The 56,888-nt window shown below is 66.7% G+C and carries 51 protein-coding genes (2 of these 51 cut by a window edge); 23 read left to right on the top strand and 28 right to left on the bottom strand.

Annotation, left to right across the window (positions count from 1 at the left end):
- On the bottom strand, positions 1-970 hold the 5' portion of the coding sequence (locus ACVK00_RS15095; protein ID WP_284896559.1) for an NAD-dependent epimerase/dehydratase family protein. Its footprint begins 68 nt before the window's first position; the window shows 970 of its 1,038 coding nt (coding positions 1-970); it begins with the start codon at positions 968-970; its stop codon lies off the left edge, out of view.
- A 106-nt stretch (positions 971-1,076) separates the two neighbouring features.
- Here ACVK00_RS15095 and ACVK00_RS15090 point away from each other — a divergent pair, with 106 nt between their 5' ends.
- The 3 genes from ACVK00_RS15090 to ACVK00_RS15080 all read left to right on the top strand — a co-directional run bounded on the left by ACVK00_RS15090 (position 1,077) and on the right by ACVK00_RS15080 (position 4,056).
- Positions 1,077-2,108, top strand: coding sequence for a CDP-6-deoxy-delta-3,4-glucoseen reductase (locus ACVK00_RS15090; RefSeq protein ID WP_284896561.1), 1,032 nt, complete (start codon positions 1,077-1,079; stop codon positions 2,106-2,108).
- Positions 2,109-2,402: 294 nt separating this feature from the next.
- The gene (locus ACVK00_RS15085) at positions 2,403-3,587 is read left to right on the top strand and encodes an acetylornithine transaminase (protein WP_228905323.1); all 1,185 of its coding nucleotides are present in this window, start codon (positions 2,403-2,405) and stop codon (positions 3,585-3,587) included.
- Positions 3,588-3,600: 13 nt separating this feature from the next.
- On the top strand, positions 3,601-4,056 hold the full coding sequence (locus tag ACVK00_RS15080) for a GNAT family acetyltransferase (protein ID WP_228905325.1): 456 nt from the start codon (positions 3,601-3,603) through the stop codon (positions 4,054-4,056).
- Positions 4,057-4,077: 21 nt separating this feature from the next.
- On the opposite strand, the gene ACVK00_RS15075 is transcribed toward ACVK00_RS15080, so the two are convergent.
- The 8 genes from ACVK00_RS15075 to ACVK00_RS15040 all read right to left on the bottom strand — a co-directional run bounded on the left by ACVK00_RS15075 (position 4,078) and on the right by ACVK00_RS15040 (position 11,412).
- Positions 4,078-4,749 carry a DUF2278 family protein gene (locus tag ACVK00_RS15075; protein WP_284896564.1) on the bottom strand — a complete coding sequence of 224 codons (672 nt, stop codon included), beginning with the start codon at positions 4,747-4,749 and terminating at the stop codon, positions 4,078-4,080.
- A 248-nt stretch (positions 4,750-4,997) separates the two neighbouring features.
- Entirely contained in the window at positions 4,998-5,714 is a 717-nt protein-coding gene (locus ACVK00_RS15070) for an ABC transporter ATP-binding protein (RefSeq protein WP_354122850.1), read from the bottom strand.
- Positions 5,714-6,490 carry an ABC transporter ATP-binding protein gene (locus ACVK00_RS15065; RefSeq protein WP_228905329.1) on the bottom strand — a complete coding sequence of 259 codons (777 nt, stop codon included), beginning with the start codon at positions 6,488-6,490 and terminating at the stop codon, positions 5,714-5,716. The genes ACVK00_RS15070 and ACVK00_RS15065 overlap by 1 nt, the downstream gene beginning before the upstream one ends.
- A 24-nt stretch (positions 6,491-6,514) precedes the next feature.
- The gene (locus ACVK00_RS15060) at positions 6,515-7,684 is read right to left on the bottom strand and encodes an ABC transporter permease subunit (protein WP_166722887.1); all 1,170 of its coding nucleotides are present in this window, start codon (positions 7,682-7,684) and stop codon (positions 6,515-6,517) included.
- A 19-nt stretch (positions 7,685-7,703) separates the two neighbouring features.
- The gene (locus ACVK00_RS15055) at positions 7,704-8,654 is read right to left on the bottom strand and encodes a branched-chain amino acid ABC transporter permease (RefSeq protein ID WP_006757318.1); all 951 of its coding nucleotides are present in this window, start codon (positions 8,652-8,654) and stop codon (positions 7,704-7,706) included.
- A 211-nt stretch (positions 8,655-8,865) separates the two neighbouring features.
- Complete coding sequence (locus ACVK00_RS15050; RefSeq protein WP_284897773.1) at positions 8,866-9,702, bottom strand: type 1 periplasmic-binding domain-containing protein; 837 nt, start codon at positions 9,700-9,702, stop codon at positions 8,866-8,868.
- A 271-nt stretch (positions 9,703-9,973) separates the two neighbouring features.
- Positions 9,974-10,954 carry a 4-hydroxy-3-methylbut-2-enyl diphosphate reductase gene (gene ispH / locus ACVK00_RS15045; RefSeq protein WP_006750051.1) on the bottom strand — a complete coding sequence of 327 codons (981 nt, stop codon included), beginning with the start codon at positions 10,952-10,954 and terminating at the stop codon, positions 9,974-9,976.
- A 2-nt stretch (positions 10,955-10,956) separates the two neighbouring features.
- Positions 10,957-11,412, bottom strand: coding sequence for an FKBP-type peptidyl-prolyl cis-trans isomerase (locus ACVK00_RS15040; RefSeq protein WP_006757321.1), 456 nt, complete (start codon positions 11,410-11,412; stop codon positions 10,957-10,959).
- Between the two features lie 135 nt (positions 11,413-11,547).
- On the opposite strand from ACVK00_RS15040, the gene radC reads away from it, so the two are divergent.
- The 4 genes from radC to nadB all read left to right on the top strand — a co-directional run bounded on the left by radC (position 11,548) and on the right by nadB (position 14,728).
- Complete coding sequence (radC, locus tag ACVK00_RS15035; RefSeq protein ID WP_228905331.1) at positions 11,548-12,324, top strand: RadC family protein; 777 nt, start codon at positions 11,548-11,550, stop codon at positions 12,322-12,324.
- 237 nt (positions 12,325-12,561) lie between these two features.
- Positions 12,562-12,795 carry a 50S ribosomal protein L28 gene (gene rpmB, locus ACVK00_RS15030; protein ID WP_004186391.1) on the top strand — a complete coding sequence of 78 codons (234 nt, stop codon included), beginning with the start codon at positions 12,562-12,564 and terminating at the stop codon, positions 12,793-12,795.
- Positions 12,796-12,812: 17 nt separating this feature from the next.
- Positions 12,813-12,980, top strand: a complete 168-nt coding sequence (rpmG, locus tag ACVK00_RS15025; RefSeq protein WP_006478046.1) for a 50S ribosomal protein L33 — start codon at positions 12,813-12,815, stop codon at positions 12,978-12,980.
- 161 nt (positions 12,981-13,141) lie between these two features.
- On the top strand, positions 13,142-14,728 hold the full coding sequence (gene nadB, locus ACVK00_RS15020) for an L-aspartate oxidase (RefSeq protein ID WP_228905333.1): 1,587 nt from the start codon (positions 13,142-13,144) through the stop codon (positions 14,726-14,728).
- A gap of 94 nt (positions 14,729-14,822) precedes the next feature.
- Here the strand turns inward: nadB and nadC are convergent, their stop codons facing one another.
- From nadC to purN, 6 genes are all read right to left on the bottom strand, one after another.
- Positions 14,823-15,704 carry a carboxylating nicotinate-nucleotide diphosphorylase gene (nadC, locus tag ACVK00_RS15015; RefSeq protein ID WP_228905335.1) on the bottom strand — a complete coding sequence of 294 codons (882 nt, stop codon included), beginning with the start codon at positions 15,702-15,704 and terminating at the stop codon, positions 14,823-14,825.
- A gap of 131 nt (positions 15,705-15,835) precedes the next feature.
- The gene (gene nadA / locus ACVK00_RS15010) at positions 15,836-16,972 is read right to left on the bottom strand and encodes a quinolinate synthase NadA (protein ID WP_354122851.1); all 1,137 of its coding nucleotides are present in this window, start codon (positions 16,970-16,972) and stop codon (positions 15,836-15,838) included.
- Between the two features lie 252 nt (positions 16,973-17,224).
- Entirely contained in the window at positions 17,225-18,421 is a 1,197-nt protein-coding gene (locus ACVK00_RS15005) for a DesA family fatty acid desaturase (RefSeq protein WP_105834862.1), read from the bottom strand.
- Positions 18,422-18,644: 223 nt separating this feature from the next.
- Positions 18,645-20,027 carry a mechanosensitive ion channel family protein gene (locus ACVK00_RS15000; RefSeq protein ID WP_284897268.1) on the bottom strand — a complete coding sequence of 461 codons (1,383 nt, stop codon included), beginning with the start codon at positions 20,025-20,027 and terminating at the stop codon, positions 18,645-18,647.
- Between the two features lie 18 nt (positions 20,028-20,045).
- Positions 20,046-21,308 carry an RsmB/NOP family class I SAM-dependent RNA methyltransferase gene (locus ACVK00_RS14995; RefSeq protein WP_228905341.1) on the bottom strand — a complete coding sequence of 421 codons (1,263 nt, stop codon included), beginning with the start codon at positions 21,306-21,308 and terminating at the stop codon, positions 20,046-20,048.
- Complete coding sequence (purN, locus tag ACVK00_RS14990; protein ID WP_011657713.1) at positions 21,305-21,967, bottom strand: phosphoribosylglycinamide formyltransferase; 663 nt, start codon at positions 21,965-21,967, stop codon at positions 21,305-21,307. The genes ACVK00_RS14995 and purN overlap by 4 nt, the downstream gene beginning before the upstream one ends.
- A 123-nt stretch (positions 21,968-22,090) precedes the next feature.
- Here purN and ACVK00_RS14985 point away from each other — a divergent pair, with 123 nt between their 5' ends.
- From ACVK00_RS14985 to dut, 5 genes are all read left to right on the top strand, one after another.
- Positions 22,091-23,083 (top strand): bifunctional riboflavin kinase/FAD synthetase, encoded by a 993-nt coding sequence (locus tag ACVK00_RS14985; protein ID WP_006750061.1) that lies wholly within the window; start codon positions 22,091-22,093, stop codon positions 23,081-23,083.
- A gap of 102 nt (positions 23,084-23,185) precedes the next feature.
- Entirely contained in the window at positions 23,186-26,023 is a 2,838-nt protein-coding gene (gene ileS / locus ACVK00_RS14980; RefSeq protein WP_284897274.1) for an isoleucine--tRNA ligase, read from the top strand.
- A 2-nt stretch (positions 26,024-26,025) separates the two neighbouring features.
- On the top strand, positions 26,026-26,526 hold the full coding sequence (gene lspA, locus ACVK00_RS14975) for a signal peptidase II (protein WP_011657716.1): 501 nt from the start codon (positions 26,026-26,028) through the stop codon (positions 26,524-26,526).
- Positions 26,527-26,593: 67 nt separating this feature from the next.
- The gene (gene coaBC / locus ACVK00_RS14970; RefSeq protein ID WP_284897277.1) at positions 26,594-27,805 is read left to right on the top strand and encodes a bifunctional phosphopantothenoylcysteine decarboxylase/phosphopantothenate--cysteine ligase CoaBC; all 1,212 of its coding nucleotides are present in this window, start codon (positions 26,594-26,596) and stop codon (positions 27,803-27,805) included.
- Between the two features lie 55 nt (positions 27,806-27,860).
- Entirely contained in the window at positions 27,861-28,307 is a 447-nt protein-coding gene (gene dut, locus ACVK00_RS14965) for a dUTP diphosphatase (protein ID WP_011657718.1), read from the top strand.
- Positions 28,308-28,362: 55 nt separating this feature from the next.
- Here the strand turns inward: dut and ACVK00_RS14960 are convergent, their stop codons facing one another.
- The 4 genes from ACVK00_RS14960 to clpS all read right to left on the bottom strand — a co-directional run bounded on the left by ACVK00_RS14960 (position 28,363) and on the right by clpS (position 33,374).
- The gene (locus ACVK00_RS14960) at positions 28,363-29,133 is read right to left on the bottom strand and encodes a COG4705 family protein (protein WP_228905356.1); all 771 of its coding nucleotides are present in this window, start codon (positions 29,131-29,133) and stop codon (positions 28,363-28,365) included.
- A gap of 147 nt (positions 29,134-29,280) precedes the next feature.
- On the bottom strand, positions 29,281-30,660 hold the full coding sequence (locus ACVK00_RS14955; protein WP_284897282.1) for an amino acid permease: 1,380 nt from the start codon (positions 30,658-30,660) through the stop codon (positions 29,281-29,283).
- Positions 30,661-30,762: 102 nt separating this feature from the next.
- On the bottom strand, positions 30,763-33,063 hold the full coding sequence (clpA, locus tag ACVK00_RS14950) for an ATP-dependent Clp protease ATP-binding subunit ClpA (protein WP_006760023.1): 2,301 nt from the start codon (positions 33,061-33,063) through the stop codon (positions 30,763-30,765).
- Positions 33,060-33,374 (bottom strand): ATP-dependent Clp protease adapter ClpS, encoded by a 315-nt coding sequence (clpS, locus tag ACVK00_RS14945; protein WP_006398529.1) that lies wholly within the window; start codon positions 33,372-33,374, stop codon positions 33,060-33,062. The genes clpA and clpS overlap by 4 nt, the downstream gene beginning before the upstream one ends.
- A 548-nt stretch (positions 33,375-33,922) precedes the next feature.
- Here clpS and ACVK00_RS14940 point away from each other — a divergent pair.
- Positions 33,923-34,126 carry a cold-shock protein gene (locus ACVK00_RS14940; RefSeq protein ID WP_004196460.1) on the top strand — a complete coding sequence of 68 codons (204 nt, stop codon included), beginning with the start codon at positions 33,923-33,925 and terminating at the stop codon, positions 34,124-34,126.
- A 177-nt stretch (positions 34,127-34,303) separates the two neighbouring features.
- Here the strand turns inward: ACVK00_RS14940 and ACVK00_RS14935 are convergent, their stop codons facing one another.
- On the bottom strand, positions 34,304-35,911 hold the full coding sequence (locus ACVK00_RS14935; protein WP_284897373.1) for a multicopper oxidase family protein: 1,608 nt from the start codon (positions 35,909-35,911) through the stop codon (positions 34,304-34,306).
- 659 nt (positions 35,912-36,570) lie between these two features.
- Between ACVK00_RS14935 and ACVK00_RS14930 the strand changes: the two genes are divergently transcribed.
- A complete protein-coding gene (locus tag ACVK00_RS14930) occupies positions 36,571-36,795 on the top strand; it encodes a hypothetical protein (RefSeq protein WP_006754596.1) in 225 nt (74 codons plus the stop codon).
- 135 nt (positions 36,796-36,930) lie between these two features.
- Here the strand turns inward: ACVK00_RS14930 and ACVK00_RS14925 are convergent, their stop codons facing one another.
- A complete protein-coding gene (locus ACVK00_RS14925) occupies positions 36,931-39,159 on the bottom strand; it encodes an NADP-dependent isocitrate dehydrogenase (RefSeq protein ID WP_354122852.1) in 2,229 nt (742 codons plus the stop codon).
- Between the two features lie 282 nt (positions 39,160-39,441).
- Positions 39,442-40,698, bottom strand: coding sequence for an NADP-dependent isocitrate dehydrogenase (gene icd / locus ACVK00_RS14920; protein ID WP_284897378.1), 1,257 nt, complete (start codon positions 40,696-40,698; stop codon positions 39,442-39,444).
- Between the two features lie 275 nt (positions 40,699-40,973).
- Between icd and ACVK00_RS14915 the strand changes: the two genes are divergently transcribed.
- The 5 genes from ACVK00_RS14915 to ACVK00_RS14895 all read left to right on the top strand — a co-directional run bounded on the left by ACVK00_RS14915 (position 40,974) and on the right by ACVK00_RS14895 (position 46,226).
- The gene (locus tag ACVK00_RS14915) at positions 40,974-41,552 is read left to right on the top strand and encodes a pseudouridine synthase (RefSeq protein WP_284897380.1); all 579 of its coding nucleotides are present in this window, start codon (positions 40,974-40,976) and stop codon (positions 41,550-41,552) included.
- 290 nt (positions 41,553-41,842) lie between these two features.
- Positions 41,843-42,055, top strand: a complete 213-nt coding sequence (locus tag ACVK00_RS14910; RefSeq protein ID WP_081472895.1) for a hypothetical protein — start codon at positions 41,843-41,845, stop codon at positions 42,053-42,055.
- 159 nt (positions 42,056-42,214) lie between these two features.
- Positions 42,215-42,715: a DUF192 domain-containing protein gene (locus ACVK00_RS14905; RefSeq protein ID WP_105787574.1), complete on the top strand. Its 501-nt coding sequence runs from the start codon at positions 42,215-42,217 to the stop codon at positions 42,713-42,715.
- A gap of 215 nt (positions 42,716-42,930) precedes the next feature.
- Positions 42,931-45,042, top strand: a complete 2,112-nt coding sequence (gene fusA, locus ACVK00_RS14900; RefSeq protein ID WP_006754591.1) for an elongation factor G — start codon at positions 42,931-42,933, stop codon at positions 45,040-45,042.
- Between the two features lie 173 nt (positions 45,043-45,215).
- Positions 45,216-46,226: a HoxN/HupN/NixA family nickel/cobalt transporter gene (locus ACVK00_RS14895; protein WP_284897384.1), complete on the top strand. Its 1,011-nt coding sequence runs from the start codon at positions 45,216-45,218 to the stop codon at positions 46,224-46,226.
- 306 nt (positions 46,227-46,532) lie between these two features.
- Here ACVK00_RS14895 and ACVK00_RS14890 read toward each other — a convergent pair whose 3' ends face one another.
- Together ACVK00_RS14890 and ACVK00_RS14885 are read right to left on the bottom strand one after the other, a co-directional pair.
- Positions 46,533-47,858, bottom strand: coding sequence for a hypothetical protein (locus tag ACVK00_RS14890; RefSeq protein ID WP_435521208.1), 1,326 nt, complete (start codon positions 47,856-47,858; stop codon positions 46,533-46,535).
- A 35-nt stretch (positions 47,859-47,893) separates the two neighbouring features.
- Positions 47,894-48,739 carry an aldo/keto reductase gene (locus ACVK00_RS14885; RefSeq protein ID WP_284897387.1) on the bottom strand — a complete coding sequence of 282 codons (846 nt, stop codon included), beginning with the start codon at positions 48,737-48,739 and terminating at the stop codon, positions 47,894-47,896.
- Between the two features lie 167 nt (positions 48,740-48,906).
- Between ACVK00_RS14885 and ACVK00_RS14880 the strand changes: the two genes are divergently transcribed.
- Positions 48,907-49,653, top strand: a complete 747-nt coding sequence (locus ACVK00_RS14880; RefSeq protein WP_166726619.1) for a GntR family transcriptional regulator — start codon at positions 48,907-48,909, stop codon at positions 49,651-49,653.
- Between the two features lie 21 nt (positions 49,654-49,674).
- On the opposite strand, the gene ACVK00_RS14875 is transcribed toward ACVK00_RS14880, so the two are convergent.
- Positions 49,675-51,066 carry a CoA transferase gene (locus ACVK00_RS14875; RefSeq protein WP_284897391.1) on the bottom strand — a complete coding sequence of 464 codons (1,392 nt, stop codon included), beginning with the start codon at positions 51,064-51,066 and terminating at the stop codon, positions 49,675-49,677.
- A gap of 139 nt (positions 51,067-51,205) precedes the next feature.
- Here ACVK00_RS14875 and ACVK00_RS14870 point away from each other — a divergent pair, with 139 nt between their 5' ends.
- A complete protein-coding gene (locus ACVK00_RS14870) occupies positions 51,206-52,438 on the top strand; it encodes a citrate/2-methylcitrate synthase (protein WP_284897393.1) in 1,233 nt (410 codons plus the stop codon).
- Here ACVK00_RS14870 and ACVK00_RS14865 read toward each other — a convergent pair.
- The gene (locus ACVK00_RS14865; RefSeq protein WP_006755900.1) at positions 52,411-52,734 is read right to left on the bottom strand and encodes a DUF2917 domain-containing protein; all 324 of its coding nucleotides are present in this window, start codon (positions 52,732-52,734) and stop codon (positions 52,411-52,413) included. The two genes, ACVK00_RS14870 and ACVK00_RS14865, sit on opposite strands and share 28 nt — an antisense overlap.
- 224 nt (positions 52,735-52,958) lie before the next feature.
- Between ACVK00_RS14865 and mdtD the strand changes: the two genes are divergently transcribed.
- Positions 52,959-54,395: a multidrug transporter subunit MdtD gene (mdtD, locus tag ACVK00_RS14860; protein ID WP_284897395.1), complete on the top strand. Its 1,437-nt coding sequence runs from the start codon at positions 52,959-52,961 to the stop codon at positions 54,393-54,395.
- A 210-nt stretch (positions 54,396-54,605) separates the two neighbouring features.
- On the top strand, positions 54,606-55,880 hold the full coding sequence (locus ACVK00_RS14855; RefSeq protein WP_012364534.1) for an EAL domain-containing protein: 1,275 nt from the start codon (positions 54,606-54,608) through the stop codon (positions 55,878-55,880).
- A 15-nt stretch (positions 55,881-55,895) separates the two neighbouring features.
- On the opposite strand, the gene ACVK00_RS14850 is transcribed toward ACVK00_RS14855, so the two are convergent.
- Positions 55,896-56,510: a class I SAM-dependent methyltransferase gene (locus tag ACVK00_RS14850; RefSeq protein WP_284897399.1), complete on the bottom strand. Its 615-nt coding sequence runs from the start codon at positions 56,508-56,510 to the stop codon at positions 55,896-55,898.
- Positions 56,511-56,602: 92 nt separating this feature from the next.
- Positions 56,603-56,888, bottom strand: the 3' end of a protein-coding gene (locus ACVK00_RS14845) for a 2-dehydropantoate 2-reductase (RefSeq protein WP_284897402.1). The gene runs 770 nt beyond the window's last position; the window shows 286 of its 1,056 coding nt (coding positions 771-1,056); the start codon falls outside the window, past its right edge — the gene reads right to left on this strand; it ends in the stop codon at positions 56,603-56,605.

The following is a 56,888-nucleotide window of genomic DNA, read 5'->3' as shown; positions in this document are numbered from 1 at the left end:
GCAACGTCACGCACAATTCGGTCTTGAGGCGTGCATTGGACAGGCGCCGCGATTCGCGCATGAACGACAGCAGCGTCGGCTCGAGCTGATGCTCGGCGTTCGCGCGGCTGATGCGCGGCGGCGGCGGCAGGCCGAACACCCGCGCGACCCGGTCGAAATACTCTCCCATCCGCAATTCGCTGTCGTCCGACGCGTGCACGGCACGCGCCGGCTTGCCGCGCACGGCCGCGCGGCGCAGGATCGTCGCGAGATCGTCCGCGTGGATGTGATTCGTGTAGACGTCGTCGGCCGCGTCGAGCGCCGGCGTGCCGCGCTCGAGCCGCGCGAGCGGCAGCCGGTTCGCCGCGTAGATGCCGGGAATGCGCACGATGCGCGCGGACAGTGCGCCGCGCACCGTCGCCGCCCGCAGCTGACGCTCGGCCGACACGCGCCGGAACGCGCGCGGATTCGCCGGGCGCAGCGGCTGCGTTTCGTCGATCCGCGCCCCGCCGCAATCGCCGTAGACGCCCGTCGTGCTGGCGTAGACGAGCGTCGGTGCGCGAAGGGCGTCGGGTACAATACGCGCTGCCCGACCGGGCGCGCCGGCCTGTCGGGTCGCCGCGCGCAGCGTGCGAAGCCGGCCGACCGCGGACACTGACGGTGCGGCGGGTCGCCGCGCAGGCACGGACAATGCGGCGATCAGCGCACGGGTGCGGCGATCGTCGCTGCCGTCGGATTGCGGCGGCGCGAGATGCAGGATCGTGCGGGCGAGCCCGGCGATCCGTCCGAGCGTCGCCCGGCGATCGAGGTTGCCGACGATCGGCGTCGCGCCTGCCGCGCGCAATTCGTCGCAGCGGCCCGGATGGCTCGTCAGCGCGACGATGCGCAGGTCGCGGCGTGCGGCGCGCCATTGCGCGACGCAGCGCAGGCCGACGTCGCCGCAGCCGACGATCAAGGCGCGCGGGCGGCGCAGGATTCGAGTCGCGATCATGTTGGTTGCGAAATCAGTAGCCACCGTTGCGCGGCGCGCAACGGGTTTGCATTGTAGCTGCCGTGCGCGACACGCACGGTTCCCACATTTTGTTCTATTTGGTTCTATGGCATTCAACGTTACTCTCAAGCAAAGCGGCCGGCAGTTCCAGGTCGAGTCGGACGAAACCGTGCTGGCGGCGGCGCTGCGCCAGAACGTCCATCTGCCGTACGGGTGCAAGAACGGCGCGTGCGGCTCCTGCAAGGGCCAGATCGTGTCGGGCCAGATCGAACAGGGCCCGCACGCCGCGTCCGCGCTGTCCAACGACGAGCGCACGCGCGGCCTCGCGCTGCTGTGCTGCTCGAAGGCGCAATGCGACCTCGAGATCGACGTGCGTGAGATCGCCGGCGTCGACGGCGTGCAGGTGAAGAAGCTGCCGTGCCGAATCGCCGCGCTCGAGCGCCGTGCCGACGACGTGATGGTCGTGAAGCTGCAGCTGCCCGCCAACGAACGCCTGCAATACCTCGCGGGCCAGTACGTCGAGTTCATCCTGAAGGACGGCTCGCGCCGCAGCTACTCGATGGCGAACGCGCCGCACGAGGAAGGCCCGGTCGAGCTGCACATCCGCCACATGCCGGGCGGGAAGTTCACCGACCACGTGTTCGGCGCGATGAAGGAGCGCGACATCCTGCGCTTCGAAGGCCCGCTCGGCACGTTCTTCCTGCGCGAGGATTCCGACAAGCCGATCGTGCTGCTCGCGTCGGGCACCGGCTTCGCGCCGATCAAGGCGATCATCGAGCACGTGAAGCACACGGGCATCACGCGCCCGATGACGCTCTACTGGGGCGCGCGCCGCAAGAAGGACATCTACCTCGCCGAACTCGCCGAGCAATGGGCGCGCGAGATCCCGAACTTCAAGTACGTGCCGGTGCTGTCCGAGCCGGACGACGCCGACCAGTGGACCGGCCGCACCGGCTTCGTCCACCGCGCGGTGATCGAAGATCTGCCCGATCTGTCGGGCTATCAGGTGTACGCATGCGGCGCGCCGGTGATGGTCGAATCCGCGCAGCGCGACTTCACGCAACACCACGCGCTGCCGGCCGACGAGTTCTACGCGGACTCGTTCACGAGCGCCGCCGATCTCGCGCATCCGGTCTGAGCACCGGGCGCGCCCGCGCTTCCCGCTGCGCACCGCCGTGTCACATCCGTGGCATCGCGGCGGTTTACAGTGGGGCGCGGGATGCCTTATGCTTGCGCACATGAACCGCTTCCTGTCCGCTCTCCGACGTCGCCGCTCGCCGCTCCGCCCGGATGCCGCCGGCTCGTCACGGACTCGCGCGTAACCCTCCTCCGCTTCACCGGTTACGCACAAGCTGTTCGATCCACCAGCCACGGCCTTCCGTGGCTTTTTTATTGCCCGTTTCCCTTTCAACGCCCGCTGGAGTCTGCTGCCATGCCCCTGAACGATTACCCGATCGACTCGCTGATGTACATCACGAACCGCCCCGACATCGTGTTTACGCACGGCAAGGGTTCGTGGCTCTACGATCACACGGGCAAGCGCTATCTGGACTTCATCCAGGGTTGGGCCGTCAACAGCCTCGGCCACTGCAACGATGGCGTGGTCGACGCGCTGAAGAGCCAGGCGGAAAAGCTGCTGAACCCGTCGCCGGCGTTCTACAACGAGCCGATGGCGAAGCTCGCGGCGCTGCTCACGCAGCACAGCGTATTCGACAAGGTGTTCTTCACGAACAGCGGCGCCGAGGCCAACGAAGGCGCGATCAAGCTCGCCCGCAAGTGGGGCCGCAAGTTCAGGAACGGCGCGTACGAGATCATCACGTTCGACCACAGCTTCCACGGCCGCACGCTCGCGACGATGTCGGCCAGCGGCAAGCCGGGCTGGGACACGATCTACGCGCCGCAGGTGCCGGGCTTCCCGAAGGCCGAGCTGAACAACATCAACTCGGTCGAGAAGCTGATCACCGACAAGACCGTCGCGGTGATGCTCGAGCCGATCCAGGGCGAAGGCGGCGTGATTCCGGCGACGCGCGAGTTCATGCGCGAGCTGCGCGCGCTGACGAAGCAGCACAACCTGCTGCTGATCGTCGACGAAGTGCAGAGCGGCTGCGGTCGCGCGGGCACGCTGTTCGCGTACGAGCTGTCCGACATCGAGCCGGACATCATGACGCTCGGCAAGGGTATCGGCAGCGGCGTGCCGCTCGCGGCGCTGCTGTCGAAGGCCGACGTCGCGGTATTCGAGGCCGGCGACCAGGGCGGCACGTACAACGGCAACCCGCTGATGACGGCGGCCGGCTATTCGGTGATCTCGCAACTCGTCGCCCCCGGCTTCCTCGAAGGCGTGCGGGCGCGCGGCGAATACCTGAAGCGCAAGCTGCTCGAACTGTCGGAAGAGCGCGGCTTCGAGGGCGAACGCGGCGAAGGCCTGCTGCGCGCGCTGCTGCTCGGCAAGGACATCGGCCCGCAGATCGTCGAGAAGGCGCGCGACATGCAGCCCGACGGCCTGCTGCTGAACGCGGCGCGCCCGAACCTGCTGCGCTTCATGCCCGCGCTGACCGTGACGACCGAGGAAATCGACCAGATGATGGCGATGCTGCGGTCGATCCTCGACACGCTCTAAGGAGACCGCCGCGATGGATGCCGCCGCCGATGCTGTCGCCATCCGCCCGTTCGAACGCGCCGACACCGATGCCGTGCTTGCCGTCTGGCGCGACGCATTCCCGCAGTACGACGAAGCCGGCGCGCCGCCGCACCGCGATCCGCTGCGATCGATCGCGCTGAAGCTCGCGACGCAGCCGGAGCTGTTCTTCGTCGCGACCTGCGGCGCGCGGGTGGTCGGCACGCTGATGGCGGGTTTCGACGGACATCGCGGCTGGCTCTACTCGTTCGGTGTGTCGAACGACGCGCGGCGACTCGGCATCGGCCGCGCGCTGATCGCGCATGCGGAACGCGCGCTCGCCGCGCGCGGCTGCCTGAAGATCAATCTCCAGGTGCTGCCCGGCAACGACGATGCGTGCCGCTTCTATGCGGCGCTCGGCTATCGCGTCGAGGAACGCATCTCGTTCGGCAAGACGCTGCCGGCCGCCTGACGACACCGGCAGCCGCCCGCCTCAGCGCGTGATCGGCCCCGCGTCCGGCAGCGGATTGCCGAGCGCGTCGGTCGGCACGGCCTGCTTCTCGAATGCCGCGAAATACGCGGCCCATTGCGTATCGCTCACGCGCACGATCAACGCGCCGTCCTGCCACACGTCGTTGTGATCGTTGTGGTCGTTGCCCGCGCGGTGCAGGTAGTTCGAGCCCGTCGAACCCTGGTTCATGTGCGTGTCGTGGATGCCGTTGCCTTGCGCATACGTGCGGCCGAACACGACGACGTCGAGCCCCTGCGACTGCGCGGCGTTGACGAGCCGCAGCAGCGACGGAATCGGCTCCGCGCTCTCGGTGCCATCCATGACGGCGCTGGCACGCCATGCGCCCGTCTCGTTCAGGATGTCGCTGCGCAGATAGTCGAGCGCCGGCAGCGCCGTTTGCCCGGTGAGATCCGTATAGCCTTCGGCCGCGGCCGCGAGCGTCGCCGTGACCGGATGATGGAAATCGTAGACGAGCTTGTAGTTCAGCAGGTCGTCCGCGTCGTTGGTGCCGACGTTGATCGCGACGTCCCAGTCGCCCGCCGGCAACGCGAGCGTCAGGTGAATGTGATACTGGATCTCGCTGCCGTGCGGCGAGCCCTTGAGCTTCGCCACCGACGTCACCTTCGCCTTCACGAAACCGTAGTCCAGACTCATGCGTGCTCTCCGTGTCCCGATGGTTCGACCATGCTACGCAGCCCGCGTGTCGGTTTGCGGACGGCCGGTTGCGGACGGCCCGTAGCAGATGGCCGGTGTCACTATCGAATGAATGGAGTCGCATCCGCGCGCACAGTTCGCCGTCGGGCGCGCCGCACGAAAAAAAGGCTGTCACGAGATCCCGTGACAGCCTTTCGAAAACCCTGGCGCGACACGCCGGCATCCGCCGCCGCGTCGCCCGGGCCCGCTCATTCACCCAGATACGCGGCCCGCACCTTCGGATCGTCGAGCATCTGCTTCGCATCGCCTTCCATCGTGACCGTGCCCGAGTCCATCACGTAGCCGCGGTCGGCCGCCTGCAGCGCGAGGCGCGCGTTCTGCTCGACCAGCAGCACCGTGATGCCCTCCTTCGAGATCTCGCGCACCACTTCGAAGATCTTCTCGACCATGATCGGCGACAGGCCCATCGACGGCTCGTCGAGCAGCAGCAGCTTCGGCTTGGACAGAATCGCGCGCGACATCGCCAGCATCTGCTGCTCGCCGCCCGACAGCGTGCCCGCGAGCTGCGTCGCACGCTCCTTCAGGCGCGGAAAGAAGCCGAACATCCGGTCGACGTCCTTCTTGATCTGCTCGTTGTCGTTGCGCAGGTACGCGCCCATCTGCATGTTCTCGATGATCGACATCCGCGCGAAGATCCCGCGGCCTTCCGGCACCATCGCGAGGCCGCGCTTGAGCAACTCGTGCGACGGCACGCCCTTGATCGACTTGCCGTTGTACTCGATGTCGCCCGCCGAATACGGCTTCAGACCCGTGATCGCCTTCATCGTCGTGGTCTTGCCGGCACCGTTCGCGCCGATCAGCGTCACGAGCTCGCCCTGGCGGACTTCCATGTCAACGCCCTTGACGGCCTGGATGCCGCCGTAGTTGACCTGCAAGCCCTTGATTTTCAACATTGCCGCTGCCATCAGTGCACCCCTGCGCCGAGATATGCCTCAATCACCTTCGGATTCTTCTGCACGTCCTGCGGCAGACCCTCGGCGATCACCTTGCCGTAATCGAGCACCGTCATCCGGTTGCACAGACCCATCACGAGCTTCACGTCGTGCTCGATCAAGAGGATCGTGCGGCCGTCCGAACGGATCTTGTCGAGCAGGCGCGTGAGTTCGACCTTCTCGGTCGCGTTCATCCCGGCCGCCGGCTCGTCGAGCGCGAGCAGCTTCGGGTCGGTGGCAAGGGCGCGCGCGATCTCGAGACGGCGCTGGTGGCCGTACGACAGGTTGCGCGACGTATAGTCCGCGTACTGCAGCACGCCGACGTATTCGAGCAGCTCGATCGCACGTTCCTTGATCTCGCGCTCTTCCTTGCGCTCGGCCGGCGTCTGGAACACCGCGCCCAGCAGCCCGTGCTTGGTGCGCACGTGGCGGCCCACCATCACGTTCTCGAGTGCGGTCATCCCGCCGAACAGGCGGATGTTCTGGAACGTGCGCGCGATGCCCGTCTTCGCGACCTGGTGCACCGCGGTCGGCTTGTATTCCGTGCCATCGAGCTTGAACTCGCCGGAGTCCGGCGTGTAGAGGCCCGTGATCACGTTGAAGAACGTCGTCTTGCCGGCGCCGTTCGGGCCGATCAGGCCGTAGATCTCGCCTTCCTTGATCTGCAGGCCGACATCGGACAGTGCCTGCAGCCCGCCGAAGCGTTTGTTCACGCCCTGCACGGACAGTCGGATTTGCTTGTCGCTCATGTGTGTATCCCCTGTGTCCGTAGGTTAAGCGCGCACCGGCTTCTTGCTGGCGCGCTTCGCCAGTTTCGCGATCTTGTCCTCATGCTTCGGCGCGGGCCACAGGCCTTCCGAGCGGTACAGCATGATGATCACCATCGCGAGGCCGTACAGCGCCTGGCGGATCACTTCCGTATCGACGATGTCATGACCGAACAGCGCATGCTGCAACGGGCTCATCGTCGAGCGCAGGAATTCCGGGAAGATCGCGAGCAGCACCGCGCCCAGGATCACGCCCGGGATGTGGCCCATGCCGCCGAGCACGACGCAGGCGAGCACGACGATCGATTCCCAGAACGTGAACGATTCCGGCGACACGAAGCCCTGGAACGAACCGAACATCGCGCCCGACAGGCCACCGAACGATGCGCCCATCGCGAACGCGAGCAGTTTCACGTTACGGGTGTTGATGCCCATCGCCTTCGCCGCGATCTCGTCTTCGCGGATCGCCGCCCACGCGCGGCCGATACGCGAGTGCTGCAGGCGCGTACAGACCCAGATCACCAGCAGCGAGCAGAGCACGAACAGGTAGTAGTACATGTACACCGACGGCAGCTGGAAACCGAACAGCGTGTGCGTTTGCGACAGGTTGAAGCCGCCGACGTGCACCGGATCGATGCCCGTGATCCCCTTCGGGCCGTTGGTGATGTTCACCGGACGGTCGAGGTTGTTCATGAAGATCCGGACGATTTCACCGAAGCCGAGCGTCACGATCGCCAGGTAGTCGCCGCGCAGGCGCAGCGTCGGTGCACCGAGCAGGATCCCGAAGGTGGCCGCCAGCGCCATCGCGATCGGCACGATGAGCAGGAACGGGATGTGCAGCCCGTTCGGCGCGAGCGCCGCGATCCACTCGAACTGCGAGGTCAGGTGCGGCGAGCTCAGCAGCGCCGCCGTGTACGCGCCCACCGCGTAGAACGCGATGTAGCCCAGGTCGAGCAGGCCGGCGAAGCCGACCACCACGTTCAGACCCAGCGCGAGCATCACGTACAGCATCGCGAAGTCGAGCACGCGGACCCAGTAGTTGCCGCCGGCCGAGCCGATGATGATCGGCGCCGCGATCACGAAGGCCGCGGTCAGGATGCCGATGATGACGGTCTTGGTGGTGTTGCGCTCTTCGACGAGCGACGTCGAGGATTCGATCGGTTGAATGGATGTCATGTTGTTTGCTCCCCTTCCGTTACGCGCGATCCGCGACACGTTCGCCCAGCAGGCCCGACGGACGGAACACCAGCACGATGATCAGCACGATGAAGGCGAACACGTCCTGGTAGTTACTGCCGAATACGCCGCCCGTGAGGTTGCCGATGTAGCCGGCACCGAGCTGCTCGATCAGGCCGAGCAGCACACCGCCCACCATCGCGCCGCCAAGGTTGCCGATCCCGCCGAGCACCGCCGCCGTGAACGCCTTCATGCCGGGAATGAAGCCCATGTAGAAGTGCACGTTGCCGTATTCGGACGCGATCATCACGCCGGCCAGCGCGGCGAGCGCGGAGCCGATCATGAACGTCGCGGAAATCACGAAGTTCGGGTTCACGCCCATCAGGCTTGCCGTATTCGGGCTTTCGGCGATTGCGCGCATCGCGCGGCCGAGCTTGGTCTTGTGCACGAGCAGCAGCAGGCCGCCCATCACGATGAACGCCACCGCGATGATCACGATTTCAGTGACCGAGATCACGGCGCCAGGCGTCGTGTCGGTCGCCTTGATCACGTTGATCGGGTCGGTCGGCAGCAATTGCGGGAACGGCAGCGGGTTGCGCGACCAGATGATCATCGCGGCCGTCTGCAGCAGGATCGACACGCCGATCGCGGTGATCAGCGGTGCGAGGCGCGGCGCGCGGCGCAGCGGCCGGTACGCGACGCGCTCGATCGCGAAACCGACGAACGCACACACGACCGCCGCAATGCCCAGGCCAATCGTCAGCGTCGCGACGTTGCCGAGTCCGGGAAAGTGGTTCTGCAGCACGGTGATGGCCGACAGCGCAACCATCGCGCCGATCATCAGCACGTCGCCGTGCGCGAAGTTGATGATGCCGAGAATGCCGTACACCATCGTGTAGCCCAACGCGATGATGGCGTACACACTGCCGAGCACCAGCCCGTTGAGAACCTGCTGGACGAAAATATCCATTTAAAGCTCCTTGGCCCATGCTGCCGGAGGACGTTGCGCCCCGCGGGTAAGCGAGGAATCGCGCCTTCTCGGCGACACTGCGGGTACTAGTCGATACCGGTAAGGGTGGATCGTCCCGGCGCGCGCCGCCCGGCCTGTACGGCCGGACCTGCCGCCGGAGCGGATACAAAAACAGCACCGCACTGTTCCGGTGCCATCAAGAGTCCTGTCGCTAAATCGTCACGACATCGAGGACGGTGTACTTGGCCTCCTTGAAGTCGTAGGGCAGCGTGCCGAAACGGCCGGCCTCCGGTTTACCGAAGTCCACGCCTTTTTCCGTCCGGGCCGGGGCGAACCCCGCGTCCGGGCAGATCAGGTTCCGCGCCGCGTCGCCCGCGGGCTCGACCACCTTGACGGCGCACATGCCATTGTCGCCAAGGATTTGCGCTCCGATGCCGGACGCCGTCGCCTGTTTGGCAAGCCGGCCGTCCGCCGCCGCCCGCGCGGCGCCCGAACGGGCATCGCGAAGGTGGTGCCCGACTTTCGTCAGGACTGCGTCGGAATTCGTGAAACGAAGCGTGCCGCCCGCCGCGCCGCGGCTCGCGGCGACACGCTGTTTCGTCGAATCGAAATGAAAGGGGATCAGTGACATCTGCACGCCGCCTGCGTTGCCCCGAAACCCGGGCGTCCGTCGTATGACGCGCCCTGCTGCCGCCGCATCACGGTCGGCGGCTCGTTGTCGGGCGAACCACGTGCCCGTCGCCCGGTTGGCCGCAGCGCTGCCGGCGAGTGCTGCCCGCCGTGCCGAATGCATGCCGATCTTCGGGCCCTGCGCGTTGAAATCCTCGATCGCCAAACGTGCCCCGTTATCCTTGTCACCGTCCGATTGCGCGATGCGGCACGCCGCCGGCGTCGCACGACCGGTTCCGGCAGCGTGCACGTCGCTGCTCGCCGGTACTGCGTATGCCGCAGCCTCCCCACCCGCCCCGTCGTCGCTCTTTTTGCTGCGACCGGCAAGCATTGCAACCGGTGCGGCGACGAACCTGGCGTAAGCCAACCTCACATGCATCGAATAGGTCTCCCGCGCCTTCCCAAAACCCGATTTCAAAGCCATTCCGGCCTGAAAACGGGCGCATTGTAACTCCATTTACAGGACGCCAATATTCCTGATTCGATGGGGTTTTCCTGCATTGCAACCAATTTTGAGAGACGGTTAAGCGCGGGGATAGCAACCGGGTTGCACTATTAATGTGAATAATGGTTGCGATCTCGTTTTTCATGACGCAAAAAAAGCGCGCCCGGAGGCGCGCTTTTGGAGTACCGCGAGTGCGATGCGGCAATCAGACGGCGGGCGGCAGGTTCAGGCCGCGCGGCAGCGGAAACGACACGTTTTCCTCGATGCCGTCGAGGGCGCGGACGTTGCGCACGCCGAGCTCGCGCAGCCGCGCGATCACGGCCTGGGCGAGCACTTCGGGCGCCGATGCGCCGGCCGTCACGCCGATGCGGCGCTTGCCTGCGACCCATGCGGGATCGATCTGGTCGGGTGCGTCGACCATGTACGCGGCCACGCCGCGCTTCTCGGCCACTTCGCGCAGGCGGCTCGAATTCGAGCTGTTCGGGCTGCCGACGACGATCACGACGTCGCATTGCGGCGCCATGAACTTCACCGCATCCTGGCGATTCTGCGTCGCGTAGCAGATGTCCTGCTTCTTCGGCTCGCGGATCTTCGGATACTTCGACTTCAGCGCGCCGATGATCTCGGCCGCGTCGTCGACGGACAGCGTCGTCTGCGTGACGAGCGCGATGCGCTCGGGATCGGCGAGCTCGAGCTTCTGCACGTCCTCGACGCTTTCGACGAGATGCATGCCGCGCTCGACCTGCCCCATCGTGCCCTCGACTTCCGGATGGCCCTTGTGGCCGATCATCACGATGTCGACGCCGTCCTGGCGCATCTTGGCCACTTCGACGTGCACCTTCGTGACGAGCGGGCAGGTTGCGTCGTAAATGCGCAGCCCGCGCACGTCCGCCTCGTCGCGCACGGCTTTCGACACGCCGTGCGCGCTGAAGATCACGGTGTTGCCGGCCGGCACTTCCTCGAGTTCCTCGACGAAGATCGCGCCCTTCTTCTTCAGATCCTCGACCACGTACTTGTTGTGGACGATCTCGTGACGGACGTAGATCGGCGCACCGTGCATCGCGATCGCGCGCTCGACGATCTCGATGGCGCGGTCGACTCCTGCGCAGAAACCGCGCGGCTGGGCCAGCAGGATTTCGGCATCGGCGGCGACGGTCTGCCCGGACAGCGTATCGGTGGTACTCATGATTACAGGATTCCGATGATTTTCACTTCGAACGTGAGCGCCTGGCCCGCGAGCGGATGATTGAAGTCGAACAGCGCCGAGGTTTCGCTGACTTCCTTCAGCACCCCTGCATAGCGGCCGCCGTCCGGCGCGTTGAACTCGATCAGCTCGCCCGGCGTGAAATCGTCGCCGACCATCCCGTTCTCGCGCAGCGTCGACAGCGTCACGCGCTGGAGCATGTCGGGATTGCGGGGACCGAACCCCTGCTCGGGCGTTAGCTGAAAAGTCGAATGGTCGCCGACCCGCAGCCCGAGCAGAATCTGTTCCAGCGAGGGCGCCAGTTGCCCCGCGCCGAGCAGCAGCGTGGCGGGCTTGTCGGAGAAGGTGTTGACGATGTCGGCGCCGTCGGCCAGTGCAAGCCGGTAATGCAGCGTGACATGGGAACCGGGCTTCACTTCGGATAGATCGATGAGGCTCATGAATGACTCGTGTTCGTCGGCGCCCGAACTGGCCGAAAGGCCCGGCGCAAAGCCAATATTGTAAGTCACCTGAGCGCGCAAGGCTGAAAGTGCGACGACGTCGCATCCACGCCCGCCGCCAATGGAGTTTCGCTCATGCTGTCACCCTGCCTCGCCGCCCCGGCGACCGAATGTCGCGACACCGTCGATGCCCCGGCCGCTCCAGCCCGCCACACGGGCGCGGCCCGGCCGCGCAAGCGCCGCCCGCGAAACTGGAAGCCGCATCTGCCGCGCGAGCGGTTGCTGGAACGCGGGCCGGCCGCGCTGACCGACGCGGAGCTGATCGCGCTGCTGCTCGGCACCGGTGGTGGCGGCCGCGATGTATTCGCCAGCGCCCGCGCGCTGCTCGCCCGGTTCGGCGACTCGCTGCGCGACATGCTCGATGCGGAGCCGGACGTGTTCGCCATGCACCCGGGCATCGGCACGGCCCGCTCGGCGGTGCTGATCGCCGTGACCGAGATCGTGCGGCGCGCGCTGGTCGAAAAAGCGCGCGAGCGGCTGCAGATCGACTCGCCCGGCGCGGTCGAGGACTATCTGCGGCTCAGGATCGGCACGCGTCCGCACGAGGTGTTCGTCACGCTGTACCTGGACGCCCGCCACGGCCTCATCGACGTGGAAGAAAGCGCCCGTGGCTCGCTGACGCGGATGGCCGTCTATCCGCGCGAGATCGTGCGGCGCGCGCTCGTGCTGAATGCCGCCGCGCTGATCATCGCGCACAATCACCCGTCCGGCGCGGTGCAGCCGAGCGCCGAGGACCGGCGGCTGACTCGCGTGCTTAACGAGGCGCTCGCGCTCATCGACGCGAAGCTGCTCGATCACGTGGTCGTCGGCACCGCCGATACATTTTCGTTCGCGCGCGCCGGTTGGCTGTAGACTGTGGCCCGGCGACCCGCCCTGGGGCGCCGCGACGATGAAGCGAAATTGGGTTTGATTTTTCTGAACTTTTTCTGCTAGAATCATCGTCTGTCTTTTTTCCAACCAGTTCTAGCCATCGAAGGGCCTTGTCTGTAAGGGCTTCGGCGTTCTGAGTGCAGCCATGGATCACGTGGCGGTACGATGGAACCTTCATCGGCGATCGAACCCCGAATTTAGCGTATTAGGAGTGCTCTCATGGCACGCGTATGCCAAGTAACTGGGAAAGCGCCGATGAGCGGCAACAACGTTTCCCACGCCAACAACAAGACCAAGCGTCGCTTCCTGCCGAACCTGCAAAACCGCCGGTTCTGGGTAGAGAGCGAAAACCGCTGGGTGCGCCTGCGCGTCTCGAACGCCGGCCTGCGCCTGATCGACAAGAACGGCATCGATTCCGTGCTCGCTGACCTGCGCGCACGCGGCGAAGCCTAAGCCCAAGGAGCATAATCATGGCAAAAGGCGCACGCGACAAGATCAAGCTCGAGTCGACCGCTGGCACGGGTCACTTCTACACGACCACGAAGAACAAGCGCAACATGCCGGAAAAGATGGCGATCAAGAAGTTCGATCCCGTCGTCCGCAAGCATGTGGAATACAAAGAAACCAAGATCAAGTAATCTCCGGTTTCTGTAGCCTGACGGCGACCAAAAAGCCCCGCACATGCGGGGCTTTTTGTTTTGCGCGCGCGCGCGCGGGCCCGACGCGGTATGCTCTTCCCTTTCCGCGGCCACGGCCGACGGAACGCACAAGATCTAAAGCGTAACGATGGAGATGCAGCATGAAATTCGACGTGGCGATCGTCGGCAGCGGCCTGGCAGGGCTGTCGGTCGCACTCAACCTGGCCAGCACGCGACGTGTCGCGCTGATCGCGAAACGTTCGATGATGGAGGGGGCGAGCGATAACGCGCAAGGCGGCATCGCGGCCGTCCTCGACTCGGCGGACAGCATCCAGAACCACGTCGACGACACGCTGGTCGCTGGCGGCGGGCTGTGCGACGAAGGCGCGACGCGCTACATCGTCGAGCACGGCCGCGAAGCGATCGAATGGCTGATCTCGCAAGGCGTGCCGTTCACGAAGGACGATGCGGCCGAACTCGGCTTCCATCTGACGCGCGAAGGCGGCCACAGCCACCGCCGGATCATCCATGCGGCCGACGCGACCGGGCATGCAGTGCTCGCGACGCTGTCCGAGCGCGCGCGCCAGCATCCGAACATCACGTTCTTCGAAAACCACCATGCGATCGACCTGATCACGTCGGACCGGCTCGGCCTGCCCGGCCGCCGCTGTCACGGGCTGTATGCGCTCGACGTCGACAACGACCGCACGATCACGATCGAGGCGCCGCACACGGTGCTCGCGACCGGCGGCGCCGGCAAGGTGTACCTGTACACGACCAACCCCGACACCGCGACCGGCGACGGCATCGCGATGGCGTGGCGCGCGGGCTGCCGCGTGTCGAACATGGAATTCATCCAGTTCCACCCGACCTGCCTGTTCCATCCGTATGCGAAATCGTTCCTGATCTCGGAAGCCGTGCGCGGCGAAGGCGGCTTGCTGAAGCTGCCGGACGGCACGCGCTTCATGCCCGCGCACGATCCGCGCGCGGAACTCGCGCCGCGCGACATCGTGGCGCGCGCGATCGACTTCGAGATCAAGAAGCGCGGGATCGACTGCGTGTATCTCGACATCAGCCATCAACCGGAAGCGTTCCTGCGCGAACACTTCCCGACGATCCACGCGCGCTGCCTCGAATTCGGCATCGACATCGCCCGGCAGCCGATTCCGGTCGTGCCGGCCGCGCACTACACGTGCGGCGGCGTCGTCACCGACCTCGCGGGGCGCACCGATCTCGCGGGCCTGTATGCGGTCGGCGAAACGTCGTACACGGGGCTGCACGGCGCGAACCGGCTCGCGAGCAATTCGCTGCTCGAATGCCTCGTGATCGGCCGCGCCGCGGCCGAGGCGATCGAGGCGGCCGGCTTCGACGCCGAAACGCCGGCCACGCTGCCCGCATGGGACGAAAGCCGCGTGTCGGATGCGGACGAGGAAGTCGTCGTTGCGCACAACTGGGACGAGCTGCGCCGGCTGATGTGGAACTACGTCGGCATCGTGCGTACCGACAAGCGTCTCGAACGCGCGAAGCACCGCTTGTCGCTGCTGCGCGACGAGATCCACGAGTACTACGCGAATTTCCGCGTGACGCGCGACCTGCTCGAACTGCGCAATCTGGTCGACGTCGCGACGCTGATCGTGAAGAGCGCATACTCGCGCCGCGAAAGCCGCGGGCTGCACTACAGCCGAGACTGGCCGCACACGCTGCCGAAGGCGCTGCCAAGCGTGCTCACGCCACGCTCGCGCCGCTGACCGGCACGCCCCTCCCGGCGCGGCCACCATACAGAAAAAAGCCGTTGGCGCTTGCACGCCAACGGCTTTTTTCGTCAGACGACATGCCGCGCAGTCAGTCGACGATCCGCATCGAATAGTCGGTCGCGCGCACGTCCTTCGTCAGCGCACCGATCGAGATGCGGTCGACGCCCGTTTCCGCGAACGTGCGCACCGTATCGAAATTGACGCCGCCTGACACTTCGAGCACGGCCTTGCCGGCCGCGACGCGCACCGCTTCGCGCATCATGTCGAGCGTAAAGTTGTCGAGCAGCACTGATTGCGCGCCATGCGCGAGCGCCGTGTCGAGCTGCGCGAGCGTCTCGACTTCGACCTGCACCGGCACGCCCGAATCCAGCGCGAACGCCGCATCGAGGGCTTCGCCGACGCCGCCGGCTGCCGCGATGTGGTTTTCCTTGATCAGGATGCCGTCGTACAGCGCGAGACGCTGGTTCTCGCCGCCGCCGACCCGCACCGCGTACTTCTGCGCGAGCCGCAGGCCCGGCAGCGTCTTGCGCGTATCGAGGATCTTCGCGCGCGTGCCTTCGACGCGATCGACGTAACGACGCGTCGCGCTTGCGACGCCCGACAGCAGTTGCAGGAAATTCAGCCCGTTGCGCTCGGCCGTCAACAGTGCGCGCGCCGGCCCTTCGAGTTCGCAGACGGTCGAATCCGGCGTCATCCGGTCGCCTTCGCGATAGCGCCACTGCACGACGATCGACGGATCGATCCGCGCGATGACGGCCTCGAACCATGGCACGCCGCACAGCACCGCTTCCTCGCGCACGATGATGCGCGCACGGCGCCGCTCGCCGGCCGGCACGAGCCGCCCGGTCTGGTCGCCCGTGCCGACGTCTTCGGCGATCGCATCGACGACGTTGCGCGCGATCGCTTCCTCGAATGCCGCACCGTATTGTGCGCGGACCGCCTCGAACAGCGGGGAGACTGCGGTCGACACGACGCCTTCCGGCGCGCCGCCCTCAAGCAACGCGGCCGCCCCGTCGGAGGGCGCCGTGCATGGGACCAGAGTGAGCGCCGAAGCGCCAACTTCGGTCGACAGCGGACGAATGTGAGCGCGAGGGCCGGTCATTACGCAGCCCCCACGTTCGCGAACAGTTGCTGGTCGCGCTGCAGATCGCCGCTCGCCTGTACGCGCCTCTTGTGCGCCGCTGCGAAATCGAGCATCCGGTCGATCGGCAGACGCGCACGCACGCCGATCGCGGGATCGACGAAGATCTCGTTGTGACCGCGCTCGAGCACGTCGGCGAGGTTCGCGAGGCCGTTCATCGCCATCCACGGGCAATGCGCGCAGCTCTTGCAGGTCGCGCTGTTGCCGGCCGTCGGCGCGGCGATGAAGGTCTTGCCGGGCGCCGCGAGCTGCATCTTGTGAAGGATGCCGAGATCGGTCGCGACGATGAAATGCGTCGCGTCGAGCTTCACGGCTGCATCGATCAGTTGCGTCGTCGAGCCGACGACGTCCGCCTGCGCGACGACGTTTTCCGGCGACTCGGGATGCACAAGCACCTTTGCGTCCGGATATTCGGCGCGCAGCAGGTCGAGCTCGATGCCCTTGAATTCGTCGTGGACGAGGCACGAACCCTGCCACAGCAGCATGTCCGCGCCCGTTTTCTTCTGGATGTAGCTGCCGAGATGGCGATCGGGTGCCCAGATGATCTTCTCGCCCCGCGCGTGCAGGTCGGCGACGATCTCGAGGCCGATCGACGACGTGACCATCCAGTCCGCGCGCGCCTTCACGGCGGCACTGGTGTTCGCGTAGACGACGACTGTGCGATCGGGATGCGCATCGCAGAACGCGGAGAATTCGTCGGCCGGGCAGCCGAGATCGAGCGAGCAGGTCGCATCGAGATCGGGCATCAGCACGCGTTTGCCGGGGCTCAGGATCTTCGCGGTTTCGCCCATGAAGCGCACGCCGGCGACGACGAGCGTCTGCGCGTCGTGGTCACGACCGAAGCGGGCCATTTCGAGCGAATCGGCGACGCAGCCGCCTGTTTCGTCGGCCAGTTCCTGCAGCTCGGCGTCCACGTAGTAGTGGGCGACGAGCACGGCCTTTTCACGTGCGAGCAGCGCCTTGATGCGCGCCTTCAGTGCAGCGCGCTCCTCGGGGGACGGCGCGTCGGGCACCTTGGCCCATGCTTGTCCCACGCCGCACACGGTCCCTGCCGCGACGGGCCGGTCGTACTCGACGGGTTTGATCGTCGATTGCATCTCCATATCTCCTGTCGACCAGAGTTAGTGCTTTAGCACTTACTCTGGTCCCATGCTTCGCGGTCGACCGGAGTGAGCGGTTTGACGCTCACTCCGATCCCATCCTCTGCGCACGCCCGGGGCATCGAATCCACTGCCCCAAGCCTCATACCAATCCACCCTGCCGATCGGCCATCAAAAACCGGCGGCCCAAATGAAAAAACCCCGCCAACGCGGGGTTTGTGACGTCCTTAGATTCTAATCGATTTCGAATCAGGCGTAGCGACGCAGACGTGTCGCGAATTCCTGCAGCGCCTTGATGCCGCTTTGTTCCGCGCGATGGCACCAATCCTGCAATTGCGCGAGCAGCTGTTCGCGCGATGCGGTCGAACGATCCCAGATCGCGGCCAGATCCTGGCGCAGCTGGAAGTACGTCTGCAGCTTCTGGCTGTTCGCGAAGATTTCCGGCAGCAGCTTCTTCTGCGGCTCGTCGAGGCCGTCGGCGTCCTTGTGGAACCACTTGCGCGCGCTGCGCATCAGCTGGTACTTGTCGCTCGCACCGAGCTCCTTCAGGTGCGCGAGCTCCTGGCGGTATGCACGCTTGACGGCCTTGCCGTAGCGCGCCATCACTTCGTAGCGGTTCGACAACACGGCCTGCAGCGTTTCCTGGTCGAGCACCGTCTTCGGCTTGTTCAGGCGCGGCGTCGGTGCGACCTTCTTCACCTTCGCGAGACCGAATGCCGACATGATGCGGATGTACATCCAGCCGATGTCGAACTCGTACCACTTGTTCGACAGCTTCGCCGACGTCGCGAACGTGTGGTGGTTGTTGTGCAGCTCTTCGCCGCCGATCACGATGCCCCACGGGAACAGGTTCGTGCTCGCATCGGCCGAGTTGAAGTTGCGGTAGCCCCAGAAGTGGCCGAAGCCGTTCACGACACCGGCGGCCCAGAACGGAATCCAGACCATCTGCACGGCCCACACGGTCAGGCCGAGCACGCCGAACAGCGCGACGTCGAGCACCATCATCAGGCTCACGCCGAGGATCGGGTACTTCGAGTACAGATTGCGCTCGATCCAGTCGTTCGGCGTGCCGTGGCTGAACTTGCGCATCGTTTCTTCGTTCTTCGCTTCCGCGCGATACAGCTCGGCGCCCTCGAGGAACACCTTCCAGATCCCGCGCGTCTGCGGGCTGTGCGGATCTTCCTCGGTTTCACACTTCGCGTGGTGCTTGCGATGGATCGCGGCCCACTGGCCCGTCAGCATGCCGGTCGTCATCCACAGCCACATGCGGAAGAAGTGGCTCGCGATCGGATGCAGCTCCAGCGCGCGGTGCGCCTGGCAGCGATGCAGGTAGACCGTCACGCCGATGATCGTGACGTGCGTGACGGCGAGCGCGAACAGCGCGACCTGCCACCACGAAAAACGCAGGAGCCCGTGGGAAAGAAAATCGAGCAGGGAATTCAACAAGGCAGTTACCTGTGGTGAGAGCGACGCCGACGCGGGCCGACGTCATAAAAATGAAAGCATACCGCGTGTAGACCGGAATTTTACTTCAACCGTTCCAAGTCTTTGTAAAAAATGAATATTTTCTTGTCTTGACGCAACGCGGACAGTCCATCTCCGGACCCGGAAAGCCTCGCGATCCCATTCTGGCCGTCGAATTTACCGATTCTGGCCGGCGTGCCGCGCCTTAGGCCGCCGACGCCTGCCCGTCCACCGGGCCGACACCGGCCACGGGCACACCCTGCGCTACCACGCCTGTCGCCGCAAGACCGTCGGGCAGGCCGACCACGCGCACTTCGCGCTGCGGGAACGGGATCGAGATCCCGTGCTCGCCGAACAGCCGCCAGATGTTGCGGTTCACGGCCGAACGCACGCCCGACGTGCCCTTCGCCGCATCCTCGATCCAGAAACCAAGCTCCAGATCGATCCCGTCCGCGCCGAAGCCGACCAGGTACGGAGCCGGCGCCGGCTCCGCGAGCACGCGCGGCACGCCCTTCGCGGCTTCCGCCAGCACCGACAACGCCTGCTCGACGTCGTTCGTATAGGCGACCTGCACGGCGACCTTCGCGTAGCCGCGCGTCAGGTACGACGACTGGTTCTGCACGACGTCCGTGATCAGCTTCTCGTTCGGGATCAGCGTCTCGTTGCCGTCGAGGCCGCGCACGACCGTATAGCGCGTGCGGATCTGCGTGACGACGCCCTGCAGGCCGCCGACGCTGATCGCGTCCCCGAGCCGCAGCGAGCGATCGAGCAGGATGATGAAGCCCGACACGTAATTGCTGGCGACCTTCTGCAAGCCGAAGCCGAGGCCGACGCCCAACGCGCCGCCGAACACGCCGAGCACCGTCACGTCGATGCCGACGAGCGACAGCCCGATCAGGATCGCCGCGAACACGAGCAGCGCGCGGCCGACCCGCGACAGCACGACCTTCAGGTTCGCGTCGAGCGTGCTCGCGCGCGCGAGGCGATCCTCGAGCACCGAGCCCAGCCACATCGCGACCATCAGCGTCACGCACACCCACAGCGCGCCGGAGATCACCGACAGCAGCGTGAGATGCGCATTGGCCACGCGGAACTGCACGCTGTCGAGCCAGCCGAGCACGTCGCGCTGGATGCCGAGCACGGTCAGCACCATCGCGGCCCACACGACGGTCGATACGATCTTCTCGACGATCGACAGCCACGCATGCGTGTGGCCGTCGCGCGCAAACACGCGCCGCGCGAAGAAGAACAGCACGTAGATCAGCCCGATGCCGAACAGCGGCACGAGCGCGAGCGACAGCAGCGACGTCGACATGAACGGGTCGAACGCGAGCTGCGCGACGCCGACGAAAATGCCGCCGAACAACGGGAACAGCGCACGTTTCAGGCTATCGGCGCCCGCACCGGGCGCGCGTCCGGCCGCCCTGCGGCGCGCATCGATCCGGCCGTGCACGAAGCGCGCGGCCAGCCATGCGAAACACAGTGCGCCGACGAGGATCGCCGCCTGCCAGATCATCACCGGCTGGTGGAAATCGCGAATCACCGAGGCCAGCCGGCGCGACAGCAGGCGGCTTTGCAGACTCTCCATCGTCCGTCCGCGCCGCCGTTACTGCGCGCGCCGTTCGAGCACCGCGGCGAAGAAGCCGTCGGTCGCGTGGCGGTGCGGCCACAGCGACAGGTAGTCGCCGGTCTCGATCTCGATGCGCTGGTCGGCCAGCACCTGCTGCGCGGGCACCAGCACGAACTCCGGATGATCGGCCAGGAACTGCTCGACGATCGCTTCGTTCTCCGCGTGGAGCACGCTGCAGGTCGCGTACACGAGCCGGCCGCCCTTCTTCACGAGACGCGCGGCGCTCGCGAGGATCGACGCCTGCTTCGGCGCGAGCTCCTCGATCGACGTGCGCGTCTGGCGCCACTTCAGGTCGGGATTGCGGCGCAGCGTGCCGAGGCCACTGCACGGCGCGTCGACCAGCACGCGGTCGATCTTGCCGGCGAGCCGCTTGATCTTCGCATCGTGCTCGCTGTCGATCAGTACCGGGTTCACGTTCGACAGCCCGCTGCGCGCGAGGCGCGGCTTGAGCTTGGTCAGGCGCTTTTCCGACACGTCGAACGCGTAAAGGCGCCCGGTCGAGCGCATCATCGCGCCGAGCGCGAGCGTCTTGCCGCCGGCGCCCGCGCAGAAATCGACGATCATCTCGCCGCGGCGCGGCGCGACCAGCGAGCACAGCAGCTGGCTACCCTCATCCTGCACCTCGATCTGCCCTTCCTGGAACAGTTGCAGGCGCGTGAGCGCCGGCTTGCCGACGACGCGCACGCCCTGCGGCGCGAACGGCGTCTCGCCCGCGTCGATGCCGTTCGCGCGCAGCGCGTCGATCACCTGGTCGCGCGTCGCCTTCTGCGCGTTGGCACGCAGGTCGAGCGGCGCCGGGTAGTTCAGCGCGGCGGCGAGCTGCGCGAGTTCGTCGGCGTCGAAACGGGCCGACAGCGCCTGGTAGATCCAGTCCGGCAGGTTCGTGCGCACGCGCACCGGCAGGCTCGCCGGATCGATCTTCGACACGTGCTCGAGCCACGCGGCCTCGGTGTCGGACACGAACGGCTTCAGCGCATTGCGGCCGAGCGTCTGCATCAGGCCCAGCAGCGTGAGGCGCCGTGCGGGGCTGCCCGTGCCGCTCTCGGCAAGGTGAGAAAACTCCATCTTCCGGCGCAGCACCGCGAACACCGCCTCGGCGATCACGCCGCGCTCGGCGTGGCCGAGCTTCGGGTGCGCGCGGAAGAACCGGCTCGTCGTCGCGTCGGCGGGGCCGGTGAACTTCAGCACCTCCGCCAGCAAGGTCTCGGTCTGGCCAATCAGGAATCCGTGCAGCTTCATACGCCCTCGCTCGTTTCGGTATGCGGTTGATCCGCGAAAATCCAGCGCGCCTCTTCCGGCGCCACCACTGCCCGGCCGTTCTCGAGGCGCAGGCGCCCCTCGACGAACCAGCGCACCGCACGCGGATACAGCACGTGCTCGACCGTCAGCACGCGCCGCGCGAGCGCGGCCGCGTCGTCGCCCGCACGCACGGGCACCGCGCCCTGCGCGACGATTGCGCCGCTGTCGAGCTCGGGAATCACGAAATGCACGCTCGCGCCATGCAGCGCGACGCCGGCATCCAGCGCCTGCTGGTGCGTGTGGATGCCCTTGAAGCTCGGCAGCAGCGACGGATGGATGTTCAGCAGCCGGCCTTCATATCGTCTGACGAAATCGGGCGTCAGGATGCGCATGAAGCCGGCGAGCACGACGAGATCGGGCGCGAAACGGTCGATTTCGGCGGCGAGCGCCGCGTCGAAGCTGTCACGGCCGTCGAACGACCGGTGGTCGACCACCGCGGTCGCCACCCCGTGCGACGCGGCAAAAACCAGGCCGGCCGCGTCGGGCCGGTTGGCGATCACGGCGGCGACCTGGGCCGGCCAGCGTTCCTGCGCGCACGCGCGGACGATGGCCTCCATGTTGCTGCCGCGACCGGAAATCAGGATCACGAGTTTTTTCATCCGCGAATTTTACCATTCGCCCCCGCGTTTCCCCCCTTCTCGGCCGCCGGGCCGCCCGAACGTTTATAATCTTCTGCTTTGCGGCATCCCACCGCCCATTCCCCCGACGCTGCATCCGCTATCGTGAAAGTCTTCCGCGGCCTGCCCAACGCCGAGAGCCGCGCGCCGTGCGCGCTGACGATCGGCAACTTCGACGGTGTCCATCGCGGCCACCAGGCCCTGCTCGCGCGCGTGCGCGCGGCAGCGGACGCGCGCGGCCTGCCCGTGTGCGTGATGACCTTCGAGCCGCATCCGCGCGAATTCTTCAATCCGGCCGGCGCGCCGCCGCGCATCGCGATGCTGCGCGACAAGCTGGAAGCGCTGCGCGACCACGGGGTCGACCGCGTCGTCGTCGAGCACTTCAACCACACGTTCGCGAGCCAGTCGCCGCAGGCGTTCGTCGAACGCACGCTGGTCGGCGGGCTGCACACGCGCTGGATGATGGTCGGCGACGATTTCTGCTACGGCGCGAAGCGCGCGGGCACCTTCGACACGCTGAAGGCGGCCGGCGAACAGTACGGTTTCGAAGTCGAGCAGATGGGCACGGTCTCCGGCAGCGACGGCACGCGCATCTCCAGCTCCGGCGTGCGCGCCGCGCTCGCCGCGGGCGATCTCGACGCGGCCGCGCAGGCGCTCGGCCACGGCTATGCGATCAGCGGCCACGTCGCGCACGGGCTGAAGCTCGGCCGCGACCTCGGCTTCCCGACCCTGAACCTGCCGATCGCGCACAAGCGGCCGGCGCTCGCGGGCATCTTCGTCGTGCAGGTGCACGGCCTGGGCCCCGCCCCGCTGCCGGGCGTCGCGAGCCTCGGGCTGCGCCCGACCGTCGACGATTCCGGCCGCGTGCTGCTCGAAGTCCACCTGCTCGACTGGCACGGCGATGCGTACGGCAAGCTGATCCGCGTCGAATTCCTGAAGAAGCTGCGCGACGAGGCGAAGTTCGACGATCTCGAGGCGCTGTCGCGCGCGATCGCACTGGACGTCGCGAATGCGCGCGCGTACTTCGTCGAGCGCGCCCGCGCGCCGGGCAGCCGCGCGACCGGCTTCTCGACGTCGGCGACCGACCGAATTAGCTGATCCGGCCAGCGGCGCCACGCGCCGCGCCCTCGCGCCGCCCACCCGCGCGCATCCCCGATTCACGACGCACGAGCGTCCCTCGATTTAGATAGCGATCCCATCATGAGCAACAAGAAAGCCGATTCGAAACCGCAGGCCAAGTATCCGGTCAACCTGCTCGACACGCCGTTCCCGATGCGCGGCGACCTGCCCAAGCGCGAGCCGCAGTGGGTCAAGGAATGGGAAGAGCGCGGCATCTACGAAAAGATCCGCGCGGCCAGCAAGGGCCGCCCGAAGTTCATCCTGCACGACGGCCCCCCGTATGCGAACGGCGACATCCACCTCGGGCACGCGGTCAACAAGATCCTGAAGGACATCGTCGTCAAGTCGCGCAACATGGCCGGCTTCGACGCACCGTACGTGCCGGGCTGGGATTGCCACGGGATGCCGATCGAGATCCAGATCGAGAAGCAGTTCGGCAAGTCGCTGCCGGCGGCCGAAGTGATGAGCAAGGCGCGCGCGTACGCGACCGAGCAGATCGAGAAGCAGAAGGTCGGCTTCAAGCGCCTCGGCGTGCTCGGCGACTGGGCGAATCCGTACAAGACGATGAACTTCGTCAACGAGGCGGAAGAGATCCGCGCGCTCGGCAAGATCATCGAGAAGGGCTACGTGTACCGCGGGCTGAAGCCGGTGAACTGGTGCTTCGACTGCGGCTCGGCGCTCGCCGAGGCGGAAGTCGAGTACAAGGACCGCACCGACCCGACGATCGACGTGATGTTCGCGTTCGCCGAGCCGGAAAAGACCGCCCAGGCGTTCGGCCTGCCGGCGCTGCCGCGCGCCGAGGGCGGCATCGTGATCTGGACCACCACGCCGTGGACGATCCCGGCCAACCAGGCGCTGAACCTCCATCCGGAAATCGTCTACGCGCTGGTCGACACCGAGCGCGGGCTGCTGATCATCGCGGAAGAACGCGTCGCCGCCTGCATGGCCGACTTCAAGCTGACCGGCCGCGTCGTCGCGACCGCGCCCGGCGTGAAGCTCGCGAACCTGCGCTTCCACCACCCGCTCGCGTCGGCCCACCCCGGCTACAAGCGCACCGCGCCCGTCTACCTCGGCGACTACGTGACGACCGACACGGGTACCGGCGTCGTGCACTCGTCGCCCGCCTACGGCATCGAAGACTTCATCTCGTGCAAGGCGCACGGGATGACCGATTCGGACTTCATCAACCCGGTGATGGGCGACGGCCGCTACATCGAATCGCTGCCGCTGTTCGGCGGCCTGTCGATCTGGGACGCGAACCCGAAGATCGTCGACGCGCTGAACGCGGCCGGCTCGCTGCTGCGCAGCGAGAAGTACACGCACAGCTACATGCACTGCTGGCGCCACAAGACGCCGATCATCTACCGCGCGACGTCGCAATGGTTCGCCGGCATGGACGTGACGCCGCGCGACGGCAGCAAGACGCTGCGCGAAGCGGCGCTCGAAGGCGTCGACGCGACCGCGTTCTACCCGTCGTGGGGCAAGCAGCGCCTGTTCAGCATGATCGCGAACCGTCCCGACTGGACGCTGTCGCGCCAGCGCCAATGGGGCGTGCCGATGGCGTTCTTCGTGCACAAGGAAACCGGCGAGCTGCACCCGCGCACGCTCGAGCTGCTCGAGGAAGTCGCCAAGCGCGTCGAGCAGGCGGGCATCGAGGCGTGGCAGTCGCTCGATCCGCGCGAGCTGATCGGCGACGACGCAAATATGTACGAAAAGAACCGCGACACGCTCGACGTGTGGTTCGACTCGGGCACGACGCACTGGCACGTGCTGCGCGGCTCGCACAAGGATCAGCTGCAGTTCCCGGCGGACCTGTACCTCGAAGGCTCCGACCAGCACCGCGGCTGGTTCCACTCGTCGCTGCTGACCGCGTCGATGATCGACGGCCGCGCGCCGTACAAGGGCCTGCTCACGCACGGCTTCACGGTCGACGGCGAAGGCCGCAAGATGAGCAAGTCGCTCGGCAACGGTGTCGACCCGCATGAAGTCGCGAACCGCCTCGGCGCGGAAATCATCCGCCTGTGGATCGCGTCGACCGACTATTCGGGCGAGCTCGCCATCTCCGAGGAAATCCTGAAGCGTGTGACGGAAGGCTATCGCCGCATCCGCAACACGCTGCGCTTCCTGCTCGCGAACCTGTCGGACTTCGACTTCGCGCAGCACGCGGTGCCGGTCGACGAATGGCTCGAGATCGACCGTTATGCCGTCGCGTTCTCCGCGCAACTGCAGACGGAATTGCTCGGCCACTACGAGAAGTACGAGTTCCACCCGGTCGTCGCGAAGCTGCAGACGTACTGCTCGGAAGATCTCGGCGGCTTCTACCTCGACGTGCTGAAGGACCGCCTGTACACCAGCGCGGCCGATTCGCGCGCGCGCCGCTCCGCGCAGACCGCGCTGTACCACCTGACGCACGGGCTGCTGCGCGTGCTCGCACCGTTCCTGTCGTTCACCGCGGAAGAAGCGTGGAAGGTGTTCCAGCCGGCCAGCGACACCGTGTTCACGGAAACCTACTACGCGTATCCGGAAGTGGCCGGCTCGGCCGCACTGATCGAGAAGTGGGCGCTGCTGCGCGACGTGCGCGGCAACGTGACGAAGGCGCTCGAGGAAGCACGCACCGCGAACCGCATCGGTTCGTCGCTGCAGGCCGAAGTGGCCGTGCATGCGAGCGGCGCGCGCTACGATGCGCTGACGAGCCTCGGCGACGACCTGAAGTTCGTGCTGATCACGTCGGCGGCGACAGTCGTGAAGGTCGACGACGAAGCGCAGGAAAGCGTCGACGTCGCGGCGTCGAAGTACCAGAAGTGCGAACGCTGCTGGCACTACCGCGAGGACGTCGGCGCGCACGCCGACCACCCGACGCTGTGCGGACGCTGCTTCTCGAACCTGTTTGAAAACGGCGAAATCCGGAGCGCGGCTTAACTATGGCAAAAACCCTGTCGAAACCGGCCAGCGGCGCGCTCGCGCCCTGGCTCGGCATTTCGCTGATCGTGATCCTGTTCGACCAGCTGTCGAAAATCGCGATCCTGAAAACGTTCGCGTACGGCGCGCAGCATGCGCTGACGTCGTTCTTCAGCCTCGTGCTGGTGTACAACCGCGGCGCCGCGTTCGGCTTCCTGTCGACCGCGAGCGGCTGGCAGCGCTGGGCGTTCACCGCGCTCGGCATCGGCGCGACGCTCGTGATCTGCTTCCTGCTGCGCCGCCATGGCCAGCAGCGGCTGTTCAGCCTGTCGCTCGCGCTGATCCTCGGCGGCGCGCTCGGCAACGTGATCGACCGGCTGGTCTACGGCCACGTGATCGACTTTCTCGATTTCCACGTCGGCGGCTGGCACTTCCCGGCGTTCAACCTCGCCGATTCCGCGATCACGATCGGCGCGGTGCTGCTGGTCTACGACGAACTGCGTCGGGTGCGCGGCTCGCGCTGAGCGCGCATACTCGGTGTCGACGGCCGGCTTCGCGCCGGCCGTTCCGTTTGACCCTTGGAGGCCTGAGTTGGCACACGCAGAACTCGCTGGAAAACACCTCGTTCTCGGCCTGACGGGCGGCATCGCCTGCTACAAGATCGCCGAGCTCACCCGGCTGCTGACGAAGGCAGGCGCGACCGTGCAGGTCGTGATGACCGAAGCCGCCGCGCAGTTCATCACGCCCGTCACGATGCAGGCGCTGTCCGGCCGGCCTGTCTACACGAGCCAGTGGGACGCGCGCATCGACAACAACATGGCGCACATCGACCTGTCGCGCGAAGCCGACGCGATCGTGATCGCGCCCGCGTCGACGGATTTCCTCGCGAAGCTCGCGCACGGATTCGCGGACGACCTGCTGTCGACGCTGTGCGTCGCGCGCGACTGTCCGCTGCTCGTCGTGCCCGCGATGAACCGCCAGATGTGGCAGAACCCGGCCACGCAACGCAATGCCGCGCAACTGCGCACCGACGGCGTGTCGGTGCTCGGCCCCGATTCGGGCGCGCAGGCCTGCGGCGAAGTCGGCGACGGCCGCATGCTCGAACCCGAGGCGATCTATGAAGCCATCGTCGCGCACTTCGCACCAAAGGTGCTCGCGCACCGTCGCGTGCTGATCACGGCCGGCCCGACGTTCGAGCCGCTCGACCCGGTGCGCGGCCTCACGAACCGCTCGAGCGGCAAGATGGGCTTCGCGCTCGCGCGCGCCGCGCAGCAGGCCGGTGCCGACGTGCATCTCGTCGCGGGGCCGGTCGCGCTCGACACGCCGTGGGGCGTGACGCGCCAGGACGTGCAGACCGCGCAGCAGATGTACGACGCGGTCATGCACGCGGTATCCGACGCGGACATCTTCATCGCGGTGGCCGCGGTCGCCGACTGGCGCGTCGACCAGCCGGCCGAGCACAAGATGAAGAAGACGGCCGATCGCAAGATGCCGGCGCTCGCGTTCGTCGAGAACCCCGACATCCTCGCATCGGTCGCGGCGCTGCCCGATCCGCCGTTCTGCGTCGGTTTCGCCGCCGAAAGCGGCGACCTCGACGTGCATGGCGACGAAAAGCGCAAGCGCAAGAACGTGCCGCTGCTGGTCGGCAACCTCGGCCCGCTGACGTTCGGCCGCGACGACAACGAAGTCGTGCTGTTCGAGGCAGCCGGGCTCACGCGCCTGCCGCGCGCGCCGAAGGACGAGCTCGCGCACGCGCTCGTCGCCGAAATCGCGAAGCGCCTGCCCGACAATCACCTGATCTGATCCATTGCGCGGCGGCACGCGCCGCCGCGCCCTTCCCGACCGATTCGACGACCGCATGAAACTCGACCTGAAGATTCTCGACGCGCGCATGCGCGACTACATGCCCGCCTACGCCACCACCGGCAGCGCGGGCCTTGACCTGCGCGCGTGCCTCGACGCACCCGTCACGCTGCAGCCGGGCGAAACGACGCTGGTGCCGACGGGCCTCGCGATTCATCTCGCGGATCCCGGCTATGCGGCGCTGATCCTGCCGCGCTCGGGCCTCGGCCACAAGCACGGGATCGTGCTCGGCAACCTCGTCGGCCTGATCGATTCCGACTACCAGGGCCAGCTGATGGTGTCGACGTGGAACCGCGGCCAGACCGAATTCGTGCTGAACCCGTTCGAACGGCTCGCGCAGCTCGTGATCGTGCCGGTCGTGCAGGCGCAGTTCAATATCGTCGACGATTTCGCGCAAAGCGATCGCGGCGAAGGCGGCTTCGGCAGCACCGGCCGTCACTGAACGGCGTGATACGAAAAGGGGGCCTCGCGGCCCCCTTTCCTTTTTCCGTTTCCCCTCACCGATCGGCCGTCTGCGCGATCCGCGCGGGCGCGAGTTCGCGTCGCCGTGCCTGCGCGATGCTCGCATAGATCACCAGCGCGGCCAGCACACCGAGCAGCACCGCCGACGAGCCGACCGTGCCGAGCGCGAGCCCGCCCTTGGCGACCGGTTTCGTCAGCAGGTCGCCGACCGTCGCGCCGAACGGACGCGTGAGCACGAACGCGGCCCAGAACAGCAGCACGCCAGAGATCCGCGTGAAGTAATGCGCGAGCACGATCGCCGCGAGCAGCGCGCCGATCAGCAGCGCGCCGCCGCCGAAGCCGAGCCCCGAGCTGTCCGCGAGGAAATCGCCGAGCGCGGTGCCGAGCGTGTTCGAGAACAGGATCGCGATCCAGTACAGCAGCTCGACCTTGCGCGTGCGGATCAGGTCCACCGACAGCGACTCGCCGCTCAGGCGCCACACCGCGAAGATCGCCAGCAGGATCGCGACGAGAATCGACGAGCCTGCCGCATAGCCGAGGCCGAGCGTGCGGTCCATGAAATCGGACATCGTCGTGCCCGCGGTGCTCGTCGCAACGATCACGGCCCAGTAAATGGCCGGGCGATAGCCGGTCGTCCTGAGCTGCGCACCGAGCGTGACGAGAAAGAAACCGAACAGCAGGATCGAGCTCACCGCGTAGCCGACGTTCAGCGTCATCGACAGCAGGTCGCCGCCGGTTTCGCCGAGCGTCGTCGCGCAGATCTTCATGATCCAGAACGCGAGCGTGATTTCGGGAAGTTTGTTCATTCGAACCCCTTTTGACAGGAACGCAGCGAGCCGACGTGGGCCGGCCCGCCATGCAGACAGGTTCGAATGTTATCGCCGCCGGCTTAACGCAACCTTAGCGGCCTCGCCTCGCCGCGCGGGCCACCGCCCGTGGCGTGCGCTCACGCGTCAACGCGCGTGCTGGTGCCGGTAGTGCAGCGCATACGCGAGCGTCAGCAGCACGACGAACACGACGCCGACCACCATCGTCATCCGGAATTCGCGCGTGAACGCGGTCGTGAGCAGGACCGCACCGACGAGCGCCGCACCGAGCAGGCTGCCGAACGGGTGGCCCCACATCCGGAATGCGAGCGCCGGGCCACGATACCGCGCGCGAAAGCGCAGATGCGTGACGAAGATCATCAGCCACGTGAACAACGCGCCGAACATCGCGATCGCCATCATCACGGTAAACGCGGTGTCGGGCGACAGCGCGACCAGCACGGCCGCGACCGCGACGCCGCTGGTCGAGATCCACAGCGCCGCGCGCGGCACGCCGTTGTTGCCGAGCCGGCCGAACACCGCCGGCGCGAGCCGCGCACGCGACAGGCTGAACATCATCCGCGTCGTCACGTAGAGCTGGCTGTTCATCGCCGACAGCGCCGCGATCAGCAGCACGAAGTTGATCACGCCGGCCGCATAGGGCACGTGTGTCGCCGCCATCACCTTCACGAACGGGCTTTCGTCGGTGCCGGCCTGCGTCCAGGGCACGATCGCGAGCATCAGCGACAGCGTCAGCAGGTAGAACAGCACGAGCCGGAACACCGTCGAGCGGAACGCGCGCGTGACCGCATGCTGCGGATCGCGCGCCTCGCCGGCCGCGATCGCGACCGCCTCGATGCTCATGTAGCTGAAGATCGCGACGATCACCGCGACCCAGGTGCCCCACGGCCCTTTCGGCATGAAGCCGTCGTGCGCGGTGTAGTTCGCGAAGCCGATGCCAGAAGCCGCCGGCGCCGACCACACGAGATACGCGCCGAGCACGATGAACACGACGATCGCCGCGATCTTCAGCAACGAAAACGCGTATTCGACCGATCCGTACAGCGTGACGCTCGCGAGGTTCACCGCGATCAGCAGCGCGGAGAAGCCGATCACCCAGTACCAACCGGGCACGGCCGGGAACCAGTACTTCATGAAGACGGCGATCGCGCTGATCTCGGTGCCGATCGCGAACACCACCGCGAACCAGTACGCATAGCGCACGAGAAAGCCCGCGAGCGGGCCGACGTAGTGCTCGGCGTATGCACCGAACGAACCGGCCGTCGGATGCGCGACCGTCATTTCCGCGAGCGCGCCCATCAGCAGCAGCGCAATCAGCGCGCCGATCGCATACGAGACCAGCACGCTCGGACCGGCGAGCCCGATCGCGAACCCGCTGCCGAGGAACAGCCCCGTGCCGATCGCGCCGCCGATCGCGATCATCGCCATCTGCCCCGACGTCAGCGCGTGGCGCAACCCTTGTTCGCGCGCGACGATATTGTCGAACGACCGTTGTTGTTGTGTCACTGCGTTGCTACTCCCTGCCCCACCATTGCGCCACCGGCGCCAGATAAAACGAAACGGCGCGGAGAACTTCCCGCGCCGTTCGCATGAACAACGAATTATCGCTTACTCGACTTCGACCGTCTCTTCGTTCGGCTTGTGCGGCGGATTCGCCAGCTTGTCGAACGACAACTGAACCTTGTCGCTTTCGTCGACGTCGACCGTCACGTGCCCACCGTTGACGAGCTTGCCGAACAGCAGTTCGTCGGCCAGCGCACGACGGATCGTGTCCTGGATCAGCCGCTGCATCGGCCGCGCGCCCATCAACGGGTCGAAGCCGTGCTTCGCGAGATGCTTGCGCAACGCGTCGGTGAACAGCGCGTCGACCTTCTTCTCGTGCAGCTGCTCCTCGAGCTGGATCAGGAACTTGTCGACCACGCGCATGATGATTTCCTCATCGAGCGAGCGGAAGCTGATGATCGAATCCAGGCGGTTGCGGAACTCCGGCGTGAACAGACGCTTGATGTCGGTCATCTCGTCGCCCGTCTCGCGGCGCGTCGTGAAACCGATCGTCGCCTTCTGCATCGACTCGGCGCCCGCGTTCGTCGTCATGATGATGATGACGTTGCGGAAATCCGCCTTGCGGCCGTTGTTGTCCGTCAGCGTGCCGTGGTCCATCACCTGCAGCAGCACGTTGAAGATGTCCGGATGCGCCTTCTCGATTTCGTCGAGCAACAGCACGCAATGCGGCTTCTTCGTGACGGCTTCGGTCAGCAGGCCGCCCTGGTCGAACCCGACGTAGCCCGGCGGCGCGCCGATCAGGCGGCTCACCGCGTGACGCTCCATGTATTCCGACATGTCGAAGCGGATCAGCTCGATGCCGAGCGTGAACGCGAGCTGGCGCGCCACTTCGGTCTTGCCGACGCCCGTCGGGCCGGAGAACAGGAACGAGCCGATCGGCTTGTCCATCTTGCCGAGGCCCGCGCGCGCCATCTTGATCGATGCGGCGAGCGCGTCGATCGCCGGATCCTGGCCGAACACGACGCTCTTCAGGTCGCGATCGAGCGTCTGCAGCTTGCTGCGATCGTCCTGCGACACGCTTTGCGCCGGCACGCGCGCGATCTTCGAGATGATTTCCTCGATCTCGCTCTTGCCGATCGTCTTCTTCTGCTTCGACTTCGGCAGGATGCGCTGCGCGGCGCCCGCTTCGTCGATCACGTCGATCGCCTTGTCCGGCAGGTGCCGGTCGGTGATGAAGCGCGCCGACAGTTCGGCCGCGGCCGACAGTGCGCCCGACGAGTACTTGACGCCGTGATGCTCCTCGAAGCGCGACTTCAGCCCGCGCAGGATCGCGACCGTCTGCTCGACGGTCGGCTCCGTCACGTCGACCTTCTGGAAGCGCCGCGACAGCGCCGCATCCTTCTCGAAGATGCCGCGATACTCGGTGAACGTGGTCGCGCCGATGCACTTGAGCGTGCCCGACGACAACGCCGGCTTCAGCAGGTTCGACGCGTCGAGCGTGCCGCCCGATGCGGCGCCCGCGCCGATCAGCGTGTGGATCTCGTCGATGAACAGGATCGCGTGCGGACGCTCTTTCAGCTCCTTCAGCACCGTCTTCAGACGTTGCTCGAAGTCGCCGCGATACTTGGTGCCCGCGAGGAGCGCGCCCATGTCGAGCGAATACACCTGTGCGTTCGCCAGGATGTCCGGCACTTCGCCGCGCGTGATGCGATAGGCGAGCCCTTCCGCGATCGCGGTCTTGCCCACGCCCGCTTCGCCCACGAGCAGCGGATTGTTCTTGCGGCGGCGGCACAGCACCTGCACGACACGCTCGACCTCCGGCTCGCGGCCGATCAGCGGATCGATGCGGCCGTCCTTCGCCATCTGGTTCAGGTTCTGCGTGAACTGCGCGAGCGGCGTTTCCTTCTGCGCGTTCGCGTCTTCGCTTTCCGCGTTCGCGTCGGTCGACTTCGCGGCTTCGCCGCCGTTCGTCTTCGCGATGCCGTGCGAAATGAAGTTCACGACGTCCAGGCGCGTGACGCCCTGCTGCTGCAGGTAATAGACGGCGTGCGAATCCTTCTCGCCGAAGATCGCGACCAGCACGTTCGCGCCGGTGACTTCCTTCTTGCCGTTCGACGTCGACTGGACGTGCATGATCGCGCGCTGGATCACGCGCTGGAACCCAAGCGTCGGCTGGGTATCGACATCGTCGGTACCCGGGACGGTCGGTGTGTTGTCGTGGATGAAATTGCGCAGGTTCTGACGCAAGTCCTCAATGTTGGCCGCACACGCGCGCAACACCTCGGCTGCCGTCGGATTATCCAGCAGAGCCAGCAGCAGATGCTCGACCGTAATGAACTCATGGCGCGCCTGGCGTGCTTCCATGAACGCCATGTGCAGGCTGACTTCCAATTCCTGGGCAATCATGCTTCCTCCATCACGCACTGCAGCGGATGCCCGGCCTGCCGCGCATGGGTAACGACTTGCTCAACCTTGGTCGACGCGATGTCCCGCGTATAGACCCCACATACCCCTCGCCCTTCGCGATGGACCTTCAGCATGATCTGCGTGGCCGTCTCGCGATCCTTCTTGAAATACTCCTGTACGACCATCACGACGAACTCCATCGGCGTGAAGTCGTCGTTCAGCAGCACCACCTTGTACATCGAAGGCGGCTTGAGCTTCTGCTGCTTGCGTTCCAGGACGGTACTGTCCTGCTTGTCCGGGATAATCGCCATACACCCATTCTAAACAACTCGGACAGGCCCGCAATCCTGCCATTACCCGACCGACCGGCCGGCGCCCTCCCTGGTTCCCGACGACATGCGATCGTCTTCGCGCCATACGAAAGCCGGCTGCGGTGCCGGCTTTCACGCGTGGCGCGGAACACGAACCGTCAGGGGGAGACTGCACCGGACCGTCGCATCCGCATCCAGTATCCCACAAGCCGGGCCGACTCGATCGCGTGTCACTCGAGCCTGGTATATGAGCCGATTATGCGACTTTTCAAGTCCGCGCGCTCGGCGGCATGCTGCGAAGCAAAGCCGGAAAAACCCTGAAAATGGGTTCTTTACAACGGCCCTCTAACCGTCTAAAAATTCCACTTGACACTCAAATAAAGAGCGCCAACAATCAAGCTGGCACTTTTTTCAATTTGCCAGTTGGCGAAATGAAAGAGGCCGAAGGTGAGCTTGTGAGGGGGGAACGGCTGTATTTTCCGGTCGTTTAGCTTTTCGAGCGTGCTCGTGGTAAGTAGCAGCGACTGTGTGACAGGGGAAGTAGGAAAATGGCAACTGGTATCGTTAAGTGGTTCAACGACGCGAAGGGCTTCGGTTTCATCACCCCCGACGAGGGCGGTGAGGATCTGTTTGCGCACTTCTCGGCCATCAACATGCAGGGCTTCAAGACCCTGAAGGAAGGCCAGAAGGTGAGCTTCGAGGTCGTTCAAGGGCCGAAGGGCAAGCAAGCGTCGAACATCCAGGCCGCGTAAGGCACCGGATATTGGACGAAGAAACCCGGCATTGCGCCGGGTTTCTTTTTTTCAGGCCGGCCATTCGTTAATTCGATTGGCCGGCCTTTTCGTTCAATCCGGATTATTGAACACGTATTGTCTTGTTGCACATGCAGATCGAATGCCGTCATACATGTGAAACATAATCGATACGCGTTACACGACCTTCAGCGTGCCCATCATGCCGAGATCCTCGTGTTCGAGAATATGGCAGTGGAACATGCGCTCGCCGGGCATGTCTTGCGTAACGAGAATCGTCACGGTCTCGCCGCTGCGCACGTTCACGGTATCGCGCCACGCGCGGAACGGTTCGCTCGTGCGCGTGCCGTCCGATGCACGCTCGATCACCTGGAATTGCGTGCCGTGCAAATGGAACGGGTGATCCATGTCGGTGGCATTGCGGATCGTCCAGCGCTCGATGTCGCCGCGGCGGCTCGTCAACGTCGCGCGATGCGGTGCATAGGTCGCGCCGTTGATCGTGAAGCGCATCCCGGCCGGGCGGCCATGCATCGGGCCGTTCATCATCGCGTCCATGTCCATCTCTTCGCCGAACGCGACCTCCTTGTGCGCGACCGGCTCGCCGAGCGCCGGCACCGCGCGCAGCGTCGCGGGCAGCGCACGGGCGGCGGCCGGTGCGAACGCGACGTCGGCCAGCGGCAGCGCCGGATCGGGCGGCAGGCTACCGTGGCCGTCGTCGTGGGACATCGCCATCTTGCGGCGGTCGTATTCGGCCGCCTGCAGCACGGCGCGTGACGCGCGCTCGCCGGCGCGCACCAGCAGTTCCGCGCGCTCGCCCGGCGCGAGCAGCAGCGACGTCACGCGGCGCGGCGCATCGAAGAGCCCGCCGTCCGTGCCCGCATGCTCGAACGCGCGGCCGTCGTCGAACGCCACGCGCAGGTAGCGCGCGCTGCACGCGTTCCACACGCGCCAGCGCTCGTCACTCGCGACGTCGATCCGCGGCCGGCGCGCACCGTTGACCAGCACGAACTGACCTTCGCGGCCGTTCATCCAGTCCATCATGTCGTTCGGCGCAATCGTGCCGTCGCGCGCGAGCTTCAGGTCGGACACGAACAGGTTGCGCTCGGGCCAGCCGGCGAGCGGATCGTCGGCGGCGCGCACGACGAACGGGCCGGCCAGCCCGCGGAACACCTGCTCAGCGGTCATCATGTGCGGATGCGGGTGATACCAGTAGGTGCCGGCACTGCCCTTCGGCAGCGTGAAGCGGTACACGTGCGACGCACCCGGCGCGACGGGGTCGGACGGGTTGCCGTCCTGGTCGGGTGGCACCGGCAGGCCATGCCAGTGGATCGTCGACGGTTGCGGCAGCTTGTTCACGAAGCGGATTTCGACCGTATCGCCCTCGCGTACGTCGATCAGCGGGCCGACCACCGGCCCCTGCATGCCCGTGCCGAACTGCCAGAACGTCGTCGGACGCGCCCCGTGCAGCAGCGGACGCGCGACCGGCTGCGCGACCAGCGTCGCGCGGAACGTGCCGGGCTCGCGGCTTTCGTTCGCGAGCGTGCGCAGCGACGCGAGCGGCGCGCCGGCCGGCAGCGCATCGGCCGCCGCGAGCGCGGCCGGCGCCGGCTTCGCGTGCTGCGTGTGGCCCGCCATCCCTGACATGCCCGACATGCCGGGCATGTCATCCATCTGATCCATGCCGGCCATGCCCGCGTGTGCGGCATGCTGCGCCCAGGCGGTGCGCGCAAACAGCGATGCGGCCGCAACGCCGATGGCATGCGACAGGAAGGTTCTCCGTATCATCAATCATTCCTCGTTATTCGTGCTGCGTCGCGCGGCCGTCGCGACACCCGCGCCGGCCGGTGCGCAAGCGCCCACGCGCGACGCGAAACCTGATGCCCGCGTCATCATAACCGCGGGCCGTGGCCGAAGCAGCGCGGCACCGCGCAAGCGGCGATACGCCGCAGTGCACTGCCGGGCCCGACGGCCCGGGCGCCGTTCGCGCGGCGTTTTCAACCATCGCCCGACGCCGCGACGCCCTACCACATTCATACCGGCCGCCTGGTCGACGGCATTCGCTCCTGGCGTTCGCCCCGCCCGATCAGGGCAATTCGCACCCCCGTTCATCCCGCCAGCGGCACGCCACACACCTTCGATGCACGGATCCGTTGATTTTTCACGATGCGGAACAAGTCTCTGCGTTATAAAAATTCGTGGTGCACGGCACAAATTCGCTGTTTCGCGATGCCAAAAATCGTTCCGCAATACAAAACGCTCGAAATAACCCAATGTTTTTAAATGGGAATTTTTGTTTCGAGCAAGCGTTCTACGCGCACCATCGATCGCGACCATGGACGTAGACTGGGTTCCATGCACCGACGCTTCGCCACGACGTTCGATACGAAAAGCCAACCGGCGGGCGGCACAACAGAATCGCTTGTAATCAGAAAGGGAGAACGGAAATGAAGGGATTTCGCTTTGGTTCAGCGCTCGGGTCGTTCTACATCCTGCCGGGTAACGGCGGCTGGGAAGCGACGTTCGGCAACGCTCTGCTCGGCGCGTTCTCGTGCCCGGAAGTCGCCGCCGACCACATCTCCCGCGGCGACTGCGAGCAACCGTCCGAACTGGATACGGCCACGCTCGAAGTGCCGCCCGAAATCAGCGAATGGGAAATCGTGCACGTCTGAATGGCACGCCTGCAACGAAAAACGCCCCGGGCGACCGGGGCGTTTTTATTGTCGGCGCAGCGGCGAGCCGTGAGGCCCGCCGCGTCGGCGGCTGCCGTTGCCGTTGCCGTGGCGCGCGCGTTGGCGCGGCCGACGTCAGGCGACTGCGTCGACGATGGCGTTCAGCGTTGCGCTCGGACGCATCGCCTGGCTCGTCAGCTCGACGTTCGGACGGTAGTAGCCGCCGATCGCCTGCGCGGTGCCCTGCGCGGCCGACAGTTCTTCCAGGATGCGCGCTTCGCTGTCGGACAGCGCCTTCGCGACGCCTTCGAACTGCGCCTTCAGCGCGGCATCGTCGGTCTGCTCGGCCAGCGCCTGCGCCCAGTACAGGCACAGGTAGAAGTGGCTGCCGCGGTTGTCGAGGCCGCCGACCTTGCGTGCAGGCGACTTGTTCTCGTCCAGGAACTTGCCGGTCGCCTGGTCGAGCGTCTTCGCGAGCACGAGGGCCTTCGGGTTCTGGTAAGCGTGGCCGAGGTGTTCGAGCGACGCGGCCAGCGCGAGGAATTCGCCCAGCGAATCCCAGCGCAGGAAGCCTTCCTCGACGAACTGCTGCACGTGCTTCGGTGCCGAGCCGCCCGCGCCCGTTTCGAACATCCCGCCGCCGGCCATCAGCGGCACGATCGACAGCATCTTCGCGCTCGTGCCGAGTTCCATGATCGGGAACAGGTCGGTCAGGTAGTCGCGCAGCACGTTGCCCGTGACCGAGATCGTGTCCTTGCCCGCACGGATGCGCTCGAGCGAGAAACGCGTCGCGTCCACCGGCGTCATGATGCGGATGTCGAGGCCGTTCGTGTCGTGATCCTTCAGGTAGCGTTCGACCTTCGCGATGATCTGCGCGTCGTGTGCACGTGCCGGATCGAGCCAGAACACGGCCGGCGCGCCGGTCGCGCGGGCACGGTTCACCGCGAGCTTGACCCAGTCCTGCACCGGTGCGTCCTTCGTCTGGCACATGCGCCAGATGTCGCCCGACTCGACCGCGTGCTCGAGCAGCACGTTGCCGGCTTCGTCCGTGACGCGCACGACGCCATCGGCCGGGATCAGGAACGTCTTGTCGTGCGAACCGTATTCCTCTGCCGCCTGCGCCATCAGGCCGACGTTCGGCACGCTGCCCATCGTGACCGGGTCGAATGCGCCGTGCTGCTTGCAGTCTTCGATCACGGCCTGGTAGACGCCCGCGTAGCAGCGGTCCGGAATCACGGCCTTCGCGTCGGACAGTTCGCCGTCCGGGCCCCACATGCCGCCCGAGTCGCGGATCATCGCCGGCATCGATGCGTCGACGATCACGTCGCTCGGCACGTGCAGGTTCGTGATGCCCTTGTCCGAGTTGACCATCGCGAGACGCGGGCGCACCGCGTACTCAGCCTTGACGTCGGCTTCGATCACTTCGCGCGTGTCGGCCGGCAGGTCCTTCAGGCGCGCGTACAGGTCGCCGATCCCGTTGTTCGGGTTGAAACCGAGTTGCGCGAGCACGTCCGCGTGCTTCGCGAGCGCGTCGCTGTAGAACACCGACACGAAGTGACCGAACAGGATCGGGTCCGAGACCTTCATCATGGTCGCCTTCAGGTGCACCGAGAACAGCACGTCCTGCGCCTTCGCGTCGGCGATCTGCGCTTCGATGAAGCTGCGCAGCGCCTTGCGGCTCATCACCGATGCGTCGATGATTTCATCGGCCTTCACCGCCGTCTTTTCCTTCAGCACCTTCTTCACGCCGTCGGTCGTCGTGAGTTCGATCTTCACGCTGCCGGCCGCGGCGATCAGCGCCGACTTTTCGCTGCCGTAGAAGTCGCCTTCGCTCATGTGCGCAACGTGCGCCTTCGACGTGGCCTTCCATGCGCCCATCTTGTGCGGGTGCTTGCGTGCGTAGTTCTTCACCGACAGCGGCGCGCGGCGATCCGAGTTGCCCTCGCGCAGCACCGGGTTCACCGCGCTGCCCTTGATCTTGTCGTAGCGGGCCTTGACCGCCTTCTCTTCGTCGGTCGACGGATCTTCCGGATACGCCGGCAGCGTGTAGCCCTGCGCCTGCAGTTCCGCGATCGCGGCCTTGAGCTGCGGCACCGATGCGCTGATGTTCGGCAGCTTGATGATGTTCGCTTCCGGCTTCAGCGTGAGCTGGCCCAGTTCGGCCAGATCGTCGGAACCCTTCTGCTCCGGCGGCAGGACGTCGGCGAATGCCGCGATGATACGGCCGGCGAGCGAGATGTCGCGCGTTTCGACGGCGACGCCGGACGAGCGCGTGAAGGCCTTGACGATCGGCAGCAGCGAATAGGTCGCGAGCGCGGGCGCTTCGTCGGTGAGGGTGTAGATGATCTTGGGCGAAGTGGACATGGTGGTCAAAGCATTGCTACGTGAATGTTGGACTGAGAAGCGCCGGCGGTAACCGGCGGGGAGCGACCGGGTGGGTCGCGAAAGGGGCGCGCCGGCTCAGCCGGGCGGTGGTGTTGCGAGGGCCGTCATGTTCTACCTTGCAGGGCATGCGGGCCGCATCGCGGCGCCGCGGCCCGCACGCCGGACCGCCCTGCCAACAAACCTGCCATCCACGAAACGCTCCGGCGCCGGCAGTAGGCGCCGGAGCGGCCGGCGATCCGCCGGCCCACCCCGGAAGGGGTCTTACATGTTCTCGATCAGCACTTCGCCGAAGCCGGAGCACGACACCTGCGTCGCGCCTTCCATCAGGCGCGCGAAGTCGTACGTGACGCGCTTCTGCAGGATCGACTTTTCCATCGCGGCGATGATCGTGTCGGCCGCTTCCGTCCAGCCGAGGTGGCGCAGCATCATTTCCGCCGACAGGATCTCGGAACCGGGGTTCACGTAATCCTTGCCCGCATACTTCGGCGCCGTGCCGTGCGTCGCCTCGAACATCGCGACCGAATCCGACAGGTTCGCGCCCGGCGCGATCCCGATGCCGCCGACCTGCGCGGCCAGTGCGTCGGAGATGTAGTCGCCGTTCAGGTTCAGCGTCGCGATCACGTCGTATTCGGCCGGACGCAGCAGGATCTGCTGCAGGAACGCGTCGGCGATCGAATCCTTGATGACGATCTCGTTGCCCGTCCTCGGGTTCTTCACGCGCATCCACGGGCCGCCGTCGATCAGCTCGCCGCCGAATTCCTTCTGCGCGAGCGCGTAGCCGGCGTCACGGAACAGGCCTTCCGTGAACTTCATGATGTTGCCCTTGTGCACCAGCGTGACCGACTTGCGATCGTTGTCGATCGCGTACTGGATTGCCTTGCGCACGAGACGCTCGGTGCCTTCGGTCGACACGGGCTTGACGCCGATCCCCGAGGTTTCCGGGAAGCGAATCTTCTTCACGCCCATCTCGTCCTGCAGGAACTTGATCACCTTCTTCGCCTGCTCGGAGCCCGCGGCCCATTCGATGCCCGCGTAGATGTCTTCCGAGTTCTCGCGGAAGATCACCATGTCGATCTTTTGCGGCTCGCGCACCGGCGAGGGCACGCCCTTGAAATACTGGACCGGGCGCAGGCACACATACAGATCGAGTTCCTGGCGCAGCGCGACGTTCAGCGAACGGATGCCGCCGCCGACCGGGGTCGTGAGCGGCCCCTTGATCGACACCACGTATTCCTTCAGCACCTGCAGCGTTTCGTCCGGCAGCCACACGTCCGGACCGTACACCTTCGTCGCCTTCTCGCCCGCGAAGATCTCCATCCAGTGGATCTTGCGCTTGCCCTTGTAGGCATGGGCGACCGCCGCGTCGACGACCTTGATCATGACCGGCGTGATATCGAAGCCCGTACCGTCGCCTTCGATATAGGGAATGATCGGCTGATCGGATACGTTGAGCGAGTAGTCCTTGTTGACGGTGATCTTGTCACCGCCCTCCGGAACCTTGATGTGCTGATACGGCATGATCGACTCCAGTGACGTGGCTGAGCAGGTATTGCTGGTCGAAACTGCGCGCGTGGCGAGGTGGCCTTGCCACCTTCGTGACGGCAACAGCGAGCCGCTATTCTAGCGCCCCAATCGGGGCCGGCGGCACGAAGCGCGACGCTGCGTATCAAGTCTTCCCTTATGTCTTATATAAGACAGATGACTTGCCGTTCCGTATTATGCATTAAGATTCCGCCATTTGCCATAGACCGCCGGTCCCGCCTTCCCGCGGCACGCCGCGCGGGCGCCCCGCCATGACCCTGATCGCCCTCAACAAGCCGTTCGGCACGATTTGCCAGTTTTCCGCGCACGAGACGCGGCCGTCGCTCGGCGACTGGGTAAAAACGCCCGGCGTCTACCCGGCTGGCCGGCTCGACGCGGACAGCGAGGGCCTGCTGCTGCTCACCGACGACGGCGCGCTGCAGGCGCGCATCGCGGAGCCGCGTCACAAGCTCGTCAAGCGCTACTGGGCGCAGGTCGACGGCGCGCCGGGCCCGGCCGACCTGAAGACGCTCGCGCGCGGCGTCGATCTCGGCGACTACGTGACGCGCCCGTGCCGCGCCGAATTCATCGAGCCGCCCGCCGCGCTGTGGCCGCGCAACCCGCCGATCCGCTACCGCGCCGCGATCCCGACCACGTGGATCGAACTGGCGATCACCGAAGGCAAGAATCGGCAGGTGCGCCGGATGACGGCCGCGATCGGCTTCCCGACGTTGCGTCTCGTGCGCGTCGGCATTGGCGCGCTGGACATATTTGCGCTCGGCATTGCACCGGGCGAAACAATCGCGCTGCCGCCACGCGCCCCGTGGGACGGTTTTGCACGCGGCGCATGAGCGCGTCGGCAACTTTCGATTTTTTTCGTCATCTTTTTCGTCAACCGCCGGCGAAGATCGCGCGTTAAACCACGCAGATGCCATCCTGAGCTATCCGGCATTGGCAGCCGAACCGGTATTTCCGTGTTTGCGTCACGAAAGCGACGTTTTCTTCGAATACGATTCGGCGCCCGCAGCGCAATGAGAAATTTCTCGAAGCGTCTGTCAACCGAAAGGTGGATGGCACCGTTAGACGACATGACTCCTATGCCGGGTCATTTGGTTAATTAACTAAAGCTGAGGAACACAACATGAACAAACTGATCGCCGCTCTGGTCGCTGGTCTCTTCGCAACGGCTGCTTTCGCACAAGCTTCGGCTCCGGAAGCTGCTTCGGCTGCTGCTCCGGCAGCTGCTTCGGCACCGGCAAAGAAGGCCCACGCCAAGAAGCATCACGCTAAGAAGCACCACGCAGCGAAGAAGGCTGCTAGCGAAGCCGAAGCCCCGGCAGCTGCTTCGAACTAAGCAAGCTGGTTGTAATAACGCAGTCAAGAACACGCAGTCTTGCCGTTCTTACGGCGTTGAAAGGCAGATCACCGCGAGGCGATCTGCCTTTTTCTTTTTGTGCCCGCCGGCGCGCTTCGCGTACCATGCGGGTCTCGTTTTCCCGATAGGAGCCTTGCTGTGCGATTCTCCCTGCGCTCGTCGCTCGGCCGCCTTGCGCGCGCCGCCGTGTTTCCCGCCGCGCTCGCCGTCCTCGCACTCGGCGTGCACACCGCCCACGCGCAGATGCCGCCCGGCGCCAAGCAGCCGAGCGAGTTCCCGCACGTGAAGCTGCGCGCCGGCATGTACGTGATCGACGCGGCCGTCGCCGCGAACGACGCCGACCGCGAACAGGGGCTGATGTATCGGTCGCAGCTCGCTCCGAACGAAGGCATGCTGTTCGTGTTCAACGAGAACGCCGTGCACTGCTTCTGGATGAAGAACACACTGATCCCGCTGTCGATCGCGTTCATCCGCGCGGACGGCACGATCACCGACATCGACGAGATGCGGGCCGAGACGACCGACAATCACTGCCCGCGCAACAACGGCGTCTATGCGCTCGAAATGAGCAAGGGCTGGTTCGCCGCGAAGGGCATCAAGCCGGGCATGAAGCTCGACGGGTTGCCCAAGCCCCAGTAACGGCGAATGCCGCGGCGGCGCCGCGCATCGACCGAAGCCGGCCGCCCGTTGCGCGCCGGCTTTTTTTTCGCGTGCCGGCGGCGCCCGCCTTGATTCGGCAAACGCTGGCCGCATCTGCAAAAGCCACGGACAAGCGCTATCCTTTAAATCTCGCTTGTTCCAATCCGGACCGGCCCAGCCGGCCCGCTTACGATCCGAACCACCAGGAGGTTCACGTGCCCCGCAAAACCCCCATCGAGCGCTATCGCAACATCGGGATCAGCGCTCACATCGATGCCGGCAAGACCACCACGACCGAGCGCATCCTGTTTTACACCGGCGTGAGCCACAAGATCGGCGAAGTGCACGACGGCGCGGCCACGATGGACTGGATGGAGCAGGAGCAGGAACGCGGCATCACGATCACGTCGGCCGCGACCACGGCCTTCTGGAAGGGCATGGCCGGCAACTATCCGGAACATCGGATCAACATCATCGATACCCCCGGGCACGTCGACTTCACGATCGAGGTCGAACGCTCGATGCGCGTGCTCGACGGCGCGTGCATGGTCTACGACTCGGTCGGCGGCGTGCAGCCGCAGTCCGAAACCGTGTGGCGCCAGGCGAACAAGTACAAGGTGCCGCGCATCGCGTTCGTCAACAAGATGGACCGCGTCGGCGCGGACTTCTTCCGCGTGCAGCGCCAGATCGGCGAGCGCCTGAAGGGCGTCGCGGTGCCGATCCAGATTCCGATCGGCGCGGAAGATCATTTCCAGGGCGTCGTCGATCTCGTCAAGATGAAGGCGATCGTGTGGGACGACGAAAGCCAGGGCGTGAAGTTCTCCTACGAGGAGATCCCGGCGAATCTCGTCGAGCTCGCGCACGAATGGCGCGGGAAGATGGTCGAGGCCGCCGCGGAAGCCAGCGAGGAATTGCTCGAGAAGTACCTGCACGACCATGAGTCGCTGACCGAGGACGAGATCAAGGCCGCGCTGCGCCAGCGCACGATCGCGAACGAGATCGTGCCGATGCTGTGCGGCAGCGCGTTCAAGAACAAGGGTGTGCAGGCGATGCTCGACGCGGTGATCGACTACCTGCCGTCGCCGGTCGACGTGCCGGCCATCCTCGGCCACGACTACGCCGATCCGGAAAAACCGGCGGAACGCCACCCGAGCGACGACGAGCCGTTCTCGTCGCTCGCGTTCAAGATCATGACCGATCCGTTCGTCGGCCAGCTGATCTTCTTCCGCGTGTATTCGGGTGTCGTGGAATCGGGCGACACGGTGCTGAACGCGACGAAGGACAAGAAGGAGCGGCTCGGCCGGATCCTGCAGATGCACGCGAACGAGCGCAAGGAAATCAAGGAAGTGCGCGCCGGCGACATCGCGGCGGCGGTCGGCCTGAAGGAAGCGACGACGGGCGACACGCTGTGCGATCCGACCAAGCCGATCATCCTCGAGAAGATGGAATTCCCGGAGCCGGTGATCTCGCAGGCCGTCGAGCCGAAGACGAAGGCCGACCAGGAGAAGATGGGCCTGGCGCTGAACCGTCTCGCGCAGGAGGATCCGTCGTTCCGCGTGCAGACCGACGAGGAGTCCGGCCAGACCATCATCTCGGGGATGGGCGAGCTGCACCTCGAAATCCTGGTCGACCGGATGAAGCGCGAGTTCGGCGTCGAGGCGACGGTCGGCAAGCCGCAGGTCGCGTATCGCGAAACGGTGCGCACGACAGCGTCCGACGTCGAAGGCAAGTTCGTCAAGCAGTCGGGCGGGCGCGGCCAGTACGGGCATGCGGTGATCACGCTCGAGCCGAACCCCGGCAAGGGCTACGAGTTCCTCGACGAGATCAAGGGCGGCGTGATTCCGCGCGAATTCATCCCGGCCGTCGACAAGGGCATCACCGAAACGCTGAAGAGCGGCGTGCTCGCCGGGTATCCGGTCGTCGACGTGAAGGTGCACCTGACGTTCGGCTCGTACCACGACGTCGACTCGAACGAAAACGCGTTCCGGATGGCCGGCTCGATGGCGTTCAAGGAAGCGATGCGCCGCGCGAAGCCCGTGCTGCTCGAGCCGATGATGGCCGTCGAGGTCGAGACGCCCGAGGATTTCATGGGCAACGTGATGGGCGACCTGTCGAGCCGGCGCGGCATCGTGCAGGGGATGGAGGACATCGCGGGCGGTGGCGGCAAGCTGGTACGCGCCGAAGTGCCGCTTGCCGAGATGTTCGGCTATTCGACGTCGCTGCGCTCGGCAACGCAAGGCCGTGCGACGTACACGATGGAGTTCAAGCAGTACGCTGAAACGCCGGCGAACGTGTCGGAAGGCGTGATCAACGCGAAAGTGAAGTAAGCGCCGGGCGCGTGCGCCCGGTGGCAAGCCGCAGGCCCGTCCGGTTCCGGACGGGCCTTTTTTCATCCGTCGCACGCGCCGATGCGGGCGGCCGCCGACGTTTGCGATCGGCACGCCAGGCATTTTTTTCACATGTCACAATGGATCGCGATTCGTCCGACGGAACCTTCGCCATGCCGCCCACCCCTGCCCTGCGCCGCCTGTTGACGCTGTATGCGGGCCTGATCGCCGCCAACATCGCCGTCTGGCTGTGGGCGCTCGCGGTGCTGCGCGACCATCCGCTGCTGCTCGGCACCGCGGCGATCGCGTACGGGCTCGGGCTGCGTCACGCGGTCGACGCCGATCACATCGCCGCGATCGACGTCGCGACGCGCAAGCTGATGCAGGACGGCCAGCGTCCGGTGACTGTCGGCCTGTGCTTCTCGCTCGGCCACTCGACGATCGTGATTGCCGCGACACTCGGCATCGCGCTGACCGCGTTCGCGCTGCGCGACCGCTTCGACGCATTCCGCGAGATCGGCGGCACGATCGGCACGGCGGTGTCCGCGACTTTCCTGCTCGTGCTCGCATGCATGAACCTCGTGATCCTGCGCGGCGTGTGGCGGCGCTATCGCGGCGCGCCGGACCATGCTCACGGCGGCGCGCACACGCATCGGGCGGGCGGCCTCGTATCGCGGCTGCTGCGGCCGTTGTTCCGGTTCGTGTCGAAAAGCTGGCACATGTATCCGGTCGGCGTGCTGTTCGGCCTCGGTTTCGATACTGCAACAGAAATCGCGCTGCTCGCGATCGCGGCCGCGCAGGCAAGCCACGCGCTGCCGCTCTATACGGTGATGCTGTTTCCCGCGCTGTTCGCGGCGGGCATGACGCTGATCGACTCGACCGACAATGTGCTGATGATTCACGCGTACGGTTGGGCGATGGACGACCCGCAGCGCAAGCTGCTCTATAACGCGAGCATCACGCTGCTGTCCGCGGTCGTCGCGCTGGCCGTCGGCGGGATCGAGGCCGCCGGCCTGCTCGCCGACAAACTGTCGCTGACGGGCCCCGTACGCGATGCACTCGATACGCTCGGCGAGCACTTCGGCGCGATCGGCTATGGCATCGTCGCGCTGTTTCTCGTCGGCTGGATCGCGTCGATCCTGTGCCATCGCTGGCCGCGCGCTGCCGATACGACGGCGCGCTGATCTGGTCAGACGTTTCATTCCAGAAACAAAATGCTCACAACAGCGTTTCACGCGCTGTCTGCGATATGTGCACGCCTTGCGCCACGGGCATAGCCGGCCGGTGGCACGAATCTCGCAGTTAGGGATTCGCACGGCGGGCCCGCGTGCCGATCCGAGTTCGCGGCTGGCCTCCGGCGCCAGTGCGACACGCATCGGCCGCCGAAACGACATTGCATCGTTGCTGGTCCCCTGCATCACACGTTGACGGTCGCGCGTGACGAGGCATCGCGCCCATCGGGGAGATCAATGATGAGCAGAACGAAACAATTATCCCGCACGGCGGACCGGTGCTTTCACACGACCCTGCTGGCCGCGGCCGCGTTTGCATGCTGCTGCTCGTACGCCAGTGCGCAGGACGCGACGGCCGCCGCCTCGCCCGACGCGATTGCCGGCGCGGACCCCGTCATGACGCTGGTCGAGAACGCGGCACCCTGCGCTGCCAATCCGGCTGCATGCGCGGTACACGTCTATGCCGGCCGTGGCGCGGCAGGCAGCGGTGCCGGCAATACCACTGGCGGTGGCAGCCCGGGTAACGGCAGCAATGGCGGAAGCGGCGCTGTCGGTCCCGCTGGTGTCGGCGGAGCCACGGGAGCGACATCCGGCGGTATGAATGGCACGGGCCGTGGCGGCAATGCATCCGGCAACGGAGGTAACGGTAATGGGACTTCGGGTGGTGGCACTTCGGGTAACGGCACTTCGGGTGGCGGTACTTCTGGTGGTACTTCTGGCGGTGGTACTTCTGGTGGTGGTACTTCTGGTGGCGGCACTTCGGGTGGCGGCACTTCGGGTGGCGGTACCTCGGGCGGCGGTACCTCGGGTGGCGGCACTTCGGGTGGCGGTACCTCGGGTGGCGGTACCTCGGGCGGCGGTACCTCGGGCGGCGGTACCTCGGGCGGCGGCACTTCGGGTGGTCATGGTGGTCACGGCGGCGGTGGTCATGGCAACGGTGGCGGCAATGGCAATGGCAACGGCAGTGGTGGTGCCGGCAATGGTGGGGGGAATGGCGTAGGTAACGGCGGCGGCAACGGTGGCGGTCACGGCAGCGGCAACGGCGGTGGCAACGGCGGCAACGGCGGCGGTCACGGCAGCGGCAACGGTGGCGGCAATGGCGGCGGCAACGGCGGTCATGGCAACGGCGGCGGTGGCGGTGGCGGTGGCGGTGGCGGTGGCGGTGGCGGTGGCAGCGGTGGCAGCGGCGGCAGCGGTGGCAGCGGCGGCAGCGGCGGCAGCGGTGGCAGCGGTGGCAGCGGTGGCAGCGGTGGCAGCGGTGGCAGCGGTGGCAGCGGCGGCAGCGGTGGCAGCGGTGGCAGCGGTGGCAGCGGTGGCAGCGGTGGCAGCGGCAGCGGCGGTCATGGCAACGGGAATGGCAATGGCAGCGGCGGTGCCGGCAATGGCGGCGGTAGCGCTGGTGGCAACGGTGGCCAAGGTAATGGCGGCAATGGCAGCGGCAGCGGCGCCGGCGGTCATGGAACCGGTGGGCACGGCAACGGCGGCGGCAACGGTAATGGCAACGGCAATGGTGGCGCCGGCAGCGGCGGTGCCAACGGTGTCGGCAACGGCAATGGCAGCAGCGGCGGATCGGCCGGTGGCCATGGCCACTGACCGACGCATCGCCTGAGCAGGTGCCGTCAGAGCATTTCGAGCGCGCGCTTGCTGCGCGGCGGACGGAAATAACCGTCGATCTGCGCGCGCTCGTCATCGCTCAACACGAGATCGAGCGCCGCACGATTGTCGCGCACGTGCTCGATCCGCGACGCCTTCGGAATCGCGAACACACTCGGTTGCGCGAGCACCCAGGCAAGCGCGACACGCGTCACCGACACGCCGCGCTGCCGCGCGATGTCGTCGAGCGGCGAGCGCTTCGGCAGCCGCCCGTGATCGACCGGGCTGTAGGCCATCGCCGGCATCCGGTGGTCGGCGAGCCACGGCAGCAGGTCGAATTCCGGACCGCGCCGCGCGATGTTGTAGAGGATCTGGTTGGTCGCGCACGCGCCGCCGCCCGCCTCGTCGACGAGCTCGGCCATGTCGGCCGTATCGAAGTTGCTGACGCCCCAGTGCCGGATCTTGCCCGCGCGCCGCAACGCCTCGAACCCCTCGACCGTCTCCTCGAGCGGCACCGAACCGCGCCAATGCAGCAGGTACAGGTCGAGATGATCGGTACGCAAACGCTGGAGGCTCGCCTCGCATGCGGCGACGACGCCGCGCCAGCTCGCATGATGCGGGTACACCTTGCTGACGAGGAACACGTCGTCGCGCAGGCCGGCCAGCGCCTCGCCGACGAGTTCCTCGGTCGCGCCGTCACCGTACATCTCGGCGGTGTCGACCAGCGTCATCCCGAGCGCGATACCCTCGCGCAATGCGGCAATCTCGTCGGCGCGGCGCGCGGGCCGCTCGCCCATTTCCCAGGTGCCCAGGCCGAGCTTCGGAATCGTCTCGCCGTCCGGCAGGACGACCGTGGCGATCGTGTCTGTCATGCATTCCTCGCTGCGGATTCGTGGCCGCGCACAGCGGCCGAAGCATCAAATACGACGCATCAGTGTAGTCAATCGGTGCGGCGTTCACCTATTACACGGCAAAAACCGGCTATAACGGCGCCGCATGATGACTTAGAATGGCCGGCAACCTGATCGATACCCATTCCATGAAGTCACCCACGGACGACCGCTGGCAGGACCTGCGCCCCGACCCCGACCACGACACGCCGCTCTATCTGCAGCTCGCCCGCAAGCTCGGCGACGCGATCCACGACAATCGCTGGGCGGCCGGCGAGGCGCTACCGTCCGAGCGCGTGCTGTCCGAAGCGCTCGGCGTGTCGCGCATCACCGCGCGCAAGGCGATCGCGCTGCTCGTCGAGCAGGGCCTGATCCGCCGCACGCAGGGCGCCGGCAATTTCATCCAGCCGCGCTACGAGGATCCGCTGTCGCGGCTGTCGAGCTTCAGCGAGATGCTCGAGCGCCGCGGCTTCAAGCCGAGCTCGCAATGGCTCGAGCGCGAAATCCAGCCGGCGAACCGCGACGAAGTGATTCAGCTCGGCCTGTCCCCCGCCGCATCGGTCACGCGGCTGAAGCGCCTGCGCCTCGCCGACGGCATCGTGATGGCCGTCGAGAACTCGACGTTCCCCGCCACGCTGATTCCCGATCCGCAGGCGATCGGCGGTTCGCTGTACAGCTATCTCGAAGCGCGCGGCACGCCGATCGTGCGCGCGCTGCAGCATTTCCGCGCCGTCAATGCGACCGATGAGATCGCGCAACAGATGGGCATCGCGCCGCACGACGCGCTGCTGCTGATCACGCGGATCGGCTATACGGCCGACCAGCGCGCGATCGAGCTCACCGATACCTACTGCCGCAACGACTACTACGACTTCGTCGTCGAGCTGCGCAAGTAACGGGCACGGCGCCGCCGGCGCTCACAGCCAGCGCGCGTCGTCGGTGCCGAGCGGGACGGGGGGCCGAGCGAAGCGCGGCGGCGTCGCCGACAGGTGTTCGGCCGGACGCACCGCATCGATCGTGCCGAACGGCGACGCGCTCCGGTCGATCCGGTCGCGCACGTCGTCAGGCGTGAACTCCGGTGCGTGCAGACCGTCCGGCACCACGCCGAACGATTGCAGCCAGCGCCCCGTCTGCGCGAGCGACAACCGCACGTGCCAGCTTCCCCCTTCCGTCGCCCGGCGCGCGAGCGCGATCATCGCGCCGAACGCCGCCAGATAACCTGTCGCATGATCGAGCGCCTGGCACGGCAGATGGCGCGGGCCGTCCGCGTGCGCGGCGTGCTGCTCGCTCCATGCGATGCCGCTCGCCGACTGCACGAGGCTGTCGAAGCCGCGCCGCATCGACCATGGCCCCGCGTGCCCGTACGCGGATACCGACACGCAGACGATGCCGGGCCGCAGTTCCGCGAGCGCCTGCGGCGAAAACCCGCGCGCCGCGAGCGCGCCCGGGCGATAGGCCTGCAGGAATACGTCGGCGTGGCGTGCGAGATCGCGCAACGCGGCGACGCCCGCCGCCTCGCGCAGGTCGATCCACGTCGAGCGCTTGCCGCGCCCGTTGTCGATCACGAGCGACGCGATGTTCGGCAGATGCGGGCCGTTGACGAGCAGCGTTTGCGCGCCGTGCGACGCGAGCGTGCGGCCCGCGACCGGCCCCGCGATGATGCGCGTGAGATCGAGCACGCGCACGCCCGCGAGCGGCTGGTCGGGCTCGCCGCGACCGATCGCCTCGACGGGTGCATCGCCGATCCGCTCGATCTCGAACAGCGGCAGCGACGCGAGCGCGCGCGCCTGGTCGTGCGAAGCCCATTCGTCAGGGGTTCTGATCAATGCCGCGCACAGGCCGGCCTCGGCCAGCGCGGTATCGAGCGCCGTGCCGTCCCATGTGCGGATCGCCGCGGCAACGTCGTCGCGCCGCGGGCCGCAGCCGAGCACGTCGAGAATCCCGTGCAGGTGATGCGGAAAGTTCGCATGCAGCTGGATCCAGCGTCCGTCGCGCGTGTCGTAGAAGCCCGTCACCGGATGACGCGGCTCCGGCGGTGGGCCATCGTCCACGCGCAGGTAGCGTTCGCTGCGGAACGCGACGAGCGCGTCGCGCATCGACACGTCGACGCGCTGCGCGACACCCGTGCGCAGCCAGTGACATTCGGCCGCGGCGAGGCCGGCTGCCGCGATCGTCGCCGCGGCCAGCGTGCCGACGTGGAACGTCGACGGCAGCGTCGGGTCCTGCCCCGTCACGGCCGCGCGGACCAGCGCGTCAGGCGCGCCGTGCGCGAGTTGCCACAAACGGGTCAATGCGAGTTCGGGGGTCATGGTGAAAGCGCGCCGTTGAGGAGACTGAATCGAGTCTAGAATTCGCGACGGGTGCGATCAATCTTGATTGCGCGAATCAATGCATAACGATTAGTTGTAGCCGGGCTGCGTTTCATGCGCCCCGACAGGAGCGATCCGCATGACGTCCCTCAGCGCGCCGGAAGCCGCCGGCATTCTCGGTGTCAGCGTGAGCACCCTTTATGCATATGTGAGCCGCGGCCTGCTGCGCTCGCTGCCCGACGGCGCGAGCAAGCGCCGCCGCTACGACGCGGACGAGGTGCGCCTGCTCGCGCGCCGTCGCGCCGATGCAAAACGCGCGGGCGGCGTCGCCGAACGCTCGCTCGACTGGGGCGTGCCCGTGCTCGAATCGCGGATCACGCAGATCGCCGACGGCCGCCTGCACTACTGCGGCGCCGATGCGATCGCGCTCGCGAACGACGCGACGCTCGAGGAAGCGGCCGCACGGTTGTGGGATTGTCCGCCCGCGCGGCTCGCCGCCGCATCGCTGGCGTCGACCGGTTTCGACGCCGCGCAGTGGGACGACTGGGCTCGCCGCTGGGCGCATCTGGCGCCGCTCGAGCGCACGCTGGTGCTGCTCCCCGCCGCGGCCGCGTCGCTGCCGCGCCTGTGGGCGCAGGGGCGCGACGCGCAGTTCGACGCGGCCACGCTGCTGCTGCGCGTGACGGCGGCCGCGCTGGCCGGCAGCACGCCGAATGACGCGCCCGTGCATCGGCAGCTCGCCGCCGCGTGGCGCATCCGGCGGCGCGACGAAGCCGACCTGCTGCGCCGCGCGCTCGTGCTGTGCGCCGATCACGAGCTGAATCCGTCGACCTTTGCGGTGCGCTGCATCGCATCGACCGGCACCCACCTGTTCGGCGCGATCGCGGGCGGGCTCGCCGCGCTGTCGGGCCCGCGCCACGGCGGCGAGACGTTCCGTGCGGGCGCCCTGCTCGATGAAGCGGCGCGTGCCGCCGACCTCGATCGCTATCTCGCGCTGCGCGTCGCGCACGACGAACGCGCGGACGGCGCACGCACGGTGCTGTCCGGCTTCGCGCACCCGCTCTATCCCGACGGCGATCCGCGTGCACGCGCGTTGCTCGACGCACTGCACGCGACGCTGCCCGACCGGGCCCCGCTACAGGTGGCTCGCGCGCTCGCCGCGCGCGTGGAAGCGGCGACCGGCCTGCGCCCGTCGATCGATTTCGCGCTCGCGGTGCTGGAGCGCACGTTGGCGCTGCCCGACGGCGCCGCGTTCACGCTGTTCGCGGCCGGCCGCACCGCGGGCTGGATCGCGCATGCGCTCGAACAGTATGCGGACGGCAAGCTGATCCGGCCCCGCGCACGCTACGTCGGCAGCGATGCGACGGCCTGAGCGCGGCCGGCGCGCCATGCGGCAAACCGTCGCCACGCGATCGGCGTGGCGTGCACGGCCGGCGCCGCCTGCGGGCCGAACGCGAACACCGCACCGCCCGCCGCCGCGCTGATCCATACGCGCATGCCGGGCAGCAGCGCCAGCGACTCGCCGGCGCGCAGCCAGTGATCGTCGGGTCGGCCCTCGACCGTCACCCACAGGTCGCCGTCCGCGACCTGCAGCGCGGTGCGATCGACGATCCGCCACCGCGCGGCCGGCTCGTTGCCGTCCATCTCGTAGAGTCGCAGTTCGCGCATGGCGGCCTCCGGGTCGCGTGGGTTCGATGACACCAGTATTCCGGACAGCGGCAACACACGGACAGATACGCCTGCAGACACTTTCGGCTGAACTGTACCGGTCCGCCGGCGGACGGGCGTCCGCCCGGTATCGGGTCCGGACGGCTGGCACGCCCGGCCCCATTCTGCGTGTTCCGGTGGCTTTGCCTACAATGGCGGCTGTCCCGCGCCCCCGGTCCGCCCCCATGTTCCAACGCCCTCCCGCCGCCGCTCCCGGCGAAAAGAACCTCACCGTGATGCTGTGGCTCGTCGCGACGGGCTTCTTCATGCAGACGCTCGATGCAACGATCGTCAATACGGCGCTGCCGTCGATGGCCGTGAGTCTCGGCGAATCGCCGCTACGGATGCAGTCGGTCGTGATCGCTTACTCGCTGACGATGGCGGTGATGATCCCCGTTTCCGGCTGGCTCGCGGACACGTTCGGCACGCGGCGCGTGTTCTTCAGCGCGATCCTGGTGTTCTCGCTCGGCTCGCTGCTGTGCGCGAATGCGCATACGCTGCAGCAGCTCGTCGTGTTCCGCGTCGTGCAGGGGGTGGGCGGCGCGATGCTGCTGCCGGTCGGGCGGCTCGCCGTGCTGCGCACGTTCCCGGCCGAACGCTACCTGTCCGCGCTGTCGTTCGTCGCGATTCCCGGGCTGATCGGTCCGCTGATCGGGCCGACGCTCGGCGGCTGGCTCGTGAAGATCGCGTCGTGGCACTGGATCTTCCTGATCAACGTGCCGGTCGGCGTCGCCGGCTGCGTCGCGACCTTCTACTCGATGCCCGACTCGCGCAACCCGGCCGTCGGCCGCTTCGACCTGAAGGGCTATCTGCTGCTCACGATCGGGATGGTCGCGATCTCGCTGTCGCTCGACGGGCTCGCCGATCTCGGCATGCAGCACGCGGCCGTGCTGGTGCTGCTGATCCTGAGCCTCGCGTGCTTCGTCGCGTACGGACTGTACGCGGTGCGCGCGCCACAGCCGATCTTCTCGCTCGAACTGTTCAAGATTCATACGTTCAGCGTCGGCCTGCTCGGCAACCTGTTCGCGCGCATCGGCAGCGGCGCGATGCCGTACCTGATCCCGCTGCTGCTGCAGGTGAGCCTCGGCTATTCGGCGTTCGAGGCCGGGCTGATGATGCTGCCGGTCGCGGCGGCAGGGATGTTCTCGAAGCGGATCATCACGCACCTGATCACGCGGCACGGCTACCGCAAGGTGCTGCTCGCGAACACGATCATGGTCGGCGTGATGATGGCGAGCTTCGCGCTGATGCGCGACACGGTGCCCGTATGGGTGAAGGTCGTGCACCTTGCGCTGTTCGGCGGCTTCAACTCGATGCAGTTCACCGCGATGAACACGCTGACGCTGAAGGATCTCGGCACCGGCGGCGCAAGCAGCGGCAACAGCCTGTTCTCGCTCGTGCAGATGCTGTCGATGAGCCTCGGCGTCACGGTCGCCGGTGCGCTGCTGGCAACCTTCACCGGGATGCTGCGCACGGTGACGCCGAGCAATACGCTGCCCGCGTTCCATGCAACCTTCATCTGCGTCGGGATCATCACGGCCGCGTCGGCGTGGATCTTCGCGCAGCTCGCACCCGAAATCCGCGGCCGCGCGCAGAAGACCGACCCGTCCGAACGCGCGTGACACCCGGCGCAACGCGCGTGACGCCCGGCGCACGCCGTCGAGATCGCCGCGATCGCCACGACGGCGCGGCGCGCACCATGTCGGTGCGGCCGTGCTGCACCGCGCGGCAGCCGGCTCCCGCGGTGGGCCGCCGCACGGGGCACGACGCCGTGCATGCTTCTTGCTCGCCTATTCTGTAGGTAAACTGGCAGTCTTCCTTCGGCCGACATCATGAGCATGATCGACATCGATCCCCCCGGCTTCCAGCCGCCCCGCCCCGTCGCCGGTGACGACGGAAAGCGGCGCACCGTGCTGTACGGCGCGTACACCGTGTTCAGCGTGTTCCAGCCTGTTTTCTCGGTGTCGCACCGCCGCGCGATCGGCTATCACGCGTCGCTGCGCGCGCACGACGAGGAAAGCCGCCAGGTCGCGTCGCACGAGGTATTCACGCAGGCGGCGCGGCGCGGCGACCTGCTCGAGCTCGGCCGGCTCGCCGAATCGCTGCACCTCGGCAACTTCCACGCGTTCGACAGTCACGACGAATGGCTCTTCCTGAGCCTGCATCCGGCCGCGCTGATGGACACCGTCTACGGGGACGCGCTGCTCGCGAACCTGAAGGCGCTCGGCCTGCCGCCGCATCGCGTGGTGCTCGAGGTGCCCGAACAGGCGGGCGGCGAGACGCCGCGCTATGCGGCGATCGTCGACGGGTTGCGCAAGGCCGGCTTCCTGATCGCGCTCGGCGGCTTCGGCGCGAAGCATTCGAACATCGACCGCGTGTGGCACCTGCACCCCGACATCGTCACGCTCGATCGCGGCATCCTCGCGCAGGCGAGCGAGCACTCGCATCTCGAACGCGTGCTGCCGGGGCTCGTGTCGCTGCTGCACGAATCCGGCCAGCTCGTGCTGATGGGCGGGCTCGCGACCGAGCGCGACGCGCTGATCGCGCTCGAATGCGACGTCGATTTCGTGCAAGGGCAGTACTTCGCGGGGCCGAGCGTCGATCCCGTCCAACCGCAGGCCGCCGCCGGCTGCATGGACACGCTGTCGGCCGCGTTGCGGCTGCGCGTCGCCCAACGCGAGCGCACGCAGGCCGAACGCCTCGCGCCGTATGTCGCCGCGCTGGAGGAAGCGAGCCAGAAGCTCGCCGCCGGCGAGCCGCTGATCGACGCCGCCGGCGCCGTGCTCGGGTTGCCGGAAACCGCGCGCTGCTTCCTGCTCGATGCATCGGGCCGCCAGATCGGCGACAACGTGCTCGCGCGCGGCAGCGTATCGCAGCGGGCGAAACGCTTCCGGCCGCTGCTGCATTCGGAAGGCGCGAGCTGGGAGCGCCGCCCCTACTTCAGCCACGCGATGCGCGCGCCGGGCCGCGTGCATCTGACGCCGCCGTACCTGTCGATCAACGAGGCGCACCTGTGCGTGACCGCATCGATCGCCGCGCCGGTCGCGACTGGCATGCAGGTGCTGTGCGTCGACATCAACTGGGAAGCGGCGCTCAATCGCGAATGAAGATGCGCGCCGCGCTCATGCGGCGCCGTTGACATCGTCGGCCCGGCGCGCGATCAGACGATGCACGCGCTTGCCGGACGACGCGCTGACGACTTCATGCTCGTCGATCACCTGCATGCCGGCGCCGAGTGCCGCACGCATGCGCGCAGAATCGAGCGGCGTGTACAAGCGGCCGCGCTCGTCGCGCAACCCACCGTTGCCGGCCACCCGCCAGCTCAGGTACAGCGTGCCGCCGGGCATCAGCAGCGCGGCGAGCCGTGCGGCCGCCGCGGCCGCATCGGCCTGGTCGAGGTGCATCACGACCGTCTCGCACAGTACGTTCCGGAACGCGCCGGACGGCACGCCGGCGAGCGCCGGCAGCGTGGCCAGCTCGAACGTCAGCGACGGGTGGCGCAAGCGCGCCTCGGCGAGCAGCGCGGCGCTCGCGTCGTAGCCGCGCACGTCGAATCCTTGCGAAGCGAGCCAGGCGGTGTCGCGCCCCGCGCCGCAGCCGACATCAGCCGTCGGCCCGGGCGAGAAATGCTGCTCGAGCAGCGCATACATGTCGTCGGGGGCGGCCTGGTCGAGCCAGTCCTGCGCGTATTGCGCGGCATGGGCTTCGTAGGCGTCGAGAGTCGGGCGATCCACCATGGCGATTGCTCCGCGTACGCGTCTGATCGTGCGACGCATCCCGCATCTTAGCCGTTGCGGATCGCGCGTGGTATGGCGCGAGGCGCGCGGCCCTACGCCGCTCGCATGCCGCCCGCGCGGGTCACCTCGGCAGTCAGTTCGGCCCACAGCGCGTCGCCACGCCAGGCCGGCCGCGATGCCGCCGTTTCCGCGTCGTGAACGAGTGCGCAGAGCCGCGCGTTGACCGGCGCCGGCGCGCCGAAGCGCGCGGCCAGCCGGACGATCTCGCCGTTGATCCATTCGACTTCGGTCGCCTGGCGCGCGGCGAGATCGTCGGACATCGACGAACGCGCGAGCGGATCAATCGCGAGCATCCGGCCGCCCAGCGCGCGAAACGCG

It is taken from the genome of Burkholderia sp. PvR073 (genome assembly GCF_054055695.1).
The sequence above is the reverse complement of the archived record's forward strand: the minus strand, read 5'-3'. Positions and strand labels throughout refer to the sequence as shown.

What these genes read in the sequence shown, in the direction of transcription:
- ACVK00_RS15090 (WP_284896561.1), top strand. Translation starts at nt 1,077, where the DNA reads ATGGCATTCAACGTTACTCTCAAGCAAAGCGGCCGGCAGTTCCAGGTC.
- ACVK00_RS15085 (WP_228905323.1), top strand. Translation starts at nt 2,403, where the DNA reads ATGCCCCTGAACGATTACCCGATCGACTCGCTGATGTACATCACGAAC.
- ACVK00_RS15080 (WP_228905325.1), top strand. Translation starts at nt 3,601, where the DNA reads ATGGATGCCGCCGCCGATGCTGTCGCCATCCGCCCGTTCGAACGCGCC.
- ACVK00_RS15075 (WP_284896564.1), bottom strand. Translation starts at nt 4,749, where the DNA reads ATGAGTCTGGACTACGGTTTCGTGAAGGCGAAGGTGACGTCGGTGGCG.
- ACVK00_RS15070 (WP_354122850.1), bottom strand. Translation starts at nt 5,714, where the DNA reads ATGGCAGCGGCAATGTTGAAAATCAAGGGCTTGCAGGTCAACTACGGC.
- ACVK00_RS15065 (WP_228905329.1), bottom strand. Translation starts at nt 6,490, where the DNA reads ATGAGCGACAAGCAAATCCGACTGTCCGTGCAGGGCGTGAACAAACGC.
- ACVK00_RS15060 (WP_166722887.1), bottom strand. Translation starts at nt 7,684, where the DNA reads ATGACATCCATTCAACCGATCGAATCCTCGACGTCGCTCGTCGAAGAG.
- ACVK00_RS15055 (WP_006757318.1), bottom strand. Translation starts at nt 8,654, where the DNA reads ATGGATATTTTCGTCCAGCAGGTTCTCAACGGGCTGGTGCTCGGCAGT.
- ACVK00_RS15050 (WP_284897773.1), bottom strand. Translation starts at nt 9,702, where the DNA reads ATGCATGTGAGGTTGGCTTACGCCAGGTTCGTCGCCGCACCGGTTGCA.
- ispH (WP_006750051.1), bottom strand. Translation starts at nt 10,954, where the DNA reads ATGAGTACCACCGATACGCTGTCCGGGCAGACCGTCGCCGCCGATGCC.
- ACVK00_RS15040 (WP_006757321.1), bottom strand. Translation starts at nt 11,412, where the DNA reads ATGAGCCTCATCGATCTATCCGAAGTGAAGCCCGGTTCCCATGTCACG.
- radC (WP_228905331.1), top strand. Translation starts at nt 11,548, where the DNA reads ATGCTGTCACCCTGCCTCGCCGCCCCGGCGACCGAATGTCGCGACACC.
- rpmB (WP_004186391.1), top strand. Translation starts at nt 12,562, where the DNA reads ATGGCACGCGTATGCCAAGTAACTGGGAAAGCGCCGATGAGCGGCAAC.
- rpmG (WP_006478046.1), top strand. Translation starts at nt 12,813, where the DNA reads ATGGCAAAAGGCGCACGCGACAAGATCAAGCTCGAGTCGACCGCTGGC.
- nadB (WP_228905333.1), top strand. Translation starts at nt 13,142, where the DNA reads ATGAAATTCGACGTGGCGATCGTCGGCAGCGGCCTGGCAGGGCTGTCG.
- nadA (WP_354122851.1), bottom strand. Translation starts at nt 16,972, where the DNA reads ATGCAATCGACGATCAAACCCGTCGAGTACGACCGGCCCGTCGCGGCA.
- ACVK00_RS15000 (WP_284897268.1), bottom strand. Translation starts at nt 20,027, where the DNA reads ATGGAGAGTCTGCAAAGCCGCCTGCTGTCGCGCCGGCTGGCCTCGGTG.
- ACVK00_RS14995 (WP_228905341.1), bottom strand. Translation starts at nt 21,308, where the DNA reads ATGAAGCTGCACGGATTCCTGATTGGCCAGACCGAGACCTTGCTGGCG.
- purN (WP_011657713.1), bottom strand. Translation starts at nt 21,967, where the DNA reads ATGAAAAAACTCGTGATCCTGATTTCCGGTCGCGGCAGCAACATGGAG.
- ileS (WP_284897274.1), top strand. Translation starts at nt 23,186, where the DNA reads ATGAGCAACAAGAAAGCCGATTCGAAACCGCAGGCCAAGTATCCGGTC.
- lspA (WP_011657716.1), top strand. Translation starts at nt 26,026, where the DNA reads ATGGCAAAAACCCTGTCGAAACCGGCCAGCGGCGCGCTCGCGCCCTGG.
- dut (WP_011657718.1), top strand. Translation starts at nt 27,861, where the DNA reads ATGAAACTCGACCTGAAGATTCTCGACGCGCGCATGCGCGACTACATG.
- ACVK00_RS14960 (WP_228905356.1), bottom strand. Translation starts at nt 29,133, where the DNA reads ATGAACAAACTTCCCGAAATCACGCTCGCGTTCTGGATCATGAAGATC.
- clpA (WP_006760023.1), bottom strand. Translation starts at nt 33,063, where the DNA reads ATGATTGCCCAGGAATTGGAAGTCAGCCTGCACATGGCGTTCATGGAA.
- clpS (WP_006398529.1), bottom strand. Translation starts at nt 33,374, where the DNA reads ATGGCGATTATCCCGGACAAGCAGGACAGTACCGTCCTGGAACGCAAG.
- ACVK00_RS14940 (WP_004196460.1), top strand. Translation starts at nt 33,923, where the DNA reads ATGGCAACTGGTATCGTTAAGTGGTTCAACGACGCGAAGGGCTTCGGT.
- ACVK00_RS14935 (WP_284897373.1), bottom strand. Translation starts at nt 35,911, where the DNA reads ATGATACGGAGAACCTTCCTGTCGCATGCCATCGGCGTTGCGGCCGCA.
- ACVK00_RS14930 (WP_006754596.1), top strand. Translation starts at nt 36,571, where the DNA reads ATGAAGGGATTTCGCTTTGGTTCAGCGCTCGGGTCGTTCTACATCCTG.
- ACVK00_RS14925 (WP_354122852.1), bottom strand. Translation starts at nt 39,159, where the DNA reads ATGTCCACTTCGCCCAAGATCATCTACACCCTCACCGACGAAGCGCCC.
- icd (WP_284897378.1), bottom strand. Translation starts at nt 40,698, where the DNA reads ATGCCGTATCAGCACATCAAGGTTCCGGAGGGCGGTGACAAGATCACC.
- ACVK00_RS14915 (WP_284897380.1), top strand. Translation starts at nt 40,974, where the DNA reads ATGACCCTGATCGCCCTCAACAAGCCGTTCGGCACGATTTGCCAGTTT.
- ACVK00_RS14910 (WP_081472895.1), top strand. Translation starts at nt 41,843, where the DNA reads ATGAACAAACTGATCGCCGCTCTGGTCGCTGGTCTCTTCGCAACGGCT.
- ACVK00_RS14895 (WP_284897384.1), top strand. Translation starts at nt 45,216, where the DNA reads ATGCCGCCCACCCCTGCCCTGCGCCGCCTGTTGACGCTGTATGCGGGC.
- ACVK00_RS14890 (WP_435521208.1), bottom strand. Translation starts at nt 47,858, where the DNA reads ATGGCCACCGGCCGATCCGCCGCTGCTGCCATTGCCGTTGCCGACACC.
- ACVK00_RS14885 (WP_284897387.1), bottom strand. Translation starts at nt 48,739, where the DNA reads ATGACAGACACGATCGCCACGGTCGTCCTGCCGGACGGCGAGACGATT.
- ACVK00_RS14880 (WP_166726619.1), top strand. Translation starts at nt 48,907, where the DNA reads ATGAAGTCACCCACGGACGACCGCTGGCAGGACCTGCGCCCCGACCCC.
- ACVK00_RS14875 (WP_284897391.1), bottom strand. Translation starts at nt 51,066, where the DNA reads ATGACCCCCGAACTCGCATTGACCCGTTTGTGGCAACTCGCGCACGGC.
- ACVK00_RS14870 (WP_284897393.1), top strand. Translation starts at nt 51,206, where the DNA reads ATGACGTCCCTCAGCGCGCCGGAAGCCGCCGGCATTCTCGGTGTCAGC.
- ACVK00_RS14865 (WP_006755900.1), bottom strand. Translation starts at nt 52,734, where the DNA reads ATGCGCGAACTGCGACTCTACGAGATGGACGGCAACGAGCCGGCCGCG.
- mdtD (WP_284897395.1), top strand. Translation starts at nt 52,959, where the DNA reads ATGTTCCAACGCCCTCCCGCCGCCGCTCCCGGCGAAAAGAACCTCACC.
- ACVK00_RS14855 (WP_012364534.1), top strand. Translation starts at nt 54,606, where the DNA reads ATGAGCATGATCGACATCGATCCCCCCGGCTTCCAGCCGCCCCGCCCC.
- ACVK00_RS14850 (WP_284897399.1), bottom strand. Translation starts at nt 56,510, where the DNA reads ATGGTGGATCGCCCGACTCTCGACGCCTACGAAGCCCATGCCGCGCAA.